The organism is Streptomyces sp. RPA4-2 (assembly GCF_012273515.2).
GTDB classification, from domain to species: Bacteria; Actinomycetota; Actinomycetes; order Streptomycetales; family Streptomycetaceae; genus Streptomyces; species Streptomyces kaempferi.
This window is the reverse complement of record NZ_CP050975.2, coordinates 7,969,177-8,026,426: the sequence shown is the minus strand read 5'-3', so window position 1 is coordinate 8,026,426 and position 57,250 is coordinate 7,969,177. Positions and strand designations below refer to the sequence as shown.

General features: G+C 71.9%; 49 protein-coding genes (2 of these 49 running past the window's edge). 17 read left to right on the top strand and 32 right to left on the bottom strand.

Annotated elements, in window-relative coordinates:
* The 7 genes from HEP85_RS35030 to HEP85_RS35000 all read right to left on the bottom strand — a co-directional run.
* Positions 1 to 694, bottom strand: partial view of a LacI family DNA-binding transcriptional regulator gene (locus tag HEP85_RS35030; protein ID WP_168531527.1) — the 5' portion only. Its footprint begins 332 nt before the window's first position; the window shows 694 of its 1,026 coding nt (coding positions 1–694); it begins with the start codon at positions 692 to 694; its stop codon lies off the left edge, out of view.
* Between the two features lie 76 nt (positions 695 to 770).
* Positions 771 to 947, bottom strand: coding sequence for a hypothetical protein (locus HEP85_RS35025; RefSeq protein WP_168531526.1), 177 nt, complete (start codon positions 945 to 947; stop codon positions 771 to 773).
* 15 nt (positions 948 to 962) lie between these two features.
* Positions 963 to 1,283 carry an L-rhamnose mutarotase gene (locus HEP85_RS35020; protein ID WP_168534351.1) on the bottom strand — a complete coding sequence of 107 codons (321 nt, stop codon included), beginning with the start codon at positions 1,281 to 1,283 and terminating at the stop codon, positions 963 to 965.
* A gap of 17 nt (positions 1,284 to 1,300) precedes the next feature.
* Positions 1,301 to 2,383 (bottom strand): rhamnose ABC transporter substrate-binding protein, encoded by a 1,083-nt coding sequence (rhaS, locus tag HEP85_RS35015; RefSeq protein WP_168531525.1) that lies wholly within the window; start codon positions 2,381 to 2,383, stop codon positions 1,301 to 1,303.
* A gap of 29 nt (positions 2,384 to 2,412) precedes the next feature.
* A complete protein-coding gene (locus tag HEP85_RS35010; RefSeq protein ID WP_168531524.1) occupies positions 2,413 to 3,405 on the bottom strand; it encodes an ABC transporter permease in 993 nt (330 codons plus the stop codon).
* Complete coding sequence (locus HEP85_RS35005) at positions 3,398 to 4,438, bottom strand: ABC transporter permease (protein WP_168531523.1); 1,041 nt, start codon at positions 4,436 to 4,438, stop codon at positions 3,398 to 3,400. Before HEP85_RS35005 ends, HEP85_RS35010 begins: the two co-directional genes overlap by 8 nt.
* A gap of 28 nt (positions 4,439 to 4,466) precedes the next feature.
* On the bottom strand, positions 4,467 to 5,984 hold the full coding sequence (locus tag HEP85_RS35000; protein ID WP_168531522.1) for a sugar ABC transporter ATP-binding protein: 1,518 nt from the start codon (positions 5,982 to 5,984) through the stop codon (positions 4,467 to 4,469).
* 308 nt (positions 5,985 to 6,292) lie between these two features.
* Between HEP85_RS35000 and rhaI the strand changes: the two genes are divergently transcribed.
* The 7 genes from rhaI (at position 6,293) to HEP85_RS34965 (ending at position 15,239) form a co-directional block, all read left to right on the top strand.
* Positions 6,293 to 7,453, top strand: a complete 1,161-nt coding sequence (rhaI, locus tag HEP85_RS34995) for an L-rhamnose isomerase (protein ID WP_168531521.1) — start codon at positions 6,293 to 6,295, stop codon at positions 7,451 to 7,453.
* Positions 7,454 to 7,598: 145 nt separating this feature from the next.
* A complete protein-coding gene (locus HEP85_RS34990; protein ID WP_168531520.1) occupies positions 7,599 to 9,638 on the top strand; it encodes a bifunctional aldolase/short-chain dehydrogenase in 2,040 nt (679 codons plus the stop codon).
* Positions 9,635 to 11,083 (top strand): rhamnulokinase family protein, encoded by a 1,449-nt coding sequence (locus tag HEP85_RS34985; RefSeq protein ID WP_168531519.1) that lies wholly within the window; start codon positions 9,635 to 9,637, stop codon positions 11,081 to 11,083. The genes HEP85_RS34990 and HEP85_RS34985 overlap by 4 nt, the downstream gene beginning before the upstream one ends.
* A gap of 95 nt (positions 11,084 to 11,178) precedes the next feature.
* Entirely contained in the window at positions 11,179 to 11,934 is a 756-nt protein-coding gene (locus tag HEP85_RS34980) for a (Fe-S)-binding protein (protein WP_168531518.1), read from the top strand.
* Entirely contained in the window at positions 11,931 to 13,418 is a 1,488-nt protein-coding gene (locus tag HEP85_RS34975; protein ID WP_168531517.1) for a LutB/LldF family L-lactate oxidation iron-sulfur protein, read from the top strand. The genes HEP85_RS34980 and HEP85_RS34975 overlap by 4 nt, the downstream gene beginning before the upstream one ends.
* Positions 13,415 to 14,062 carry a lactate utilization protein C gene (locus tag HEP85_RS34970; RefSeq protein WP_168531516.1) on the top strand — a complete coding sequence of 216 codons (648 nt, stop codon included), beginning with the start codon at positions 13,415 to 13,417 and terminating at the stop codon, positions 14,060 to 14,062. Before HEP85_RS34975 ends, HEP85_RS34970 begins: the two co-directional genes overlap by 4 nt.
* 22 nt (positions 14,063 to 14,084) lie before the next feature.
* Positions 14,085 to 15,239: an ABC transporter ATP-binding protein gene (locus tag HEP85_RS34965; protein ID WP_168531515.1), complete on the top strand. Its 1,155-nt coding sequence runs from the start codon at positions 14,085 to 14,087 to the stop codon at positions 15,237 to 15,239.
* Positions 15,240 to 15,440: 201 nt separating this feature from the next.
* Here the strand turns inward: HEP85_RS34965 and HEP85_RS34960 are convergent, their stop codons facing one another.
* The 4 genes from HEP85_RS34960 to HEP85_RS34945 form a co-directional block, all read right to left on the bottom strand.
* Entirely contained in the window at positions 15,441 to 16,376 is a 936-nt protein-coding gene (locus tag HEP85_RS34960; protein ID WP_168531514.1) for an ABC transporter substrate-binding protein, read from the bottom strand.
* On the bottom strand, positions 16,373 to 17,044 hold the full coding sequence (locus HEP85_RS34955; protein ID WP_168531513.1) for an ABC transporter permease: 672 nt from the start codon (positions 17,042 to 17,044) through the stop codon (positions 16,373 to 16,375). Before HEP85_RS34955 ends, HEP85_RS34960 begins: the two co-directional genes overlap by 4 nt.
* Positions 17,041 to 17,721, bottom strand: a complete 681-nt coding sequence (locus tag HEP85_RS34950; RefSeq protein ID WP_168531512.1) for an ABC transporter permease — start codon at positions 17,719 to 17,721, stop codon at positions 17,041 to 17,043. The genes HEP85_RS34955 and HEP85_RS34950 overlap by 4 nt, the downstream gene beginning before the upstream one ends.
* A 436-nt stretch (positions 17,722 to 18,157) precedes the next feature.
* Positions 18,158 to 18,952 carry a SigB/SigF/SigG family RNA polymerase sigma factor gene (locus HEP85_RS34945; RefSeq protein WP_168531511.1) on the bottom strand — a complete coding sequence of 265 codons (795 nt, stop codon included), beginning with the start codon at positions 18,950 to 18,952 and terminating at the stop codon, positions 18,158 to 18,160.
* A gap of 610 nt (positions 18,953 to 19,562) precedes the next feature.
* On the opposite strand from HEP85_RS34945, the gene HEP85_RS34940 reads away from it, so the two are divergent.
* On the top strand, positions 19,563 to 20,369 hold the full coding sequence (locus HEP85_RS34940) for a hypothetical protein (protein ID WP_168531510.1): 807 nt from the start codon (positions 19,563 to 19,565) through the stop codon (positions 20,367 to 20,369).
* 87 nt (positions 20,370 to 20,456) lie between these two features.
* On the opposite strand, the gene hypE is transcribed toward HEP85_RS34940, so the two are convergent.
* The 14 genes from hypE to HEP85_RS34870 form a co-directional block, all read right to left on the bottom strand.
* Complete coding sequence (gene hypE, locus HEP85_RS34935; RefSeq protein ID WP_168534349.1) at positions 20,457 to 21,512, bottom strand: hydrogenase expression/formation protein HypE; 1,056 nt, start codon at positions 21,510 to 21,512, stop codon at positions 20,457 to 20,459.
* 25 nt (positions 21,513 to 21,537) lie between these two features.
* On the bottom strand, positions 21,538 to 22,662 hold the full coding sequence (hypD, locus tag HEP85_RS34930; protein ID WP_168531509.1) for a hydrogenase formation protein HypD: 1,125 nt from the start codon (positions 22,660 to 22,662) through the stop codon (positions 21,538 to 21,540).
* Positions 22,659 to 22,967, bottom strand: a complete 309-nt coding sequence (locus HEP85_RS34925) for a HypC/HybG/HupF family hydrogenase formation chaperone (RefSeq protein ID WP_168531508.1) — start codon at positions 22,965 to 22,967, stop codon at positions 22,659 to 22,661. The genes hypD and HEP85_RS34925 overlap by 4 nt, the downstream gene beginning before the upstream one ends.
* A 107-nt stretch (positions 22,968 to 23,074) precedes the next feature.
* Positions 23,075 to 25,537 (bottom strand): carbamoyltransferase HypF, encoded by a 2,463-nt coding sequence (gene hypF, locus HEP85_RS34920; protein ID WP_369657978.1) that lies wholly within the window; start codon positions 25,535 to 25,537, stop codon positions 23,075 to 23,077.
* Positions 25,534 to 26,313, bottom strand: coding sequence for a hydrogenase nickel incorporation protein HypB (hypB, locus tag HEP85_RS34915; RefSeq protein ID WP_168531507.1), 780 nt, complete (start codon positions 26,311 to 26,313; stop codon positions 25,534 to 25,536). Before hypB ends, hypF begins: the two co-directional genes overlap by 4 nt.
* A 3-nt stretch (positions 26,314 to 26,316) precedes the next feature.
* A complete protein-coding gene (gene hypA, locus HEP85_RS34910) occupies positions 26,317 to 26,712 on the bottom strand; it encodes a hydrogenase maturation nickel metallochaperone HypA (protein WP_329292385.1) in 396 nt (131 codons plus the stop codon).
* A gap of 342 nt (positions 26,713 to 27,054) precedes the next feature.
* Positions 27,055 to 27,621, bottom strand: a complete 567-nt coding sequence (locus HEP85_RS34905; protein WP_168531506.1) for a hydrogenase maturation protease — start codon at positions 27,619 to 27,621, stop codon at positions 27,055 to 27,057.
* Positions 27,618 to 29,048 (bottom strand): hypothetical protein, encoded by a 1,431-nt coding sequence (locus HEP85_RS34900; protein WP_168531505.1) that lies wholly within the window; start codon positions 29,046 to 29,048, stop codon positions 27,618 to 27,620. The genes HEP85_RS34905 and HEP85_RS34900 overlap by 4 nt, the downstream gene beginning before the upstream one ends.
* Positions 29,045 to 29,737: a DUF6084 family protein gene (locus HEP85_RS34895; RefSeq protein WP_168531504.1), complete on the bottom strand. Its 693-nt coding sequence runs from the start codon at positions 29,735 to 29,737 to the stop codon at positions 29,045 to 29,047. The genes HEP85_RS34900 and HEP85_RS34895 overlap by 4 nt, the downstream gene beginning before the upstream one ends.
* Entirely contained in the window at positions 29,734 to 30,393 is a 660-nt protein-coding gene (locus tag HEP85_RS34890; protein WP_168534347.1) for a DUF5947 family protein, read from the bottom strand. The genes HEP85_RS34895 and HEP85_RS34890 overlap by 4 nt, the downstream gene beginning before the upstream one ends.
* On the bottom strand, positions 30,390 to 30,995 hold the full coding sequence (locus HEP85_RS34885) for a hypothetical protein (RefSeq protein WP_329292380.1): 606 nt from the start codon (positions 30,993 to 30,995) through the stop codon (positions 30,390 to 30,392). The genes HEP85_RS34890 and HEP85_RS34885 overlap by 4 nt, the downstream gene beginning before the upstream one ends.
* Positions 30,992 to 32,776, bottom strand: coding sequence for a nickel-dependent hydrogenase large subunit (locus HEP85_RS34880; protein ID WP_168531503.1), 1,785 nt, complete (start codon positions 32,774 to 32,776; stop codon positions 30,992 to 30,994). The genes HEP85_RS34885 and HEP85_RS34880 overlap by 4 nt, the downstream gene beginning before the upstream one ends.
* An 85-nt stretch (positions 32,777 to 32,861) precedes the next feature.
* Positions 32,862 to 33,950, bottom strand: coding sequence for a hydrogenase expression protein HypE (locus HEP85_RS34875; protein WP_168531502.1), 1,089 nt, complete (start codon positions 33,948 to 33,950; stop codon positions 32,862 to 32,864).
* Between the two features lie 449 nt (positions 33,951 to 34,399).
* Positions 34,400 to 34,588, bottom strand: a complete 189-nt coding sequence (locus HEP85_RS34870; protein WP_168531501.1) for a hypothetical protein — start codon at positions 34,586 to 34,588, stop codon at positions 34,400 to 34,402.
* A 56-nt stretch (positions 34,589 to 34,644) separates the two neighbouring features.
* Here HEP85_RS34870 and HEP85_RS34865 point away from each other — a divergent pair, with 56 nt between their 5' ends.
* The 3 genes from HEP85_RS34865 to HEP85_RS34855 all read left to right on the top strand — a co-directional run bounded on the left by HEP85_RS34865 (position 34,645) and on the right by HEP85_RS34855 (position 37,673).
* Positions 34,645 to 35,340: a hypothetical protein gene (locus tag HEP85_RS34865; RefSeq protein ID WP_369657977.1), complete on the top strand. Its 696-nt coding sequence runs from the start codon at positions 34,645 to 34,647 to the stop codon at positions 35,338 to 35,340.
* A gap of 179 nt (positions 35,341 to 35,519) precedes the next feature.
* Positions 35,520 to 36,920 carry a dihydrolipoyl dehydrogenase gene (lpdA, locus tag HEP85_RS34860; protein ID WP_168531498.1) on the top strand — a complete coding sequence of 467 codons (1,401 nt, stop codon included), beginning with the start codon at positions 35,520 to 35,522 and terminating at the stop codon, positions 36,918 to 36,920.
* Between the two features lie 18 nt (positions 36,921 to 36,938).
* Positions 36,939 to 37,673 (top strand): DUF1345 domain-containing protein, encoded by a 735-nt coding sequence (locus tag HEP85_RS34855; RefSeq protein ID WP_168531497.1) that lies wholly within the window; start codon positions 36,939 to 36,941, stop codon positions 37,671 to 37,673.
* 93 nt (positions 37,674 to 37,766) lie between these two features.
* Here HEP85_RS34855 and HEP85_RS34850 read toward each other — a convergent pair whose 3' ends face one another.
* On the bottom strand, positions 37,767 to 40,229 hold the full coding sequence (locus HEP85_RS34850) for a SpoIIE family protein phosphatase (RefSeq protein ID WP_369657976.1): 2,463 nt from the start codon (positions 40,227 to 40,229) through the stop codon (positions 37,767 to 37,769).
* Positions 40,230 to 40,783: 554 nt separating this feature from the next.
* Here HEP85_RS34850 and HEP85_RS34845 point away from each other — a divergent pair.
* On the top strand, positions 40,784 to 42,184 hold the full coding sequence (locus HEP85_RS34845; RefSeq protein WP_369657975.1) for a PP2C family protein-serine/threonine phosphatase: 1,401 nt from the start codon (positions 40,784 to 40,786) through the stop codon (positions 42,182 to 42,184).
* 85 nt (positions 42,185 to 42,269) lie between these two features.
* Here the strand turns inward: HEP85_RS34845 and HEP85_RS34840 are convergent, their stop codons facing one another.
* Positions 42,270 to 44,993, bottom strand: a complete 2,724-nt coding sequence (locus tag HEP85_RS34840) for a SpoIIE family protein phosphatase (protein ID WP_329292365.1) — start codon at positions 44,991 to 44,993, stop codon at positions 42,270 to 42,272.
* A gap of 258 nt (positions 44,994 to 45,251) precedes the next feature.
* Complete coding sequence (locus HEP85_RS34835; RefSeq protein ID WP_329292362.1) at positions 45,252 to 45,449, bottom strand: hypothetical protein; 198 nt, start codon at positions 45,447 to 45,449, stop codon at positions 45,252 to 45,254.
* A gap of 18 nt (positions 45,450 to 45,467) precedes the next feature.
* Here HEP85_RS34835 and HEP85_RS34830 point away from each other — a divergent pair, with 18 nt between their 5' ends.
* Both HEP85_RS34830 and HEP85_RS34825 read left to right on the top strand, forming a co-directional pair.
* Complete coding sequence (locus HEP85_RS34830; protein WP_369657974.1) at positions 45,468 to 47,204, top strand: M1 family metallopeptidase; 1,737 nt, start codon at positions 45,468 to 45,470, stop codon at positions 47,202 to 47,204.
* Positions 47,205 to 47,679: 475 nt separating this feature from the next.
* The gene (locus HEP85_RS34825; RefSeq protein ID WP_168531493.1) at positions 47,680 to 49,611 is read left to right on the top strand and encodes an N-acetylmuramoyl-L-alanine amidase; all 1,932 of its coding nucleotides are present in this window, start codon (positions 47,680 to 47,682) and stop codon (positions 49,609 to 49,611) included.
* Positions 49,612 to 49,650: 39 nt separating this feature from the next.
* Here HEP85_RS34825 and HEP85_RS34820 read toward each other — a convergent pair whose 3' ends face one another.
* Positions 49,651 to 51,744, bottom strand: coding sequence for an FUSC family protein (locus HEP85_RS34820; protein WP_369657973.1), 2,094 nt, complete (start codon positions 51,742 to 51,744; stop codon positions 49,651 to 49,653).
* A gap of 277 nt (positions 51,745 to 52,021) precedes the next feature.
* On the opposite strand from HEP85_RS34820, the gene HEP85_RS34815 reads away from it, so the two are divergent.
* Positions 52,022 to 53,236, top strand: a complete 1,215-nt coding sequence (locus HEP85_RS34815) for a S9 family peptidase (protein WP_168531492.1) — start codon at positions 52,022 to 52,024, stop codon at positions 53,234 to 53,236.
* Between the two features lie 140 nt (positions 53,237 to 53,376).
* On the opposite strand, the gene HEP85_RS34810 is transcribed toward HEP85_RS34815, so the two are convergent.
* The 3 genes from HEP85_RS34810 to HEP85_RS34800 form a co-directional block, all read right to left on the bottom strand.
* The gene (locus HEP85_RS34810; protein ID WP_211118114.1) at positions 53,377 to 54,591 is read right to left on the bottom strand and encodes a chitinase; all 1,215 of its coding nucleotides are present in this window, start codon (positions 54,589 to 54,591) and stop codon (positions 53,377 to 53,379) included.
* A gap of 189 nt (positions 54,592 to 54,780) precedes the next feature.
* Complete coding sequence (locus HEP85_RS34805) at positions 54,781 to 55,206, bottom strand: hypothetical protein (protein WP_168531491.1); 426 nt, start codon at positions 55,204 to 55,206, stop codon at positions 54,781 to 54,783.
* A 41-nt stretch (positions 55,207 to 55,247) separates the two neighbouring features.
* A complete protein-coding gene (locus HEP85_RS34800) occupies positions 55,248 to 55,592 on the bottom strand; it encodes a hypothetical protein (protein ID WP_168531490.1) in 345 nt (114 codons plus the stop codon).
* Between the two features lie 435 nt (positions 55,593 to 56,027).
* Between HEP85_RS34800 and HEP85_RS34795 the strand changes: the two genes are divergently transcribed.
* Positions 56,028 to 56,507 carry a carboxymuconolactone decarboxylase family protein gene (locus tag HEP85_RS34795; RefSeq protein ID WP_168531489.1) on the top strand — a complete coding sequence of 160 codons (480 nt, stop codon included), beginning with the start codon at positions 56,028 to 56,030 and terminating at the stop codon, positions 56,505 to 56,507.
* A gap of 323 nt (positions 56,508 to 56,830) precedes the next feature.
* Positions 56,831 to 57,250: the 5' end (the start) of an ATP-binding cassette domain-containing protein gene (locus tag HEP85_RS34790; RefSeq protein ID WP_168531488.1), read on the top strand. The gene runs 531 nt beyond the window's last position; only the first 420 of its 951 coding nucleotides appear in the window; the start codon lies at positions 56,831 to 56,833; its stop codon lies off the right edge, out of view.

The window sequence follows — 57,250 nt, the reverse complement described above, 5'->3', positions numbered from 1 at the left end:
CGGCGTCACGGCCCGCGGCGACGTCCAGACGCTGGGTCGGCAGCTCCCTGAGCGCGCTGGGCGGCAGCCCGGCCTCGGCCAGCGCGTTCAGCGCGCCGGTGCGCCGGTCGGTGACCTGGTTCAGTCCCGGTGGTCCGCTGACGTACGCGATCGAGCGGTGACCGGCGTCGACGAGGTGGCGTACGGCCAGCGCGCCGCCCTCCACGTCGTCGACCGAGACCGAGCACTCGGTGGTGCCCTCGGCGACCCGGTCGACCAGTACGAAGGGGATGCCGTTGCGGCGGAAGGTCGCGATGTTGCGCCCCGTCGCGTCGGCGGGGGTGAGCAGCACCCCGCGGACCCGCTGCTCGGCGAAGAGCGACAGGTAGTCGGCCTCCTCGCTCGCGCTCTGCGCGCTGTTGCAGACCATCACGCCGAGCCCGGCGTCGCGGGCGGCCCGCTCGGCGCCGCGGGCCACGTCCACGAAGAAGGGGTTGCCCATGTCGAGGACGAGCAGGCCCATGATCCGGCTGCGCCCGGCCCGCAGCTGGCGCGCCGACTCGCTGCGGACGTAGCCGAGCCGGTCTATGGCCGACTGGACGCGCGCCCGGGTCTCGGAGGCCACGGTGTCCGGGCGGTTGATCACGTTCGAGACCGTGCCCACGGAGACTCCGGCGGCGCGGGCGACATCCTTGATACCCACCGACTGAGCCATCAGGCAAGAACCTCCAGGTAGACGAGAAGCGGCGGGCGGGCCTTCACATTACCCGCGCGTCCCCGGGGACCGGCGCTCATGCGGGCAGCCGGAATGCGACGGCGTGGAGTGCCCGTCGGCGTGGTGGCGCCGGGCACTCCTGGTACACGGCGGCGGTGGCGGGACCCGGGTCGGCGGTCCGCGCCGTACCGCCGTGACCGGGGCCCCCGACGATGGCCGCCGGCGCCGTCCTGCGCAGGGTGCGTCGTCTCATGTGCGGGGCTCCTGGTCAGGCGAGATGGAAGACTTCGGTGAGGGGTTGCATCGCCTCGTCGGGTCTGGCGCCGTCCAGCGATTCGAAGAACGGCGCCATCTCCGCCTGCCAGCGGGCGTTGATGCCGGTGGCCTCCATGCCGGCCCGGGCGGCCGCGAAGTCCTCGGTCTCCACGTAGCCGACCAGCAGCCCGTCCTCGCGCAGGAACAGCGAGTAGTTGTGCCAGCCGGTGGCCGAGAGCGCCTGGAGCATCTCGGGCCACACGGCGGCATGCCGCTCGCGGTACTCGTCGAGGCGGTCCGCCCGGACCTTCAGCAGGAAGCACACACGCTGCATCAAGTACCGTCCAGCGCCTAGAAGTTGAACTGGTCGATGTTCTTGGCGTCGAAGACGGTCGGCTTGCCCAGGTTGATCACGCCGTCCTTGCCGATGGTGAAGGTCCCCATGTCGCCGGCCTTGAAGGTCTCGCCCTCCTTGCCGCTGATCTGTCCCGACACCAGCGCGACGGCCGTGCGGGCGGCGAGGTCGCCGAGCTTCGCCGGGTCCCACAGCTCGAAGCCGTCGACGGTGCCGTTCTTGACGTACTTGCGCATGTCGTTGGGGGTGCCGAGGCCGGTCAGCTTGACCTTGCCCTTGTACTTGGAGCCGGACAGGTACTGGGCCGCGGCCTTGATGCCGACCGTGGTCGGGGAGATGATCCCCTTGAGGTTCGGGTGCTCCTGGAGGAGGCCCTGGGTCTGCTGGAAGGACTGCTGGGCGTCGTCGTTGCCGTAGGCGACCTTGACCAGCTTGACGTCCTTGTACTTGGGGTCCTTCAGCTCGTCCTTCATGAAGTCGATCCAGGTGTTCTGGTTCGTGGCGGTCTGCGCGGCGGACAGGATCGCGATCTCGCCCTTGTAGCCGATCTGTTCGGCGAGCAGCTGCACCTCGGTGCGGCCCAGGTCCTCGGCGCTGGCCTGGGAGACGAAGGCGTTGCGGCACTCGGGCTTGGTGTCGGAGTCGTAGGTGACGACCTTGATCTTGTTGCTCATGGCCTGCTTGAGCGCGGTGCACAGCGCGCCCGGGTCCTGCGCGGACACGGCCATCGCGTCGACCTGCTGCTGGGTGAGCGTGTTGACATAGCTCACCTGGCCGGAGGTGTCGGTGGCACTGCTGGGGCCGACCTCCTTGTACTTGGAGCCCAGTTCCGTCAGCGCCTTCTCGCCGCCCTTGTCGGACGAGGTGAAGTACGGGTTGTTGACCTGCTTGGGCAGGAACCCGACCGTCAGGCCCTTCTTGGTCGCCGCGTTCGGGTCGGCCTTGCCGGCCGTGGCGTTCGAACCGCTGTCGGCCTTCACGTCCTTCTTGGTCGTGCCACCACAGGCGGTGGCCGCCAGGGCGAGCGAGGTGACGGCGGCGAGCGCCACGCAGGTGCGGCGGATCGTTGACTTGCGCATGGCGGAAGTTCCTTTACGAGGGTGGGCGGTTACGAGGTCGGAGTCGAGGCGGCTCTGCGGCCCGCCCTCGCTACGGAGATCTGCCGCGCGACCCGGGGGCCGAGCACGGAGACGACGAGCAGAACGCCGGTGACGACGATCTGCGACTGCGCGGAGACGTTGGAGAGGCTCATCACGTTCTGCAGCGCGCCGAGCAGGAAGACTCCCGCGATCGCGCCGCCGAGCGTGCCCTTGCCGCCGTCGAAGTCGATGCCGCCCAGCAGGACGGCGGCGACGACGGAGAGTTCCAGGCCGGTGGCGTTGTCGTAGCGGGCGCTGGCGTAGTGCAGCGCCCAGAAGATGCCGGTCAGCGACGCCATGAAGCCGGTGGCGACGAACAGGATCAGCTTCTGCCGCTTGACCCGGATGCCGGCGAACCGCGCGGCCTCCTCGTTGGCGCCGACCGCGAAAGCCGAGCGTCCGAACGGGGTGGCGTGCAGGACGACCACGGCGATCGCGAGGAGCACCAGGAAGGGCAGGAAGGCCTGCGGGATGAAGGTGTTCCCGATGCGGCCGGCCGCGAAGTCCTGGTACTGCGTGGGGAAATCGGTCACCGCGTCCGAGCCGAGCACGATCTGCGCGATGCCCCGGTAGGCGGCGAGCGTGCCGATGGTGACGGCGAGGGAGGGCAGGCCGAGCCGGGTCACCAGCAGGCCGTTGACCAGTCCGCACACCACGCCGAGCAGCAGGCACAGCGGGATGATCGTCTCGATCGCCATGCCCTGGTTCCACAGGGCGCCCATCACCGAGCCGGACAGACCGGCCGTGGAGGCGACCGAGAGGTCGATCTCCCCGGCCACCACGAGCAGGGTCATCGGCAGCGCGATGAGCGCGATGGGCAGCGTGTTGCCGATCAGGAACGACAGGTTCAGGGCGTTGCCGAAGCCGTCGACGAAGCCGAACGAGAACAGCAGCAGGACGATGAGGAGGGCGCCGACGACCGTGTCCCAGCGGACGGCGCGCGCGAGGGGCGAGTCAGCCATGGCGGGCGTTCCTCTTCTTGAGTGCGGAGGCCACGCGCAGCGCGACGATCCGGTCGACCGCGATGGCGAGGATGAGCAGGACGCCATTGATGGCGAGCACCCAGACGGAGCTGACGCCGAGCGCGGGCAGCACGCTGTTGATGGAGGTGAGCAGCAGGGCGCCGAGCGCGGCGCCGTAGACGCTGCCGGAACCGCCGGTGAAGACGACGCCGCCGACCACCACGGCGCTGACGACGGTGAGTTCGTAGCCGGTGCTGGTGCCGGAGTCGACGTTGCCGAACCGGGCGAGGTACAGCGCGCCGGCGAGACCGGCGAGGCCGCCGCAGACGACGTACGCGGTCAGGATGCGCTTGCGGACCGGGATGCCGGCCAGCCGCGCCGCCTCGGGGTTGGAGCCGAGCGCGTACAACTCCCGTCCGCTGCCGAAGTGCTTGAGGTAGTAGGCGGTGACCAGCAGCACGGCCAGGGCGATCAGGGCGAGGTACGGCACCGCCGAGATGCCGCCGGAGCCGAAGTCGACGAAGCTGCCCGGGAGGTCGGCCGCGGTGATCTGCCGGGAGCCGACCCAGATGGAGTCGATGCCGCGGATGATGTAGAGCGTGCCGAGGGTGACGACGAGCGCGGGTACCTGGCCGAGGCTGACCAGCAGACCGTTGACGAGTCCCCAGCCGATGCCGAGCAGCACCGCGAGGAACACCGCGACGACGGGGTTCCCGCCGCCCTGCAGATAGGTGCCGGCCGCGAAGGCGCTGATGCCGAGCGTGGAGCCGACCGACAGGTCGACGTTCCGGGTGATCACCACCAGCGACTGGCCGGTGGCGACCAGCACCAGGATGGTCGCGTTCAGCAGCAGGTCCTTGATGCCCTGTTCGGACAGGAACTGGCTGTTGCCCATCTGGGTGATGACGATCATCACCAGGAAGACGGCCAGGATGGCGAGTTCACGCATCTTGAAGACGCGGTCCACCAGCCGGGTGCCGCTCGACCGGGGAACCTCGGAGGCGGGGGCGGGGTTGGGCGCGGTCACCGTCATGCGGCGGCCCTCTCAGTGTCGGTCGTCGTCATGCGGCGGCCCTCCCGGTCGCTGCGGCCATCACGGATTCCTCGGTGGCTTCGGAGCGCGGGATCTCGGCGGTGAGCCGGCCCTCGTGCATCACGAGGACCCGGTCGGCCATGCCGAGGATCTCGGGCAGGTCGGAGGAGATCATCAGGACGGCGACGCCGTCCGCGGCCAACTCGCTGAGCAGCCGGTGCACTTCGGCCTTGGTCCCGACGTCGATGCCACGTGTCGGCTCGTCCACGATCAGTACCTTGGGGCCGGTGGCGAGCCACTTGGCCAGGACGACCTTCTGCTGGTTGCCGCCGGAGAGCGTGGCCACGGTGTCGGCGAGCCGGGCGTACTTCACCTGGAGCTTGACCGCCCAGTCGAGGGAGCGGCTGCGCTCGGCGCCCCGGTCCATCAGGCCCGCCCTGACGGTCGTACGCAGCCCGGTCAGACCGATGTTGCGCTCGATGGACATGTCCATCACCAGGCCCTGGGCGCGCCGGTCCTCGGGGACGAGGGCGAGGCCCGCGGACATGGCCGTCGACGGCGCGCCGTTGGTGAGTGCCCTGCCGTCGACCTCCACCTCCCCGGCGTCCCAGCGGTCGACGCCGAAGACGGCCCGTGCCACCTCCGTACGGCCCGCGCCGACGAGCCCGGCGAGACCGACGATCTCACCGCGCCGGACGTCGAAGGAGACATCGGTGAAGACGCCCTCGCGGGTCAGACGGCGCACGCTGAGGGCGACCTCGCCGGCCTCGACGTCCTGCTTGGGGTAGAGCTCGTCGAGGTCGCGGCCGACCATCCGGCGCACGAGGTCGTCCTCCGTCATGCCCTCCAGCGGCTCGCTGGATATCAGGGCGCCGTCGCGCAGGGTCGTGACCCGCCGGCAGATCTGGAAGATCTCCTCCAGCCGGTGTGAGATGAACAGCACCGCCGAGCCCTGCTCGCGCAGGGTGCGCACGACGCCGAAGAGACGGGCGACCTCGCTGCCGGTCAGGGCCGCGGTCGGCTCGTCCATGATCAGGACCCGGGCGTCGAAGGAGAGCGCCTTGGCGATCTCGACGATCTGCTGGTCGGCGATGGACAGTCCGCGCGCCGGGCGCTCGGGGTCGAGCTCGACGCCGAGGCGTTTCATCAGGCCGGCGGTCGCCGCGTGGGTGGCCTTGTGGTCGATGCGGCCGAGCGCGCGCCGGGGCTGGCGGCCCATGAAGATGTTCTCGGCGATCGAGAGGTCGGGGAAGAGCGTGGGCTCCTGGTAGATCACCGCGATACCCGCGTCGCGGGCGTCGGCGGGACCGTGGAAGACGGTGGGCTCGCCGTCCAGCAACACCCGGCCGGCGTCCGGTCGGTGCACGCCGGCGAGCGTCTTGATGAGGGTCGACTTGCCCGCGCCGTTCTCACCGGCGAGTGCGTGCACTTCGCCGGGGAACAGTTCCAGGGACACGTCCCGCAGGGCGCGCACCGCGCCGAAGGACTTGGAGATGTCCTCCAGCGCCAGTACGGGGGCCGGACCCGCGTCGGACCGGTGGGTCATGGGAGCTCCTCAACGACGCGGGCGGAGAGGCCTCACGACGTCGTGAAAGGTTTCAACTAGGTTGCCGGGACGTTAGACATGTCGCCCAGGTCACGTCAATGGGTTCGGGTCGAAATTCTCGATAGACAGAGGTCACAACCGGGTCACGAAGAGCCGTCTTCGTCGAGGGGGTTGACAGCCTTTCGGGGTGCTCATAGCTTCAGCTTTCTGAATCGTTTCAGACCACACCTGTTCAGATCGAAGCAGTCCGCACCGAAGTCGCCGTCGCTCAGACCCGACGTCACACCCGAAGTCACAGGAGCCCCGAAGTGACCGAGCTCGCCGCGGTGAAGGCCGCACTCAAGACCCAGGCAGTAGAGACGCCGTCGTGGGCGTACGGGAACTCGGGAACCCGCTTCAAGGTGTTCGCCCAGCCCGGCGTGCCGCGCAGTCCGCGGGAGAAACTGGACGACGCCGCCCAGGTGCACGCCCACACCGGTGCCGCGCCGTCCGTCGCGCTGCACATTCCCTGGGACAAGGTCGAGGACTACAAGGCCCTGGCCGAGTACGCCGGGGAGCGCGGCCTGCGGCTGGGCACGATCAACTCCAACACCTTCCAGGACGACGACTACAAGCTGGGCAGTGTCTGCCACCCGGACGCCACGGTGCGCCGCAAGGCTCTCGACCACCTGCTCGAATGCGTCGACATCATGGACGCGACGGGCTCGAAGGACCTGAAGCTCTGGTTCGCCGACGGCACGAACTATCCCGGCCAGGACGACATCCGCGAGCGCCAGGACCGGCTGGCCGAGAGCCTCTCCCAGGTCTACGAACGGCTCGGGGACGACCAGCGGATGCTCCTGGAGTACAAGTTCTTCGAGCCCGCCTTCTACGCGACGGACGTGCCGGACTGGGGCACCGCGTACGCGCACTGCCTCAAGCTCGGCCCCAAGGCACAGGTCGTCGTCGACACCGGACACCACGCGCCCGGCACCAACATCGAGTTCATCGTCGCCACGCTGCTGCGTGAGCGGAAGCTCGGCGGCTTCGACTTCAACTCGCGCTTCTACGCCGACGACGACCTGATGGTGGGCGCCGCCGACCCCTTCCAGCTCTTCCGGATCATGTACGAGGTGATCCGCGGCGGCGGCTTCACCCCCGACGTCGCGTTCATGCTGGACCAGTGCCACAACATCGAGGCGAAGATCCCCGCGATCATCCGTTCGGTGATGAACGTGCAGGAGGCCACCGCGAAGGCGCTGCTCGTGGACCGGGACGCGCTGTCCGTGGCCCAGCGCGAGGGTGACGTGCTCGCCGCGAACGCCGTGATCATGGACGCCTACAACACCGACGTACGGCCGCTGCTGCACGAGGTCCGCGAGGAGCTCGGCCTGGACGGTGACCCGGTGGCCGCGTACCACCGTTCCGGATGGGCGGAGAAGATCGCCGCGGACCGGGTGGGCGGACAGCAGGCCGGATGGGGGGCGTAGCCCTCGCGCCGCGTCCGCCGGGTGACCCCGGCGGACGGCCGCGGGCCGTGCGCCGCGGACCGCACGGCCGCCCGGTCCCCGCCGGGTGCGCCGCGGCACTCGTACGTCCTCTCTCTTCACTCCTCATTCTCTAAGGACCAGGAACATGGCACCCCATCCCGAAGCCGCCGCTCTGCTGGCCCGGTCGCACCGGCTCGGCGCCGACCCCCGCAACACCAACTACGCGGGCGGCAACACGTCCGCGAAGGGCACCGACACCGACCCCGTGACCGGCGGCGACGTCGAGCTGATGTGGGTGAAGGGGTCGGGCGGCGACCTCGGCACGCTGACGGAGTCCGGGCTCGCGGTCCTGCGGCTGGACCGCCTGCGGGCCATGACGGAGGTCTACCCCGGCGTGGAGCGCGAGGACGAGATGGTCGCCGCGTTCGACTACTGCCTGCACGGCAAGGGCGGCGCGGCCCCGTCCATCGACACCGCGATGCACGGTCTGGTGGACGCCGCCCACGTCGACCACCTGCACCCGGACTCCGGCATCGCGCTGGCCTGCGCGGCCGACGGCGAGAAGCTGACCGCCGAGTGCTTCGGCGACACCGTGGTCTGGGTGCCCTGGCGCCGGCCCGGCTTCCAGCTCGGCCTGGACATCGCGGCCGTCAAGAAGGCCAACCCCCGCGCGATCGGCTGTGTTCTGGGCGGCCACGGCATCACCGCCTGGGGCGACACGGCCGAGGAGTGCGAGCACAACTCGCTGCACATCATCAGGACCGCCGAGGCGTTCCTCGCCGAGCGTGGCAGGCCCGAGCCCTTCGGGCCGGCCGTCGAGGGCTACGCGGCCCTCCCCGCGACCGAGCGCCGCGAGCGCGCGGCGGCCCTCGCGCCGTACGTCCGGGCGCTGGCCTCCCAGGACCGTGCGCAGGTCGGCCACTTCACCGACTCCGACGTCGTCCTCGACTTCCTCGCGCGCGCCGAGCACCCCCGTCTCGCCGCGCTCGGCACCTCCTGCCCCGACCACTTCCTCCGGACCAAGGTCAGGCCGCTCGTCCTCGACCTGCCGCCGGCCGCCGAGCCGGCCGAGGCGATCGCCCGCCTCAAGGAGCTGCACGCCGCCTACCGCGAGGAGTACGCGGCCTACTACCGGCGGCACGCAGACGCCGACTCGCCCGCGATGCGCGGCGCGGACCCGGCGATCGTGCTGATCCCCGGCGTCGGCATGTTCTCCTTCGGCAAGGACAAGCAGACCGCCCGCGTCGCTGGCGAGTTCTACGTCAACGCGATCAACGTGATGCGGGGCGCCGAGTCCGTCTCCACGTACGCGCCGATCGAGGAGTCGGAGAAGTTCCGCATCGAGTACTGGTCACTGGAGGAGGCCAAGCTCCAGCGGCTGCCCCGGCCCAAGCCGCTCGCCACCCGGGTGGCGCTGGTGACGGGCGCGGGCAGCGGCATCGGCAAGGCGATCGCCGAGCGGCTGGTGGCCGAGGGTGCCTGCGTGGTGGTCGCCGACCTGAACGCGGAGAACGCCGCCCGGGTCGCGACGGCGCTGGGCGGTCCCGACAGGGCCGTCGCCGTGACCGTCGACGTGACCTCCGAGGAGCAGATCGCCGAGGCCTTCCGGGCGGCGGCGCTCGCCTTCGGCGGCGTCGACCTGGTGGTCAACAACGCGGGCATCTCCATCTCCAAGCCGCTCCTGGAGACCACCGCGAAGGACTGGGACCTCCAGCACGACATCATGGCCCGCGGTTCCTTCCTGGTCTCCCGCGAGGCCGCCCGGGTGATGATCCAGCAGGAGCTGGGCGGCGACATCGTCTACATCGCGTCCAAGAACTCGGTCTTCGCCGGCCCGAACAACATCGCCTACTCCGCGACCAAGGCCGACCAGGCCCACCAGGTCCGGCTGCTGGCGGCCGAGCTGGGCGAGCACGGCATCCGTGTCAACGGCGTCAACCCGGACGGGGTGGTGCGCGGCTCGGGCATCTTCGCGGGCGGCTGGGGCGCCCAGCGCGCGGCCACCTACGGGATCGAGGAGGAGAAGCTCGGCGAGTTCTACGCCCAGCGGACCATCCTCAAGCGGGAGGTACTGCCCGAGCACGTCGCGAACGCGGTGTTCGCGCTGACCGGCGGGGACCTCACCCACACCACCGGTCTGCACGTCCCGGTCGACGCCGGTGTCGCGGCGGCATTCCTGCGATGAGCGAGCGGCACAAGACCTTCGCCGCGGTCGACCTCGGCGCGTCCAGCGGACGCGTCATGGTCGGCCGCGTCGGACCCGGAGCCCTGGACCTCACCGAGGCCCACCGCTTCCCGAACCGGCCGGTACGGGTCCCCGACGGCCTGCGCTGGGACATCCTCTCGCTGTACGCGGGAGTGCTCGACGGACTGCGCGCCGCCGGGCAGGTCGACTCCGTCGGCATCGACAGCTGGGCCGTGGACTACGGACTGCTGGACGCCGACGGGGCGCTGCTCGGCAACCCGGTGCATTACCGCGACACCCGCACGGAGGGCGTCGCCGAGCAGGTGTGGGCCACGGTGCCCGCCGCCGAGCTGTACGCGGCGACCGGGCTCCAGTACGCCCCCTTCAACACCCTCTACCAGCTCACCGCGGCCCGCTCGACGGCCCAACTCGCCCACGCCGAGCGGCTGCTGCTCATCCCCGACCTGCTGGCCTACTGGCTGACGGGCGAGGCGGGCACGGAGCTGACCAACGCCTCCACCACCCAGCTGATCGACCCGAGGACGCGCGAGTGGGCGCACGACCTCGCGGGGCGGCTCGGCATCCACCTGAAGCTGTTCGCGCCGCTGCGCCGGCCGGGCGACCCGGCCGGCCACCTGACGCCCCGGGTGCTGGAGGAGACCGGACTGGCCGGCCCGGTCCCGGTGACGACCGTCGGCTCGCACGACACCGCCTCCGCGGTGGCCGCCGTCCCCGCCGTCGGGGAACGCTTCGCCTACATCTGCACCGGCACCTGGTCCCTGGCGGGCCTGGAGCTGGCCGCGCCGGTCCTCACCGAGGCGAGCCGGGCGGCCAACTTCACCAACGAGCTGGGCCTGGACGGCACGGTCCGCTACCTGCGCAACATCATGGGGCTGTGGCTGCTCCAGGAGTGCCTGCGCGAGTGGGACCACCCCGACCTGGGCGAACTGCTGCGGGCGGCCGCGGAGATCCCGTCACTGCGGTCGGTCGTGGACGCGGGCGACGCCGCCTTCCTCGCCCCCGGCCGGATGCCGGCCCGGATCGCCGACGCCTGCCGGGCGTCGGGGCAGCCCGTGCCCGGGTCCCGCGCCGAGATCACCCGCTGCATCCTCGACTCCCTCGCGCTCGCCCACCGCCGGGCGGTCGCCGAGGCACAGGAACTCGCCGACCACCCTGTCGACGTCGTACACATCGTCGGCGGCGGCACCCGTAACGAACTGCTCTGCCAACTGACCGCCGACGCCTGCGGGCTGCCGGTGGTGGCGGGCCCGGCGGAGGCGGCCGCGCTCGGCAACGTCCTGGTCCAGGCGCGGGCCCAGGGCCTGGTCGGCGATCGTGCGTCGATGCGGCGACTCCTCGCCCGTACACAGCCGTTGCGGCGGTACGAGCCCCGGGGCGACGCGGCCGTCTGGCGCGCCGCGCAGGACCGGCTCATCCGTCCGTGAGCGGGGACCCGCCCGACTCCCTGAGCGAGGACTCCCCTGGCGCCCGGCCGCCGCGTACTCTGCACTCATCCGATGACCGATCCCTAGGAGCCGCGATGCGTGTCGCCCTGTTCCTGACCTGTGTCAACGACACGCTCTATCCGGACACCGGCCGCGCTGTGGTGAAACTGCTGACCAGGCTGGGCGTGGAGGTCGACTTCCCGATGGCCCAGACGTGTTGCGGGCAGGCGCACTACAACACCGGGTACCGGCATCAGGCCGAACCGCTGGCCCGGCATTTCTCCGATGTCTTCGCCGAGTACGAGGCGATCGTGACGCCTTCCGGTTCGTGCGGCGCGATGGTGCGGGAGCTCTATCCGCGGATGGGCGAGCGGGCACGGGCCGAGGGCCGCGGCGACACGCTCGCGACCACGCTCGCCCCGGTCGTCCCCAAGACCTATGAGCTCACCGAGTTCCTGGTGGACGTGCTGGGAGTGACGGACGTGGGCGCGTACTACCCGCACACCGTCACCTACCACCCCACCTGTCACGGGCTGCGCGGTCTGGGGCTCGGCGACCGGCCGCGCAGGCTGCTCCAGGCCGTCAGGGGACTGGAACTGCGCGAGCTGCCCGGCGCCGACGAGTGCTGCGGCTTCGGCGGCACCTTCGCCGTCAAGAACCCCGACGTCTCGGCGGCGATGGGCCTCGACAAGGTGCGCAACGCCGAGTCGACCGGCGCGGACGTCCTGTGCGCCGCCGACAACTCCTGTCTGATGCACATCGGCGGCACGATGACCCGGCTGAGCACGGACATGCGGCCGGTCCACATCGCGGAGATCCTGGCGAACACGGAAGGGGAGCCGAACGCGTGAGTGGCACCTTCGTCGGCATGCCGGCCTTTCCCGAAGCCGCCCACGAGGCGGTCAACAACCCCACCCTGCGCGCGAATCTGCGCCACGCCACCCACACGATCCGCGCCAAGCGCGCCGTCGCCGTGTCCGAACTCGACGACTGGGCGGCCCTGCGCGAGGCCGGCAAGCAGATCAAGGACCACACACTCCGTCATCTCGACCGTTATCTCGTCCAGTTGGAGGAGTCCGTCACCGCGGCCGGCGGCGTCGTGCACTGGGCCGCCGACGCCGACGAGGCCAACCGGATCGTCGTCGAGCTGGTCAGGGCGACCGGTGAGAGCGAGGTCGTCAAGGTCAAGTCGATGGCCACGCAGGAGATCGGTCTCAACGAAGCCCTGGAAGCGGCCGGCATCCACGCCTACGAGACCGATCTCGCCGAACTCATCGTGCAGTTGGGCAAGGACCGGCCCTCGCACATCCTGGTCCCCGCCATCCACCGCAACCGGGGCGAGATCCGCGACATCTTCACCCGCGAGATGAGCGAGTGGGGACGCCCGGCACCCGAGGGCCTCACCGACACGCCCGCGGAACTGGCCGAGGCCGCCCGGCTCCATCTGCGCGAGAAGTTCCTGCGCGCCAAGGTCGGCGTCTCCGGCGCCAACTTCATGGTCGCCGAGACCGGCACGATGATGGTGGTGGAGTCCGAGGGCAACGGCCGGATGTGCCTGACCCTGCCCGAGACGCTGATCTCGGTCGTCGGCATCGAGAAGACCGTGCCGACGTGGCGGGACCTGGAGGTCTTCCTGCAGACCCTCCCCCGCTCCTCGACCGCCGAGCGCATGAACCCGTACACCTCGATGTGGACGGGCACCACGGACTCCGACACGGCGGACGGCCCCCGGACCTTCCACCTGGTCCTGATCGACAACGGCCGCACCGACACGCTCGCCGACGAGGTCGGCCGCCAGGCGCTGCGTTGCATCCGCTGCTCGGCGTGCCTCAACGTCTGCCCGGTGTACGAGCGGGCCGGAGGGCACGCCTACGGCTCGGTCTACCCCGGCCCGATCGGCGCCATCCTCAGCCCCCAGCTCCGGGGTACCCAGAGCGAGATCGACGCCTCCCTGCCGTACGCCTCCTCGCTGTGCGGCGCCTGCTACGAGGTCTGCCCGGTCGCCATCGACATCCCGGAGGTCCTCGTCCATCTGCGCGAACGGATCGCCGAGGGTGGCCCGGTGACGCGGGAGGGCAACAAGGCCGTCCTCAAACCCGCCAAGGGGCACGCCGCCGAGCGGGCCGCCATGCGGGCGGCGCGCTGGGCGTTCGGCCATCCCGGCGCGCTGCGCACCGGTCAGCGGCTGGCGTCCCGGACGCGCCGCTTCCATCCACGGACGCTGCCCGGACCCGGCCGGGCGTGGAGCGACACCCGGGATCTGCCGGCGGTCCCCGCGGAGCCGTTCCGCGACTGGTGGCAGCGGACCCAGGGCGGAAAGGACGTACCGAAGTGAGCAGCAGGGAACTGATCCTGGGGCGGGTGCGGCGCGCGCTCGCCGACGTCCCTCGGGACGACACGCCGTACGAGCAGGCCGTACCGCGCGGGTATCTGCGCGAGCACGGCGCCCGGAGTGTCGCGGAGACGGTGGACCTGCTGGCGGAGAACCTGGCGGACTACCGGGCGCTCGTGCACCGCTGCGCGGCCGGCGAACTGGCGGCGACGATCGCCGGGCTGCTCGCCGCGCACGGCTCGGCCTCGGTGGTCGTACCGGCGGGTCTGGACGAGACATGGCTGGCCGCGACGGGGGTGACGCGGGTACCGGACCGGGCCGAGGACACCTCGGCCGAGTTGGACCGGGTGGACAGCGTGGTCACCGGGTGCGCGCTGGCGATCGCCGAGACGGGCACCCTCGTGCTGGACGGCGGCCCCGATCAGGGCCGTCGTCGCATCACGCTGGTCCCTGACCACCACATCTGTGTCGTCCGTGTCCCCGGGCAGGTCGTCTCCTCCGTGCCCCAGGCCCTGGAGCGCCTCGACCCGGGCCGCCCGCTGACCTGGATCTCCGGCCCGTCGGCGACCAGCGACATCGAACTCGACCGGGTCGAGGGGGTGCACGGTCCGCGCACCCTGGAGGTGGTGCTGGTGAGCGGCGGGTGACGTGCGCGGTTAGCGTGAGGGGATGATCCGGTTCGAACAGGTCACCAAGCGCTATCCGGACGGCACGACGGCCGTGGACGGCCTCTCGTTCGAGGTCGCGGAGGGCGAACTCGTCACGCTCGTCGGCCCGTCGGGCTGCGGCAAGACGACCACCATGATGATGGTGAACCGGCTGATCGAACCGACCTCGGGCCGGATCCTCGTGAACGGCGAGGACGTCGCCACCGTCGACCCGGTCCGGCTGCGGCGGCGGATCGGCTACGTCATCCAGCAGGTCGGCCTGTTCCCGCACCGGACCGTCCTCGACAACACGGCGACGGTCCCGACGCTGGTCGGCTGGAAGAGGACGAAGGCCCGTGCCCGCGCCGCCGAGTTGCTCGACCTGGTGGGCCTGGACCCGAAGACGTACGGATCCCGCTATCCGGACCAGTTGTCGGGCGGTCAGCGCCAGCGGGTCGGAGTGGCGCGGGCGCTCGCGGCGGACCCGCCCGTACTGCTGATGGACGAGCCCTTCGGCGCCGTCGACCCGGTGGTCCGCGAGCAGTTGCAGGACGAGTTCCTGCGGATGCAGGAGTCGGTGCGCAAGACGGTGCTGTTCGTCACGCACGACATCGAGGAGGCGGTCCGGCTCGGCGACCGCATCGCGGTGTACGGGCAGGGGCGCATCGAGCAGTTCGACACGCCGGGGGCCGTACTGGGTGGCCCGGCCACGGAGTACGTCGCCGGGTTCGTCGGGGCCGACCGGGGGCTGAAGCGGCTGTCGGTCACCGAGATCCAGCGCGACGACCTGGAACAGCCACCCGTCGCCCGCATGGACGAGTCCGCCGGGCGGGCCGCCGAGCGGTTGCGTTCCGGGAGCGCCCGGTGGGCGGTGGTGCTGGACGCCGAGGGTGATCTGCACGGCTGGGTGGGTGCCGACGAGCTGAGCGGAGGCGGCTCCGTGGGGGACCACGTCCACCGGATGAACTCCTGGGTCCCGGTGGGTGCCCCGCTGAAACAGGCCTTCGGTGTCCTGCTCCAGCACGACGCGGGGTGGGTCGCGGTACTGGAGGGCGCGCGGTTCCTCGGCGTCCTGACCCCGGCGAGGCTGCACGAGGCGCTGCGGCGCTCGGTGGACGCGGACGCGCGGGGGGTCGCGCGGGGGCAGGTGGCATTCGACTCGGTGCCCAAGGGGTAGCGCTCCGCCGGGTTTCGGGGGTGTGCGTGCGGGTGGGGACTGGCGGGAGGCGGATTCGGCTGCGGCTGAGGTGCGACTGCGGCTGCGGCGGGTGGGGGCTGAGCGCGCCGCTCCCCGCGCCCCTGGCGGGGCGCTCCGTGAACCGGCGTGCGCCGGGTCCAGCAGCCTCGTACCGTCGCTCGAGACGGCATGCCCTGCCGGTCACTTCAGCAGGCCCTTCTCCTTCAGATAGGCGCGTGCCACGTCCTCCGGGAGCCGTCGCCAGCTGTCCACCTGCTGGTTCATGGACGCCAGGTCCGCGGTGGTGAGCACGGCGTTGAGCGCTCCCAGCGCCTTGGTGACGCCCTCGCCGCCCGCGCGCGAGCGGTTGACGACGGGCACGATGTAGTCGGCGTTCTGCAGGTGCTTGTCGTCGGCGAGCAGGACGAGCCCGAACTCGCCGAGGGTCGCGTCCGTCGTCGTGGTCAGCACCATCTGGTCCCGGCCGCTCTGCACGGCCTGCTTCGCCTGGGTGGTGCCGACGCCCTTCGGATCGACCGCGGTGATGTCGATGCCGTACGTCTTCTTCAGGCCCGGTTCGCAGTAGGGCCGCTTGACGCACTCGTCGCCCGCCGCGAGCCGCACCTTGAGACCGGACGCCCCGAGGTCGCTGAGGTTCTTCAGCCGGTGCTGCCGGGCGTACCGGCCGGTCACGGCGAAGGCGTTCTGGTCGACGGCCCTGCCGGGGGCGAGGACGGTGAGCCCACGGGGTGTGGCGAGCGACCGCAGCGCCTTCATGGTGGTGGTGAGGTCGGGCGAGCCGACCGGTGGTGCGTCGGCCCCGTGGGTCTTGGCGTTCAGCCAGTCCGCGAAGGTGGCCGCGTACTCCGGGACGACGTCGATCTGACCGGACTCCAGGGCGGGTTCGTAGAGCTCGCGGTTGGCGACCGTGAGCATGGAGGTCCTGTATCCGGCCTGCCTCAGCAGCAGGGCGTACATCTGGGCCAGCAGATCGCTCTCGGTGAATCCGGCCGAGCCCACGGTCAGGTGCTTGCTGTCGCCGGGCGGCGCGGTGACGGCGCCACGGTTCTCCAGTGACGGGCCGGTGGCACAGCCGGCCAGCAGGAGCACCCCCGCGAGAACGGCGTACCGCTTCATCGCCGGCCTCTCGCCAGGCGCGGCGCGAGCCGTTCGGCGGTCTCGAAGAGCCCCTCGACGATCAGCGCGAACACGGCGACCAGGACGGCACCGGCGACGACCTGCGGGGTGCTCGCCAGGTTGAATCCCGCGGTGATGATCCTGCCGAGGCCGCCGCCGCCCGCGAGCGCGGCGATGGTGGCCGTCGCGACCAGTTGGACGGCGGCGATCCGTACGCCGTTCATCACCAACGGGAGCGCGAGGGGCAGTTCGACCTGGAACAGCATCTGCCGCCCGGTCATCCCCATGCCGCGTGCCGCCCGCACCACACTGCGGTCGACCTCGCGCATACCGACGTACGCGTTGGTGAGCAGCGGCGGGACGGCGAACAGCACGAGCGCGACGACCGTGGGCCCCTCGCCGTATCCGCCGAGCGGGGTGAGCAGCAGGAGGACGAGGACGGCGAAGGTGGGGACGGCCCGGCCGATGTTGGAGAGGTTGACCGCGAGCGCGCCGCCCTTGCCGAGGTGGCCGAGGACGAGGGCGACGGGCAGCGCGATCAGACAGCTGATGACCAGACAGACGGCGGTGAGGACGAGGTGCTGGGCGAGGCGGTGCCGGACGCCGTCGTCGCCGCTCCAGTGCGCGGGGTCGGTGAGCCAGTGCCAGGCCTCGGCCAGGGTGTTCACCCGCGGGCTCCGCGGGTCCAGGGGGTGATGAGCCACTGCGCCCCGAGCAGCAGGAGGTCGGCCGCGACGGCGATGACGACGCACAGCACGGACGCGGTGAGGACCTGCGCCTTGAAGTAGGTGTTCATGCCCGCGTAGATGAGGTTGCCGAGACCTCCGAAGCCGACGATCGCGCCGACCGTGACCAGCGAGACGGCCGACACGGTGGCGATCCGCAGCCCGGCCATCGCGGCGGGCACCGCGAGCGGCAGTTCCACGGTGAGCAGCAGCCGGACGGGCCCGTAGCCCAGGCCGCGCGCGGCCTGCCGGGTCTCCTCGGGGACGGCGCGCAGGCCCGCGAGGATGTTCCGTACGAGAAGGGTCAGGGAGTAGAGCACGAGACCGGCGACGACGAGCGCGGCCGACAGTCCGTACACGGGCAGGAGCAGCGAGAACATCGCCAGTGACGGGACGGTGTAGAGGACGGTGGTCGCCGCCAGCACCGGGCCGGCGGCCCAGCCCCAGCGGCGGGCGAGGACGGCCAGCGGCACCGCGATGACGAGTCCCACGAGGACGGCGATCACGGTGAGCTGCAGGTGCTGGGCGACGGCGTCGAGGAGGATCTGGCGGCGGGTGCTCAGGTACGCGCCGCAGATCCACTCGTTGCGGGCGAGGCAGTCGTCCGGGGGCGCCGTCATCTGTCCATTGCAGCGGGCCCACAGGGGGGCGGCGCGTTCTGGTGACCCGTACGAGGTGTTACCGGGTGCGGGCGCGGACGCGGGTTTCCGTGCCCACCGTCGCTCGGGGTGGGCCGGGCGGAATCAGACGGTGCCGGAGCATGGGGAGAATTCTTCCCCCCGCGTGACAGATCTTCCGGTCGATATTCGCGTGCCACGGGAATGGGTCCTCGGAAATGCCGCGGCCCACGAGAAATCCGGGTGGCGGCGCATCCAACCCGTCGCCCGGAATTTGTTTGGATCGAGTCCACCCAGGTAGTTCGAAGAGAGGCGGTCCGCTGGCCAACCATTCCCGGGAGGGTTCGGCAGTGAGCCCGCCCCCCGGCCGCCCGGATGGGGCGACCCACCGGACGGCCGGGCAGAACACCGGACCACCTGGGTCCGCACCGCCCGTGCCCTACGCCGCCTCGGTGAGAAGTTGCTCGCGCAGGGTGCTGCAGCACGTGCTGAGCAGCCGTGAGACGTGCATCTGCGAGATCCCGAGCTGCTCGGCGATGCCGAGCTGCGTCATTCCGCGGAAGTAGCGCAGGTAGAGGATGGTGCGCTCGCGCTCCGGGAGGCAGCGCAGCGCGGGCTTGACGGCCTCACGGTCGATGACGAGGTCGAATCCGGCGTCGGGCCCGCCCAGCGTGTCGGCCAGCGCGCATCCGTCGTCCTCGCCGGGCAGCTCGGCGTCGAGGGAGAGAGTGGCGAAGCAGTCCAGGGCCTCGAGCCCGAGACGTACGTCGTCCTCGCCGAGGTGCGCGCACGCGGCGATCTCGGCGACGGTGGGCTGTCGGCCCGGTGTGCTCTGCGAGAGCTCTTTGAGCGCCGTACGCACCCTGGCCCGCACTTCCTGCACGCGGCGCGGCACGTGCAGCATCCACATGTGGTCGCGGAAGTGACGCTTGATCTCGCCGGTGACGGTCGGGACGGCGTAGCTCTCGAACGCGTTGCCCCGGTCCGGGTCGTAGCGGTCGACGGCCTTGAGCAGGCCCAGCGCCGCGACCTGCATGAGGTCCTCGGCCGCCTCACCCCTGCCGCGGTACCGGCCGGCGACGCGCTGCGCCATGGGCAGCCAGGCCCGGACGATCTCGTCCCGCAGCGCCTCCCGCTCGGGCCCGTCCGGAAGCCCGGCCAACCGCACGAAGGCCTCACCGGTGTCCGGGGCGTCGTCGTGCGGGTGATGCCTCGTACTGACCGTGGTGTGCATGGCGCTCACAGTCCCCTCAGAGCTACTGACCGGCAGTCCATGGGGAGGGCGCACACGAGCCAACGGGGCACACCCGCGATCTGGTGGACCAGCTCCCACGGACGTGCCTCCTGTCCGAAGCACTGTGACTCAAATTACCCCATATCGGTCATCCGGAACCCCTCGATTCATTAAAGTGACACCGGGCAGCCGACCGACGCTGGAGCGTAGGGAAACGTCCGTCCCATTCCCGTATTCACGGACGGTCCGTTCGCGCGGCCCCATTCAGCGCCGCCCCTCCGCCCGCCGCGCTTTCACGTGTCCCGGGTTCACCCCTCACCCTCTTCACACGTCCCGCATTTCCGCGGGGAATGAGCGGGGTTCCCGAGTGCGGGATTCACCGGACGCGACCCCACGGCCGCCGGTACGGCCTTCGACCAAGCGCGACCGGGCCGACCGATCTTCGTATCACCGAGTCCGCGTCGCCGACCAGCGGATCGAGGGGTTTCCGCGGACACGTTCAGGTTGTGTTCAGGCTCGTCACGGCGCCTGGCAACACCTGCACCAGAAGCCCCAAAGCCCTGGCAAAGACCCCTGTGGCCAGGTCACTTCGCCATGTCATCGTGCGAGCATGAGCACAGAGCACCTCGCCCGCCGTCGTCGCGCCACCCTCGCCACCCACGTGGCGAGCAAGGTTCCGGAAGTCACCGTCTACTTCTGGGTGATCAAGGTGTTGACCACCGGTATGGGTGAGACCGCCTCGGACTTCCTCGCGCAGAAGCTCGGCCCCGTCCCCGCGGTCGGCCTCGGCGGCGTGGCCCTGGCGGCCTCGCTGGCCCTCCAGCTCACCGCCCGCCGCTACGTCGCCTGGATCTACTGGACGGCGATCGTCATGGTCAGCGTGTTCGGCACGATGGCCGCGGACGTCCTGCACGTCGGCCTCGGCGTGCCCTACACGGTCTCGACCCCGTTCTTCATGCTCGCGCTGGCGGTGGTCTTCGGCCTCTGGTACGCGAGCGAACGCACGCTCTCCATCCACAGCATCCACACCCGCCGGCGCGAACTCTTCTACTGGGCCACCGTGCTGGCCACCTTCGCGCTCGGCACGGCCGCCGGGGACCTCTCCGCCACGGTCGGCCTCGGCTATCTGGGCTCGGCCGTGCTGTACGCCGTCGCCATCGCCGTCCCGGCCGTCCTGTACCGCCGGAACGCCCTCAACGCGGTGGCCGCCTTCTGGTCGGCCTACGTCATCACCCGCCCGCTCGGTGCCTCGGTCGCCGACTGGATGGCCCTCGGTCACGCGCGCGGCGGCCTCGGACTCGGGCTGGCTCCCGTCACCTTGTCGTGGACCGTCGTCATCGTCGGGTTCGTCGCCTACCTCGCCGTCTCCCGCGACGACGTCCGGGACACTCCGCGCCCGACGTCCGGCGCCGTGTGAGGAGACGCGCGGAACGCGGTGGGAGGGGGCGAGACCAGCTCGCCCCCTCCCACCGTCCGTGCGGCCCTCCGTACGACCCTCGGTGCGTCAGCAGATCCTCGGGAGCTGCTCCCCGATCGGCATGTCGACCACCCGGGTGCCGCCCAGCCCGGTACGGGCCACGACCATGCCCGGATGGTCGGCCACCACCTCACCGATGACCGTCGATCCGGCGCCCAGCGGGTGCGCCCGCATCGCGTCGAGCACGGCGTCGGCGTGCCCGCGGGGAACGAAGGCCACCAGCTTGCCCTCGTTGGCGACATACAGGGGGTCGAGCCCCAGCACGGCGCAGGCGTTGGCGACCGCGGGCGGGACCGGGACCTCCCGCTCCCGGATGACGACCCCGGTGCCCGAGGCCGCGGCGATCTCGTTCAGGGAGGCCGCGAGGCCGCCCCTGGTGGGGTCGCGCAGCACGTGCAGGTCGGGGGTGACGGCGAGCATGGCGTCGACCAGGCCGCCGAGCGCCGCGCAGTCGCTCTCGATCTCCACCCCGAACTCCAGGCCCTCTCGGACGCTCATGACGGCCACGCCGTGCACCCCGATCGCGCCGCTGACCATCACGACATCGCCGGGCACGACCCGCTGCGGCCGCAGGTCGACACCCGCCGGGATGAGCCCGATCCCGGCCGTGTTGATGTAGATCCCGTCGCCGTGGCCGGACTCCACCACCTTGGTGTCACCGGTCGCGATCTCCACACCTGCGGTGCGCGCTGCGGCACCGAGCGCCTCGGCCACGCGGGCGACGGTCTCCATCTCGACGCCCTCCTCCAGGATGAAGCCGCAGGAGAGGTAAGCGGCTCGGGCACCGCTCATGGCGAGGTCGTTGACGGTGCCGTTGACGGCGAGGTCACCGATGCTGCCGCCGGGGAAGAACAGCGGCCGCACCACGAACGAGTCGGTGGAGAAGGCCATCCGGACGCCGCCCAGGGACAGGGCCGCGGCATCGCCCATCTGGGCGAGCACGCTGCCGCCGAAGGCGGGTGCGAAGACGTGCTGGACGAGTTCGGCGGAGAGTGCCCCGCCCCCGCCGTGCCCCATGACGACACGGGGCTGGTCGCGCAGCGGGGCCGGGCAGGTCCAGGCGGCGGGGTCGAGGACGGGCATCCGTACGTCGGTGGTCCGAGTGGTGTCAGACAACGGGGCTCGCCTCCCGGGGAGCGGGGGTGAGCTCCAGCCGCCGGTAGAGGTAGTACGCGGCGCAGGCGCCCTCACTGGAGACCATGGTGGCGCCGAGCGGGGTGCGGGGGGTGCAGAGGGTTCCGAACGCCTCGCACTCGTGCGGCTTGAGCAGGCCCTGAAGGACCTCACCGCTGCGGCATTCGGCCGGTTCCCGGGTCTGGATGCCCTCGACCGAGAAGCGGTGCTCGGCGTCGTGGTCACGGTACTTGGCGGACAGCCGCCAGCCGCTGTCGGGGATCACGCCGATACCGCGCCACGCCCGGTCGGTGACCTCGAAGACGTCCTCCAGCATGGCCCGCGCCGCCGCATTCCCCTCCGGGCGGACGGCACGGGGGTAGGCGTTGTCGACGGTGTGCTCGCCGCGCTCCAGCTGCGCCACGGTCCGGCGGACGCCTTCGAGGATGTCCAGCGGCTCGAATCCGGTCACGACGATCGGCACCCGGAAGCGCTCCGCGAGTTCCGGGTACTCCTCCACGCCCATCACACTGCACACGTGCCCCGCCGCCAGGAAGCCCTGGACGCGGCAGTTCGGAGACTGCATGATCGCCTCGATGGCCGGCGGTACGCGCACGTGGGACACCAGCAGACTGAAGTTCCTGATGCCGAGCCTGCGGGCCTGGTACACCGTCATGGCGTTGGGCGGCGCGGTCGTCTCGAAGCCGATGCCGAAGAAGACCACCTCCCGGTCCGGGTTCTGCTGGGCGATCCGCAGGGCGTCGAGCGGCGAGTAGACGACCCGCACGTCCCCGCCGGCTCCCCGCACCTGGAACAGGTCCCGCCCGGTGCCGGGCACCCGGAGCATGTCGCCGAAGGAACAGAAGATCACGCCGGGGCGGGAGGCGATCTCCAGCGCCTTGTCGATGACCTCCAGCGGTGTGACGCACACCGGACAGCCGGGGCCGTGGATCAACTCGACCTGTTCCGGGAGGAGTTGATCGATGCCATGTCGGATGATGGTGTGCGTCTGTCCGCCGCAGACCTCCATCAGCGCCCACGGCCTGGTCACCGTGGAGTGGATGTCGTCGAGCAGCCTGCGCGCCAGGTCCGGGTCCTGGAACTCGTCGATGTACTTCACCGCCGCGCCCCCTCTTCCTCGGGCGGCAGGGTTCCGCCCGCCTCCGCGGCCATTTCCCATGGGTCGCCGAACTCCTCCTGCAGCATGCCGAGGGTGGCGAACAGTTCCAGCGTCTGCTTCGCCGACTCCTCGTCCAGCCGCTGGAGGGCGAATCCGACGTGGACGATGGCGTACTCGCCGACCTGGAGGTCGGGCAGGTACTCCAGGCACACCTCCTTGACCACACCGCCGAAGTCGACGTTGGCCATCCGGGTACCGTCCCGTTCCTCGATGTCCAGCACTCTGCCGGGTACCGCCAGGCACATGGGCCTCTCCTTGCTGTGGGGCGTGCGGGGCGTGCGGGTCGTACGTCGCTGCCGGGCCGGACCGGGCCGGTGCGGTGCGGTGCGGTGCGGTGCGGTTCGGTCGGTCGTCAGTCGGTGGCCCGGGTCCGTTCCTCGGTACGGGCGGCCACCACGAGCTGGCCCAGGGCCAGACCGCCGTCCCCCGGCGGTACCAGGTGGTGGCGCAGGACCGTGAAGCCGTCCGCGCGCAGGGCCGCGGCGCAGGCCGAGGAGAGCAGGGAGTTGGCGAAGACACCGCCGGTCAGGGCGACCGTGTCCACTCCGTGCCGCTCCCGTGCCAGCGAGCAGAGCCGGTGGACGAGCGCGGCGACGGCCCGGTGGAAGCGGGCGGCGACCAGGCCTGGCGCCACGCCCGCGCGCAGATCGCCGACGATCGCCGCGAACATCGGTGCCGGGTCCGCCAGGACGGGTGCCGGACCGGCCGGGACGGACGCGGTGGCCGTCCGCGGGCCGCCGGTGCCCGGCACGACGGGCCGGTCCGGGTCCGCACACCGCACGGCGAACCCGTACGCCCCGGTGTCCCCGGCGGGCGCCGTCAGCGCGGCGGCCTCCAGCTCGACCGCCGCCTGGGCCTCGTATCCGGACCGGTGGCAGACGCCGGCCAGGGAGGACACGGCGTCGAAGAGGCGGCCCATGCTGGAGGTGGGGACGCAGTTCAGGTCGCGCTCCAACTGCCGTGCCAGTACGAGGCGTTCGTCGGCCGGGCAGGCGGAGGTGCAGGCCAGGTCGTCGGACCAGTCGATCCCGGCCGCCCGCAGATGCGCGAGCGCCATCCGGTACGGCCGGTGCACGGCGGCGTCACCACCGGGCAGCGGCACGTACGCGAGGTGCCCGAACCGGACGAAGCCGTCGTAGTCCGCCAGCAGGAACTCGCCGCCCCACACCGCTCCGTCGTCGCCGTACCCCGTGCCGTCGAAGGCGACGCCGAGCACCGGCCGGCTGCCGTCGAGGCCCGCCTCGGCCATCGCGGCGGCGACATGGGCGTGATGGTGCTGGACGCGCACGACGGGCCGTCCCGCCGCGTTCCGGCCGGCCCAGCGGGCGGAGCGGTAACCGGGATGCCGGTCGGCCGCCAGCAGCTCCGGCCGCACCGGGGTGATCGACTCCAGTTGCGCGACGGCCCGCTCGAAGGCCCGTTGGGTGGCCAGGTCGTCCATGTCACCAATGTGGGCGGACAGCCAGGCGCGGCGGTCTTCGCCGAGGCAGAGCACGTTCTTGAGGTCGCCGCCGACGGCGAGAGCCGGCCGCACGGGCACCGGGAGGTTCAGCGGCAGCGGTGCGTAGCCGCGGGCGCGGCGCACCATGAGCGGCTCGCCGTCGCACACCCGCAGCACCGAGTCGTCGCAGGGCACATGGATCGGCCGGTCGTGGGTGAGCCAGGCGTCGGCGAGGTGAGCCAGCCGCCGCAGCGCCTCCCCGTCGTCGGTGACGATCGGCTCACCCGAGACGTTGCCGCTGGTCATGACGAGCAGGCGGGGGCCGTCGGCGTCGCCGGGCAGGCCGAACAGCAGGTGGTGCAGGGGGGTGTACGGCAGCATCACACCGAGGTCGGGACTGCCGGGCGCGACGGACTCGGCCGGCCACGGAGCGTGCGGAGCGCGCGGGCCGCCGGTCTCTCGTCGCAGCAGCACGATGGGGCGGGCGGCGCCGGTGAGCAGACCGCGTTCCTCGGCGCCGAGACGCACGAGGTGCCCGATGTCGTCGAGGCTCCGGGCCATGACCGCGAACGGCTTGTCCCCCCGGGCCTTTCGGCGGCGCAGCAGAGCGACGGCGTCGGGGTTCGTGGCGTCGCAGGCCAGGTGGTATCCGCCGAGTCCCTTGACCGCGAGGACCGCGCCGTCCGCCAGGAGCCGGCGTGCCTCGGTCACCGGGTCGTCGGGCGTGACCGGCCGCGGCTCCCCGGAGTCTGCGGGCCGGGGGACGAGCAGTCGCAGCCGCGGACCGCAGGCGGGGCAGGCGACGGGCTGCGCGTGGAAGCGCCGGTCGGCGGGGTCGGCGTACTCGCGCGCGCAGTCGGGGCACATCGGGAAGCCGGCCATGGTGGTGTGGGCGCGGTCGTAGGGCAGACCGGTGACGATGGTGAACCGGGGGCCGCAGTGGGTGCAGTTGACGAAGGGGTGGCGGTGGCGCCGGTCCGCGGGGTCGGCGAGTTCCCGCAGGCACGCCGCGCAGGTGGCGGTGTCCGGGGGGATCAGCGTGCGGGCCGGTCCGGCGGTGCGGGAGGCGAGGATGCTGAACGCGGTGTCGCCGGTGGCGGGCACCTCTTGGTGGTCGACGGACTCCACGCGGGCCAGCGGCGGCGCCTGCACGGCGATCCCGTCGCAGAACCGGGCGACGGCCTCGGGCGCCCCCTCGACCTCGGCGACGACGCCTTCCGGAGTGTTGGTCACATGTCCGCGCAGGCCCAGGCCGGTGGCGAGGGTGTAGACGTACGGGCGGAAGCCGACGCCCTGCACCACACCCCGCACGAGGACCCGACGGCGCAGCGGTGTCTCGCCGAGGACGCCGGCGGGGGACCGTGGTCGGCTCACGAGTGGGAGTGCGCCATGGCGCCGGTGCCGTCGGGGTGCTCGTGGACGTGGTGATGGGGGGCGGCTCCGGCGTGCGGGGAGGTGTCCGGGCGGTGGGCCATGACGGGGTCGTGCAGGGGGGCGCCGTCCGCTGCCGCGAGCGCTCGGTCGAGCAGGGTCCCGATCCCGAGGTCGCGGCGGACCGAGGTCAGCAGCACCTCGACGCCGGGATTGACTCGTTCGACGTTCGCGCGGAACGCCGCCTCGTCGAACTCGACGGCTTCGGCGATGTCGGTCTTGGTGACGACGACCAGGTGGGCGAGACCGAAGGCGGTGGGGTACTTGAGGGGTTTGTCCTCGCCCTCCGTGACGGAGGCGAGCACGACGCGCAGGGTCTCCCCCAGGTCGTAGGAGGCCGGACAGACGAGGTTGCCGACGTTCTCCACGAACAGCAGCCGCGTGCGGTCGGGCAGCCAGTCCTCCACGTGGCGGCGGAGCATCTCGGCCTCCAGGTGGCACAGGCCGTCGGTGAGGACCTGTTTGACCGGGACGCCCGAGCGTGCGAGCCGCACCGCGTCGTTCTCGGTGGCGAGGTCGGCGGTGAGCGCCGCGACCGGCACCGACCGCCGCCGGGCCAGCTCCAGTTCGCGCTCCAGCAGGGCCGTCTTCCCACTGCCGGGGCTGGACAGGAGGTTGACGACGGTGGTGCCGCGGGCGGCCAGTTCGGCGCGCAGGGTCTGCGCGCTCTGGTCGTTCTTGGCGAGTACGGCCTGCTGCAGGTCGACCACACGGCACATGGTTCAGCGCTCCTCGGGGATCGGTTCGCGGCGGTGCGCGTGCGTGGGGCCGTCCTCCCACTGCACGCTGAGGATCTGCAGTTCACGGCCCGCCGACAGGTCGGTGCCGGCCGCGCCGCAGCGCGGGCAGGTCAGCACGGGCGGCATGCCGACGGCCCATTCGTGGGCGCAGGGCGCGCAGCGGGCCCGTCCGGGCACCGACTCGGTGACGAGTTCGGCGCCTTCGAGGAGGGTCCCGGCGCAGGCCAGTTCGAAGCAGAAGGACAGGGAGTCGGGTACGACGCCGGCGAGTTCGCCCACCTGGAGTCGTACCGAGCGCACGGCCGTGACGTCGCCGGCCCGTTCCGCCGCCTCTTCCACCTGGCCGATCACGGCCAGCGCGATGGACATCTCGTGCATCGGTCTCCGTCCTGGCACGGGCCGGTCCGGGCCGGCCGCCACCCGGTCGGCCGCCCCGTGCGGCGACCCGTGGGGCGGGGCGTCCGCCGCCCTCATTAGAGGGGAGGCGTCCGAGGGCGTCGGCCCGGCGCGCCGTCGCCGCCCGGCCGGGTACGCCGTTCGCCGCAACGGCGTGGTACGCGTCCGCGCGCCCCTCGGCCACCCGGCCGGGCGCGCGCCGGCTCACATGCTGCGCATCCGCAGGTAGCGCCTGATGTCGGGCAGGGACTGCACGAGGACGGCGGCGACAACGGCGGCGACGACGCCGCCGACGAGGGTCTTGATCATTGCTCTCTCCTCACTTCACTTCGCGGCTTCGCCGACCGTGGCCCGCGGCGCGGACTCTCCCGGGTCGTCGGCCCGCAGCAACTCTTCGATCATCCGGACGGCCTCCGGTACGGCGGCGGCGACCGGTGGGCTGAGGCCGATGCCCTCCTCCACCGAGGCCGGTTCGCAGCCGAGCACCAGCGTGCGCCGGGGCGGCTGTCCGCCGGTCCCGGCACAGAGGGTGCCGAGCAGCGCGAGCACGGTGTCGGGGGTCATCCGGTGCCCGTCGAGGACCGCGCCGGGCGGTGCCTCCCCTTCCGCTTCCGCGCCGTCGTGCTCGATGACGTAGAGGGTGCCGGGTGCCTCGCCGCGCGCGGTGGCGTCGACCAGGATCAGGGTGTCGTAGCCCTCCAGGACCTGGTAGGCGAGATGGACTCCCCGTACGCCGATGTCCACGGCCTCGACGTGGGCGGGCAGCCGCCTGCCGGTCAGGGCGCGCACGGTCTCGACGCCGAAGGCGTCGTCGCCGAGGAAGATGTTCCCGATGCCGGCGACGAGGACCTTGCCGCCCGGCGGACGGGACCGGTCCTTGGCGGCGCTCACGCGTCGCCTTCCAGCGGGGTGACCTCGTCCGGCTGGAAGTACAGGAAGCGGCCCTGTTCGCGGCGGATGTCGGCGCCGGGGTCGTCCTCGACCGTCACCGCGAGATGCACTCCGCCGTCCACGTCGTGCAGGACGGCCTCGACCCTGGCGGTGCGGCCGGCCAGGAACAGGTCCTGGGCGTCGGTGCGCCGCAGGCCCGGCCGCAGCAGCACCCGGCTGCCCGCGCCCAGTGAGTGCCCGTCGACGAGGACCCGGTCGTGCCCGGGGTCGAATCCGGCGTCGCTCGCCGGGTCCCACCAGGGGGTGTCCGGTCGCGGTACCCCGAACTCGTCGGGGAATCCGTCCGCGGCGGGGGCGGGGGCCGATCCGGTCACCTCGCGCAGACTGCGCACGGCCCCGTGCAGGCGCTCCAGGACCTCGGGCGGCATCGAGTCCGCGAGGTCGATCACGGCGGCGGCCCGCTCGTCGGTCCCCCGCGCCTCGCGCTTCTCCTCGTCGGTGAGGGCGGCGGTGCGCAGCGCGAGGATCTCGTCGATCTCGGTGGCGTCGTACAGGGCTCCGGGGCTCTCCGGGGCGATGGCCGGGTGGTCCTCCAGGATGATCGGTGAGGAGAGCACCACGTCGGCGCGGCCGGGTTCACCCGCGAGTACGGGCCAGGTGTGCAGGTTGCGGCAGGCCGCGACCGCGCCCTTCGCCCACTCGGGGGGATCCGTCATCGAGAGGAACGAGCCGGCGCTCAGTCCCATGAGCAGGTGGGCGGCGACCAGGGAGCGCGGCAGCGCCGCGTCCCGGTCGGCGGCCGCGCCGTCCGCGGGTGTCCAGGCGCTGGTGTTCTCGACCACGGCGGTCAGCCGCATCACCCGGTAGGGGCCGTCGAGTTCACGGGCCGACAGTCTCAGGGCGCCCGTGGTCTCCTCGTAGCGGCGGACCATACGTCCCACCGGCCGGCCGTTCTCGTCGAGGACGGGTTCGGTGTCCTCCGCGGCGGGGAGGCCGAAGGGGATCGTGACGCCGTCGCCGAGGAGTTCGTCGACCCGTACGACCGCCTCGACGTGTTCCTCGGTCCCCTCGTCCCAGGGGACCAGGATCCGGTCCGCCAGCCGGAGTTCGGGGACCGTGTCGAAGCCGCCGTCGGGGCGCGCCCGCTGGACGGTCCGGCGCCGGGCGCGCAGGAAGCGCAGCTCGACCGCGAGGGTGGCGTCCGCCCTGGGTTCCATCAGGCATTCGGTGTGCTGGAAGTCGTGCTCCTCGGTCGCGGCGCCCCAGCCGGGCGGTACGAGGACGCCGAACTGCCAGCGCAGCCGGTTCTTGGCGGCGGAGGCCCGGTACGGGTAGAGCACATAGCCCTCGAAGAGGACGGCGTCGGCGACCTGCCGGGCGAGGGCGAGACGTGCCTCGGTCTCCGGGGCGAACGCGGTCACGCTCACGGAGCGGTCCTTCCGGTGATGCGGGTGAGAGTGGACGCCGGCCGGGGTGTGCCGGAAGCCGCGCCGGCGCCTTCGTCGAGCAGGGCCCGTACGGTCGCGTCCCAGGACGGCAGCGCCCTGCGGGAGCGGAAGGCGAGCAGGGCGTCCATGGTGTCGTGCGGCAGCCGGATCCAGCCGCAGCCGGGGAAGTGCTGTTCGACCATCTCCCGCCAGGTGGCGACGGGCATCCGGAAGACGGCCTCGCGGTCCCACGGGACGGGCTCGACGCGGAAGCCGCCCGCTCCGGTGAACGCGGTGCCGGAGAAGAGCATCAGGAGCGGCACCTCGCCGTCGGTGAGGGCGTCGAAGTAGCGGGTCGCGGCGATGTCCATGTCGTAGGTGCAGGGCACGACGAGGTCCGTCTCGGTCTCGCCGGTGAAGGCGGGGACCATGACGGACACCTGTGCGAACTGCACCGGCTGGAGGGTGCTGCCCCAGCGGGAACGCTCGCCGAAGAGGTCGGCGAGCGCGGCCGCCTCGGCGGGCTCGTAGCCGCGCCGGGCGGGTTCGATGCGGATCTGGCAGCGCAGCGCGACGGCGTGCACCGGCTCGTCGCCGGAGGCGGTGACGCGGAGGCGGAAGACGAGGGTCGGTCCGGCGGCGAACCGGTCGGCGCGCACGCCGGTGCAGGTGAAGGAGAACTCCGTCACGGCCGGCTCTCCTCCCCGACGTTCCGGGTGCGTTCCCCGACCCGCTCGAAGAACGCGTCCAGGGCGGCGCGGGCCTCCGCGCCACCGTCGAAGCCCTGCCACAACAGGCGCATCCGGCCGACCAGTTCGTAGCAGATGTCGATGGGTACGAGGGCGCACTCGACGCGGCCGTCGACGCGGCGCAGCAGGAGTGCCTCCACGTCGGGTTCGAGCAGTTCGGCGAGGCGGCTGCCGCCCAGGACCGTCTTCCAGACGGCGGGGTCGAGTTCGCTCTCGGTGGCCCCGGCCGGGCTCGGGTAGAGGGCCACCAGCCGGTCGAGCGCCGCGTTGCGGAAGAAGAAGGCGACGCCGACCGGGATCTGGAGCGCTTCCCAGGCGCCGTCGTCGAGACGGTGGTCCGGGTCGGTGAGGTAGCGGTCCGGTACCGCGCGGAAGCGGCCCGCGGCGGCGGCGCCCGGCTGCTGCATGAGCAGGGCGCAGGGGATGCAGGCACAGACGAGGGCCCGCTTCTCCGTGTCGACCAGGTGGCGGTGGTGTGCCTCGTCCACTGCCACCGCGCACAGTCCGCACCGCTCCGGGCGCGGCTCACGCCCGGTCAGGAACCTGCGCAGGCCCGGTCCAGGGGTGACCGGGCGGGCGCCGGTGGGCGTGCTCACGCGGTCTTCGCCGGAGCCGGACGGCCGGCGGTGGCCCGGCTGTCCGGGCCGAGGCCGATCTGCAGCAGCGGGGGCTCCCCCGGTGTGCCGGCGGACTGTACCTCTACGGCCGTGACCTCGGGGGCGAAGCAGGCGAGCGCGTCCTCGGCGGCCTGGCGCGCCGTCGTTCCGTTCGCGGCGCACCCGCAGCCCGTGCCCGCCGCCTCGGCGGACCGGAGCCTGAGGGTTCCGGTCGTCTCGTCGAAGTCCACGACGTCCAGCTCGTGTTCCCGCACGCTGTCGAGGGCGCGGGCGATGCGGGTCGTCCGGTCCTCGGGGTGCAGGTCGTGCAGGACGAGGAGGCTCGCGACCAGTTCGTCGCCGAGCAGCGGCGCCACCGGGTCGCCGGCGGCGTGCCGGTTCCCGGGCGCGGAGAGCAGTTGGAGCGCCCGCTCCAGTCCGGCGCCGTAGAAGTCCATCAGGGCCTGCACCAGTTCCTCGGCCGCCGCGCGGACGGCCGGGTCACCGGTGGCGGCGAGCCGGTCGAGCACGTCCTCGATCCGCAGTCCGGTCTGCGTGGCGTTCACCGGGTGCGGCGCCTCGGCCGCCCGCGCCGCGCTCATCCGCCCAGTCCGCTCAGGCCGGTGGGCATGTGCATCTTCTGTACGGTCTTGCCGCCGCCCACGTACATGTGGACACCGCAGGGCAGACAGGGGTCGAAGCTGCGGACGGCGCGCATGATGTCGATGCCCTTGAAGTTCTCCGGGGAGTTCTCCTCGAAGATCGGGGTGTTCTGCACGGCGTCCTCGTACGGGCCGGGGGTTCCGAAGGTGTCCCGGGTGCTGGCGTTCCACGGGGTGGGCGGGTACGGGTGGTAGTTGGCGATCTTGCCGTCCCGGATCACCATGTGGTGGGAGAGGACGCCGCGGACCGCCTCGGTGAAACCGACCCCGATGCTCTCGTCCGGTACCTCGAACTTCTCCCAGGTCTGGGTGCGTCCGGCGCGGACCTCCTCCAGGGCCTTCTCCGCGAAGTGCAGCGCCACGGCGGCGGTGTAGGCCTGGAAGTAGGTGCGGGCGCGGTTGCGCTCCAGCGCGTTGCTCCAGCGCGGGATCTTCCACTCGAAGGTGGTCTCGGGCTTCGTCATCGTGCGGGGCAGGTTGATGACGACGCTGTGCCCGGTGGCCTTGACGTAGCCGGTGTCGACGAGGCCGGACAGGGCGGTGGACCACAGTCGGGCGATGGGGCCGCCGCCGGTGTCCAGGGCGAGGTGGTCCTTGCCGTCGAACCAGCGGGGCGACATGACCCAGCTGTACTTGTCGTCGAAGTTGCGCTTCTGCGGGGCCGGGATGGTGTGCTGGTTCCACGGGTGGCGCGGGTCGACCGGGTTGCCGAGCGGGTCGTGGGTGACGAACTGCTCCTGGCCCTGCCAGTCCTCGTAGTAGGAACTGCCCAGCAGGATGCGGATGCCGAGGTTGATCTCGGTGAGGTCGTTGGTGACGAGTTTGCCGTCGACGACGATGCCGGGCGTGACGAACATCCGCCGGCCCCAGTCCGTCATGTTGGCGTAGGTGAAGTCGCAGTACTCGGGGTCGTTGAGCGCGCCCCAGCAGCCGAGCAGCACCCGCCGGCGTCCCACTTCCTCGTACCCGGGCAGGGCCTCGTAGAAGAAGTCGAAGAGGTCGTCGTGCAGGGGGACGACGCGCTTCATGAACTCCACGTAGCGCATCAGCCGGCTGAGGTAGTCCGTGAACAGCTGCACGGAGGCGATGGTGCCGACGCCGCCCGGGTAGAGCGTGGAGGGGTGCACATGGCGCCCCTCCATGAGGCAGAACATCTCGCGGGTGTACCGGCTCACCTGGAGGGCCTCGCGGTAGAACTCGCCCTCGAGGGGGTTCAGGGAACGCATGATGTCGGCGATGGTGCGGTAGCCGTGCTCCCCGGCGTGCGGTGCCTCGGTGCGCTCGGCGAGTTCGAGGACACCGGGGTTGGTCTCCTTGACCATCTTCTCGCAGTAGTCGACCCCGACCAGGTTCTCCTGGAAGATGTTGTGGTCGAACATGTACTCGGCGGACTCGCCGAGGTTGATGATCCACTCACCGAGGTGCGGCGGCTTCACGCCGTACGCCATGTTCTGCGCGTACACCGAACAGGTGGCGTGGTTGTCGCCGCAGATCCCACAGATGCGGCTGGTGATGAAGTGGGCGTCGCGGGGGTCCTTGCCCCGCATGAAGACGCTGTACCCGCGGAAGACGGACGAGGTGCTGTAGCACTCCGCGACCCGCTTCTGCTTGAAGTCGATCTTCGTGTGGATGCCCAGGCTGCCCACGATCCGAGTGATCGGGTCCCAGGCCATCTCCATCAGGCCGCTACCGTCGCCGGCCGGTTTCGTCTTCGGTGCCATCGTCTGTGTCGTGCCCTTCTTCGCGCGGGTGGTCCGGGAGGGGGTGGCCGGGGTGGTGGGGCTGCGCCTCAGCTGGGGCGGGGGATCACCACGGCGGCCGGTATCCGGTGGTGATCTTGTCCCCGGTGTGGCGCCACTTCGGCTCCTTGTCGACGGTCTGGGTCGTGAGGGTCCGCAGTCTGCGGACCACCGCGCCGTAGGCGCCGCTGGCCTTGGTGGACAACTTCGCGCCGGGGGGTTCGTCCATGAAGGGCATGAACTTGTCCGGGAACCCGGGCATGGTGCAGGCGATACAGATGCCGCCGACGTTCGGGCAGCCGCCGATGCCGTTCATCCAGCCGCGCTTGGGCACGTTGCACTTGACGACCGGGCCCCAGCAACCCAGCTTCACCAGGCACTTGGGCGAGTCGTAGGTGGTCGCGAACTCGCCCTGCTCGTAGTAGCCCGCCCGGTCGCAGCCCTCGTGCACGGTGGCACCGAACAGCCACGCGGGGCGCAGCTTGTCGTCGAGGGGGATCATCGGGGCTGAGCCGGCCGCCTGGTACAGCAGGTAGGTGAGCGTCTCGGCGAAGTTGTCCGGCTGGATCGGGCAGCCGGGGACGCAGACGATGGGGATGCCGGCGTGCGACGTCCAGTCCCAGCCGAGGTAGTCGGGCAGGCCCATCGCGCCGGTCGGGTTGCCCGCCATGGCGTGGATGCCGCCGTAGGTGGCGCAGGTGCCGATGGCGACGACGGCCAGCGCCTTGGGCGCGAGCCGGTCGATCCACTCGCTGGTCGTGATCGGCTGGCCGGTCGCCGGGTCGTCCCCGAAACCGGACCAGTAGCCCTCGGGCTTGATCGACTCGTTGGGGATGGATCCCTCGACGACCAGTACGAACGGGTCGATCTCACCCCGCTCCCCCTTGAAGAACCACTCGATGAACGTGTCAGCGCCACCGACCGGACCGCATTCGAAGTCGATGAGGGGCCAGTGGACGGCGACCTTCGGCAGGCCGGGCAGGCCGCCGAGGGCGATCTGCTCGATGCTCGGCTGCATCGCGGCCGTCAGCGCGACCGAGTCTCCGTCGCAGCTCAGCCCCGCGTTGATCCAGAGGATGTGGATCGTGGGGGTCTCGTCGGCAGGCGCACCACCGGCGTCCGTGGCGCCGGCCGTGCTCGGCGTCGTCGCTGTCATGGGACCGCCTCCTCGGGGAGGTGAGGGATGAGATCCCCTGGGGGAACGAAAGCCCTTCAGGGGATGAAAGCCTTCAATTCGACCATCAGCTCTCTTCGTACCATCCCTTCGGCCGCGATGGGATGCGATGGCCGTCCGTTCCAGTGACGGGCGCCTGTCCGGACGGGTCCGGACGCGGCGCGCGGCAGAGGACATCCGGAGCGTTCCGGGGTGTCCGGGGTGTCCGAGGTGTTCGAGGTGTCCGGGGCACGGTCGTCAGGTCCGTCCCGGTGCCCGGACCTGTCCGGTGTCCCTGCCCCGGTCGACTGCGATGGTCGGACACGCCGCGCGGCGCGACGGCGACGACAGGCTGTGGGGTCACCCGAAAGCGGGGGCCGAGCCGCCACCCGGCGGCGGGCCGGGGCGGCCCCCGCGGCGGGGTCGATCCAGATCGCGGGCCAGGGGCGCGTTCAGAAGCTGGGTACGTGGGACAGCAGGGTCACCAGTCGTTCGGCGGGGGCGAACAGGGGTTCCAGGCGTTCGTACTCGGCGGCCTTGTCCGCCGGCGCGCGGACACGTCCGGGGGTCAGAGCGGCATGCAGGGAGAGGCCGCGCCCGACGATCGCGTGGTGCAGGGTCCACAGGACCGGGACGGTCACACCCGCGGGCTCGCGGCCGCAGGCGACCAGGGCGACCGCTGCGGTTCGTCGAGGAGATGCGGACGCCGACGCTGCTCAGCACGGTGGCGGCGGGGGTGCCGCACGGGCGCTGGTCGCAGTCCGCGACCGGCCGCGCCTGCCGCAACCTCGCCGCACAGGTGGCCCGTTACGGGGACACTCTCGGTCATCAGCTCTACCGGCCGGCCGGCTCGGACGACGACCTGACCGGGCTGCTGCGGACGGCGCTCCAGGGGGTGGCGCACTCCATGAGGCTGGTGACGCGCGGGGAGGGGCCGGGCGGCGAGCCGGACGACGCCGCGATCGGGGTGGCGCTGACCGGGTTGCTTTCGCGTCTGGGCGACAGCCTGCAGCGGGAGCACGTGGCTTTCGGGATCGGTGACGGCGCGCTGATGGTGTTGCGCGACGGAGTCTGGACCGGTGTGTTCACACCCGGCGAGACGGCCGCCGAGCGTGGGCTGCGGCTGCCCGCCGCCGCCCAGCAGGTGCGCTGTGCCCGTCTGACCACCCGTCCGGGTGACCTGCCGGCGCTGTGCAGTTCGTCCCTGGCGGACCTGCTCGTGCGCCCCGAGGTGGGGGACTGGTTCGCCGGCCGCTGGGCGGGGCGCCAGCCTCATCTCACCTCGTTCCTCTCCGAGGTGAACGTGCCGGTGCGGTCTCCCGGGGGTGACCGCACCGTCGTCTGCCTCTGGGACTTCGGTGACGCCCGGGAGACCCCGCCGGCGGAATCCTGACCCGCCCGGTCCCGCCCGGTCCCGCCCGGCCCGCCGGGTCCGCCGGGTCCGCCCGGTGCCGGAGCGGTGCGCCGACACCCACACCCGTACCGGGCGGGAGTCCCCGGACCCGGCACGCTTTCCGACGCCACCCGACCGACAAGATCGCCGTTCGGGACCGGAGTACTAGGCTGACCGCCATGAGCGCACACTTTGACGTAGTGGTCCTGGGCGCCGGCCCGGGTGGATATGTCGCGGCGATCAGGGCCGCCCAGCTCGGGCTCAGCACGGCGATCGTCGAGGAGAAGTACTGGGGCGGAGTGTGCCTCAACGTGGGGTGCATCCCGTCGAAGGCGCTGTTGCGCAACGCGGAGCTGGCCCACATCTTCACCCAGGAGGCCAAGACCTTCGGCATCCAGGTGAACGGGGAGGTGACCTTCGACTACGGCGAGGCCTTCACCCGCAGCCGCAAGGTCGCGGACGGGCGCGTCAAGGGCGTCCACTACCTGATGAAGAAGAACAAGATCACCCAGTACACCGGTCGCGGCACCTTCAGCGACGACCACACCCTGCGGGTCGCCCTCACCGACGGCGGCACGGAAACCCTCACCTTCGACCACTGCATCGTCGCCGCCGGCGCCACCACGAAGCTGCTGCCGAACACCTCGCTCAGCGAGCGCGTGGTGACGTACGAGGAGCAGATCCTCTCCGACACGCTCCCTCGGAGCATCATCATCGCGGGCGCGGGCGCCATCGGCGTCGAGTTCGCCTATGTCCTGCACAACTACGGCGTCGAGGTCACCCTCGTCGAGTTCCTGGACCGTATCGTCCCGCTGGAGGACGAGGAGGTCTCCGCGGAGCTGACCCGCCGTTACAAGCGGCTCGGCATCAACGTGCTGACCTCCACCCGTGTCGAGGCGATCAACGACTCGGGCGACTCGGTCAAGGTGATGGTGACCACGGGCGGCCAGCGGCAGACGCTCCATGCCGACAAGGTGCTGCAGGCGATCGGCTTCCAGCCGCGCGTACAGGGCTACGGCCTGGAGAACACCGGTGTCCGGCTCACCGACCGCGGGGCGATCGACATCGACGGGCGGTGCCGCACGAGCGTCCCGCACATCTACGCGATCGGTGACGTGACGTCGAAGCTGATGCTCGCTCACGCGGCGGAGGCGATGGGCATCGTGGCGGCCGAGACCATCGCCGACGCGGAGACCATGGAACTCGACTACGTCATGATCCCGCGGGCGACCTACTGTCAGCCGCAGATCGCCAGCTTCGGCTGGACCGAGGCGCAGGCCCGTGAGAGGGGCTTCGACGTGCGGGTGGCGAAGTTCCCGTTCACCGCCAACGGCAAGTCGCACGGCCTGGGCGACACCGCGGGCTTCGTGAAGATCCTCAGCGACGCCCGGCACGGTGAACTCCTCGGTGCCCATCTGATCGGGCCCGAGGTCACCGAGCTGCTGCCGGAGTTGACGCTCGCCCAGCAGTGGGACCTGACCGTCCATGAGGTCGCCCGCAACGTGCACGGCCATCCGACGCTCGGCGAGGCGGTCAAGGAGGCGATCCACGGACTGGCGGGTCACATGATCAACATGTGACCCGGGACAATGCTCGCCATGACCGACGGGACGAACGACGCCGAGAGCCGCCTGGCCAGGATCGAGCGGCTCCTGGAGAGCCGGGAGCGCGAGGTGGCGCCGGCCTGGCGCCGCGTGACGCGTGGTGAGCCCCGCTGGGCGGTGACCGCCGTGATCCTGGTGGCGGTCACCCTCCAGCTGACGGTGCCGCACGATCTCACCCTCCAGCCCTACTGGGTGCTGCCCGCCCTGGAGTTGGTGCTACTGGCCGGTCTGATCGTGGCGAACCCCCGGCGGGTGGAGCCCCGGAGCCGGTGGCTGCGCTGGCTGGGCCTGGCTCTGATCTCCGTGATCAGTCTGGCCAACGGCTGGGCGGCGGTCAGGCTGGTGGCGGGCCTGGTGACCGGCACCGAGGGCGAGGACGCCGGGCCGCTGCTGCTGACCGGCGGTGGGATCTGGCTGACGAACGTCATCGTGTTCGCCCTGTGGTACTGGGAGTGGGACCGCGGCGGACCGATGGCGCGGGCTCGGGGCCATCACCAGTTCGCCGACTTCCTCTTCGTGCAGATGCAGAACCCGGAGACCGCGCCGCCCGACTGGGAACCGGCGTTCCTGGACTACCTGTACCTGTCGTTCACCAACTCCACGGCCTTCAGCCCGACCGACGTGATGCCGCTCTCGCGCTGGGCCAAGATGCTGATGATGCTGCAGTCCTCCATCTCGTTGGTGACCGTGGTCCTGGTGGTCGCGCGGGCGGTCAACATCCTTCGCTGACGCAGGTGTTGGGCACCCGCACCCGCACCGGCACCGGCACCGGCACCGGCACCGGCTCTCCCCCTCCCTCCCCCTCCCCCCTCACCGTCACCGTCACCGGATCTCCTGTTCGGCCCAGATGATTTTTCCCTCGGATGTGTACCGGGCGCCCCAACGGTGGGCGAGTCGGGCCACGAGGAAGAGCCCGCGACCGCCTTCGTCGGTACTGCGGGCGTGCCGCAGCCGCGGCGCGGTGCTGCTGGCGTCGGCGACCTCACAGGTCAGGCGTGCGTCGCGGAGCAGCCGCAGCCGGATGGGCGGTGCGGCGTAGCGGATCGCGTTGGTGACCAGCTCGCTGACGATGAGTTCGGTCGTCATGGCCAGGTCGGTGAGGCCCCAGGCTGTCACCTGGCGGGTCGCCAGATCGCGGAGTTCACCGACGGCGGCCGGGTCCAGGGGCACCTCCCACGAGACGACGTGGCCGGGGTCGAGGGTGTGGGTGCGCGCGAGGAGCAGGGCGATGTCGTCGGGCTGGGGCACCGGCACCAGCTGTCGCACCGCGGTCTCGCAGAGGGTGCCGAGGTCGGTGCCGGGCCGGGACAGCACCTGTCCGAGACGGGCCATGCCCCGGTCGATGTCCTGGTCGGCTCCCTCGATGAGGCCGTCCGTGAAGAGACCCAGCAGGCTGTTCTCGGCGATCTCGATCTCCATGGCCTCGAACGCCATCCCGCCGAGCCCCAGCGGAGGCCCGGCGGGAAGTTCCGGGTAGCGGACGTGACCGTCGGGGGAGACGACGACCGGGGGCGGGTGGCCGGCCCGCGCCATGGCGCAGCGCCTCGTCACCGGATCGTAGACGGCGTACAGGCAGGTGGCTCCGAGAAAGGTCGTGACGGTCCGGTCCTCCGTCTCCTCGCCCGTCTCCTCCTCGCTCAACCGGAGCACGAGGTCGTCGAGGTGGGCCAGCAGTTCGTCGGGCGGCAGATCCATGTCGGCGAGCGTCTGGACCGCGGTGCGCAGGCGCCCCATGGACGCGGCCGCGGAGATGCCGTGACCGACCACGTCGCCGACGACCAGGCCCACCCGCGCGCCGGACAGCGGGATCACGTCGAACCAGTCGCCGCCGACCCCGTCGGTGGCGTCGGCCGGCAGATAGTACGAGGCCACCTCCAGCGCCGTGCCGCCCGTCAGGGCGTGGGGCAGCAGACTGCGCTGCAGGGTGACCGCCGCCGTGTGTTCGCGGGTGTAGCGGCGGGCGTTGTCCACGCACAGCGCCGCCCGCGCCACCAGCTCCCGGGCGAGCAGCACGTCGTCCTGGTGGAACGGGACGGGGTTCAGCGACCGTACGAACGTGGTGAGGCCCAGGGTGGTGTTCCGCGCCCGCATCGGCACGGAGATGAGGGAGTGCATGCCGAACTCGCGGAGGCGTGCGGCCCTGGCGGGCTCTTCGCCGCCCCACTGGTGGCCGTTCGGGTCGAGGACCGGGACGAAGACCGGTTCGCCGCTGACGAGCAGGCTCAGGCTGTGCGGCGGGGGGACGAACTCCACCTTGTCCCCGATCCGGGCTACGGCCTCCGGGCAGCCCTCACGCACCGAACTCATGCCGGCCCGGCGCATCACCGGCTTGGCGCGGGCGGGTCCGGCGTCGCACAGCCATGTCCCCTGTCCCTCGGCGCTGAGGACGGGCTCCAGGAGATCGACGACGACGAAGTCCGCGAAGCGGGGAACGGCGAAGTCGGCGAGCTCCTGGGCCGTCGCCATCACGTCCAGGGTCCTGCCGATGCCGGTACCGGCCTCGTTGATCAGCGAGAGGAGCCGGCGGGCGTTCCAGCGCTCGGTGACGTCCAGGACCATGTAGCAGACGCCGGTGACGGAGTTGCCGGCGTCCACCAGGGGGAAGAAGGAAGCGGAGTAGGCGTGTTGGCGATGGGGGTCGGACCAACTCCATCCCGCGTACTCGTGGTCGGTGATCGGGGCCCCGGTCGTCAGCACCCTGCGCATCAGGGCCTCGATGGTGTCCGCCTGTATCCCCGGCAGCACCTCGCTCAGACGACGGCCCAGCCGCTGGTCACGGGGGACGCCGCCGAGGCTTTCCAGGGTGTCGTTCAGCCAGAGGTAGCGCAGTTCCGGATCCATCACGGCCATGCCGACCGGCGAGCGGGTCAGCAGGCCGTCGAGAACGGACTGGCCCACCGTCCACCGCGGCCGCTGTTCCCGTGCCGAGATCAGGAAGCACTCGTCCGCGCCGACCGGAAAGGACGCGGACACCCGCAGGTCGACCTCGACGCGGGAGCCGTCGCGGTGCCGCAGAGGGATCAGTCCGTTCCAGCCCACGCCCGCACGGCACCGTTCCGCGACGCCGGCCACGCGGGCCGGGTCCCCGGGCATCGCCAGCAGCGGGGCGGCGGAGCGGCCGACGACCTCCGGGCCGCAGTAGCCGAGAAGCGCCTCCGCGCCCCGGGTCCAGCCGACCACGACGCCGGCGCCGGAGACCAGCGCCACCGCGTCGTTGGACGCGTCGAGGACCTCGCGCGCTCCCGCGGACACCGGCGCGTCCGCGTCGTCTCGACCAGAAGCCATGGCTCCCATCCTCGCCACCTCCGCGTGTTCCCGCCTGGCCGCCCGCTGCGTACGGTCCCGACGGAGCGACGCGGGTTCCGGGGGGAGCGGCCCGGAACTCGAGGCGGCGGCCCGGATCCCCGGAGAGGGGCACGGGCCCCGGGCAGCGGTCCGGATCCCCGAGGGCTGTCCGGATTGGGCGCCCTGCCAGGGCCCGGGAGGGAGGGAGGGACAGGGCCCGGGAGGGGAGGAAGAGCCCGCTTCCCGTGGGCCGGTGGGCCCGCGGCCCGGCGGCGATTCCTCCCGTCTGATGCGGTTCAGCCCCCTCCCGAGGATCTCCACGTCGTAGGATTGCCCCAAAGATCCTGACATGCCCGTGCCGGAGCCATGATCGGGTCGAGCTGTCGAGCCGCATCAGGGCGGTTGTCTTGACCAAGCCCGCCGGGAGTTCTCGTGCACAGGCCGCTTGAGTGGATCCGCCAGGACCTCCGTCCGGGCCCCGACTCCGCCTCCGTGCGCCCGGCCGGTTCTCCCCGGCCGCTCCCGCCGACGGCCGGCCCCCGCCGGAGCGGGCAGTGAGGTGGCCCGGGAGCCGCGGCTCCGAACGACGCCGTACGGAGCGGTCGAGTGCCACAGGTCTGCAGGGACCGGCGACGCCCCTGTGGCTGCGCTGGCTGCCGGTCCTCTACGTCGCCTTCCTCCTGCTGCTCGAACCCGTCACCCCGGTGCAGTGGCCGGTCAGCTTCCTGCTCATCGCGCTCCCCCTCGTCGCCGCCTACGCCCACGGCCCCGCCGTCGTCGCCGCCGTCACCGTGTTCGCCGTGGTGTTCGAAGGCGTCCTGGCCGGAACCCCGTGCTGCGCGGGCCGCTCGGTGGGCTATCTGTGGGAGCGCCACTACGTGGCCTCGTACATCTCCACCGCCCTCGTCGGTGTCCTCGGCACGATTCTGGCCGCCCACCGCATCCACCGGGAACGGACCCTGGCCACCGTGCGCTCCGTGGCCGAGACCGCGCAGCGCGTGCTGCTGCGCCCGGTGCCCCGCCGCCTCGGCCAGATCTGCGTGGAGACCCTGTATCTGTCCGCCGCCGCGGAGGCACGCATCGGGGGCGATCTGTACGAGGCGGTGCCCACCACGTACGGGGTGCGCCTGCTCATCGGCGACGTCCGCGGCAAGGGCCTGGTCGCGGTGGAGACGGCGGCGGCGATGCTCGGCGCCTTCCGCGAGGCCGCCCACGACGAGCCCGATCTGGCCGGGGTGGCGCGCCGGGTCGAGAAGAGCATGAACCGCAGAGCCGCGCTGCTGCCGGGCAGTGAAGGCGCGGAACGCTTCGTCACCGCGGTGTTCGCCGAGATTCCCGACGACGAACCCGTCGTCCGCATCGTGAACTGCGGCCACCCGCCGCCGCTGCTCATCGCCCGGGACAGCGTCACCGAGCTGGACTCGGACGACCCCTCCCTCCCTCTCAACCTCGGTGTTCTCGTCGGGGACGAGTACCACGTGGACGTGGTGCCCTTCCACCCCGGCAACCAGCTGCTGCTCTACACCGACGGAGTCACCGAGGCACGGAACCGCGCCGGCGACTTCTACCCGCTCGCCGAACGTGTCCGGTCCTGGTGCCGCTTCCCGCCCCGCGAACTCCTCGACAGCCTCCACCAGGACCTGCTGGCGCACAGCGGCGGGAACCTCGACGACGACACCGCCGCCCTGGCCGCGTACCGCATCCCGGAGGCAGCCCCGGGCCAGGACGGCGGGAGCCGCGACCGGGCCGAGGCGTGTCGGAGCGGGGGGCTCGGAGACGGTCCGGCCCGGACGGAGCCGCACCCGGCCGGTCCGCCCCGGACCAGTACAGGCCGCGCCGAGTCGCCCCACACCCGTCCGCCCCGGAGCGATCCGTCCGCGAGCGATCCACCCCTGAGAGGTCCAGCCGGGAGCGGTCCGACCGGGAACGGTCCGGCGGAGCCCTCCGGGCAGTAGCCCCAGGGCGTGTTGCGAAAGTCCCGCCTGCCTCGCGACACCTCGCACGCCCTCCGGGCGGACGACGGGACTTTCGCAACACGCCCTAGATCGGGTCTTCCTGCTCCGCGGGCTCCTGGACGGGCTCCGCGACGCTCGCCGGCAGCGCCTGTTCGGCCCAGATCACCTTCCCCTGCGGGGTGTACCGGGTGCCCCAGCGTTCGGTCACCTGGGACACCAGGAACAGACCGCGGCCGCCCTCGTCCATCGTGGCCGCGTACCGCAGATGCGGCGAGGTGCTGCTCCCGTCGGCCACCTCGCAGATCAGCGTGCGGTCGCGGATCAGCCGTACGTGGATCGGCTCGGAGCCGTAGCGGATGGCGTTGGTGATGAGCTCGCTCAGGACCAGCTCCATGCCGAAGCCGAGCTCGGACAGGTCCCACTCGGCGAGCTTCTGGGACAGGGCGTCGCGCATTCCCGCGACGGCGGCCGGGTCGAGCGGTACGTCCCAGTCGGCGATCCGGTCGCGCGGCAGGCCCCGGGTGCGGGCGATGAGCAGGGCAACGTCGTCCTTGGGGCGTCCGGGCAGCAGCTCCTCCAGCACGGCCCCGCAGCTCTCCTCGGGTGTCCGGTCGGGATGACCCGCGAGGGCGGCGCCGAGCAGGTCCATCCCCACGTCCAGGTCGCGTCTGCGGTCCTCGATGAGACCGTCGGTGTACAGGACGAGCTGGGTTCCCTCCGCGAGCTCGAGCTCGGTGGTCAGGAACGGCATGCCGCCGAGGCCGAGAGGGGGGCCGGCCGGCAGGTCCGGGAAGGTGACGGTCCCGTCGGGGTGGACGAGCGCGGGTGCCAGGTGCCCCGCGCTCGCCATGACGCAGCGACGTGTCACGGGGTCGTAGATCGCGTAGAGGCAGGTGGCGCCCACGACCCCCACGGCGCTCTCCGTACCCGCCTCGTCCTGGTCGATGAGGCCGACCAGGTCGTCCACGTGGCTCAGCAGTTCGTCGGGCGGCAGATCTAGGGTGGAGAAGTTGTGCACCGCGGTCCGCAGCCGGCCCATCGTGGCGGCCGCGTGCAGGCCGTGGCCGACGACGTCGCCGACGGCCAGCGCCACTCGGCTCCCCGGCAGCGGAATCACGTCGAACCAGTCCCCACTGACGCCCGACTGGGCGGGGAGATAGCGGTAGCCGACCTCCAGCGCGCTCAGCTCGGGCAGGGCCCGCGGCAGCAGGCTGCGCTGGAGGGTGACCGCCAGCGCGTGTTCGCGGGTGTAGCGGCGGGCGTTGTCGATGCTGACCGCGGCCCTGGCCACCAGCTCCTCCGCGAGCGACAGTTCCTCCTCGTCGAAGGGCTCGTGCTGCTCGCAACGCCAGAAGTTGGCCATGCCCAGCACCACGCCGCGGGCCTGGATCGGGGCGGCGATGAGGGAGTGGATGCCGTAGTCCATGATCCGCCTGGTGCGCGGCGGGTCCTGCGCGTGCCAGCCCGTGGCGGTGGACAGATCGGTCACCAGCTCGGAGTGGCCGGTTCCGTAGCCGCGCGCCTGGGGCGTGGAGGGCACGAAGTCGATCAGCCGGCCCTTCTCGTAGAGCGGGTGGTCCTTCCGGATCCCGCACACGGCCGTGCGCCGCATGCCGGTGGCCGTGAGGGCGGGCTCCTCGCCGCGCAGCACCGCGTCGGCCAGGTCCACGGTGACGAAATCGGCGAAGCGGGGCACCGCGACCCTCGCCAGCTCGTCGGCCGTGCGCAGCACGTCCAGGGTGGTGCCGATGCGGACTCCCGCGTCGTACAGCAGCTTCAGCCGCTCGCGCGCGGTCTCCGCCCTGCCGGTCACCGCCTGAAGTTCGGTGGAGTCGCGCAGTGTCACCACCGTGCCCTTCGGACCTCCGCCTCGATCCGTGGGACGCTGGTTGACCGCGAGCAGCCGCTCCCCGGCGAAGTGCACCTCGTCGGTGGCCTCGCGTCCGGAGACGAGCAGCGCCACCGTCTCCTCGTCGAGGCTCGACAGCTCCGACACGAACTGTCCCTCGGCGTCCGACGGCAGCGCGAGCAGCCGTTTGGCCTCGTCGTTCGCCAGCAGCAGCCGGCCGTCGCCGCCGATGATGAGCACCCCTTCACGCACGGAGTGCAGCACCGTGTCGTGGTGGTCGTACATACGGGTCATCTCTGCCGGGGCCAGGCTGTGGGTCTGCCGCCGCAGCCGCCGGGCCACCAGTGCCGTGCCGCCGGTGGCCACCACCAGCGCGCCCGCCCCGGCGCCCAGGATGATCGGCAGTTGCCGGGCCACCTGGTTGCTCACGTTCTTGACCTTCATCCCGGCGGAGACGAGGCCCACCACCTTGTTCGCGTCGTTCTTGACCGGAACGGTGGCCTGCACCTCTCGGCCGAGCGGGCCGTTGACGCTCTCCGTGTAGATCTTCCCCGCCAGGGAGGGCGCGATGTTGCCCACGAACCGCTTCCCGATCAGGCGCGGCAGGGGGTGGGTGTAGCGGATCCCCTTGGTGTTCAGGACCACGATGAAGTCGACACCGGCCGCCTTCCGCCCGGCTTCGGTGAGCGGCTGGAGGATCTTGCTCGGCTGGGGGCTCTCCAGCGCGGCCACGACACCGGGAGAGTGCGCGAAGGTCTCCGCGACCGCGAGGGAACGGCGCTTGGCCTCGGCGTCGGTGTCGCGCTTCGACTGCAGGGCGAGCCCGAGCACGCCGAAGGCGACGAGCAGCACGACCAGTGCCACCTGGAGAACCAGCACCTGCCCGGCTACGCTCCGCGGGCTCTTGCTGACCAGTGGCCTGAGTGAAAACCGTCCAAATCCGGCGAAACGATTCGCCATGTGACCTTTCTAGCACTGGTGATCCCGGGCGGCCATGGGCCACCCGGGGGCGGCTCCGCCCCACGCGACACTTCACTCCTCCGGTCCACCTCCCGGCCGGCCCGGTCGTCGCCGGGCCCGGTGGCCATGGGGCGCCACTCGCTCCGCGGCCGGCCCCCGGGGCGGGTGGTCGCGGCGTACGGCACCGTCCCTCACGCCCGGATAGTCCATGCGGGCGGATGATATGAGGAGGTATGCCCCTCTTGCCACCTCTTGGTGTCATAGTGCGGCCATGAAGATCGCGACCGCCGCCGGCCGAGTCCCTAGCCGCCTGCGTCCGCGGACCGGCGGCGGCGTCCACCGGCCGACGACCACTCCGGTCCGCCACCCGTCGAGCACGACCGCCTGCCAGGGGACGACCACGCCCGCTTGCCCGCGGACCGCCGCGTGCTCGTACAAGGGCTCATGTCCGTACATGGGCTCACGCTCGTGTCCATGCTCGTACACGGCCGCGTGCCCGCGTACGACCGCGTGCTCGTACACCGCCGCGTGCCCGCGTACGACCGCCTGCACGTACGCCGCCGGGTGCGCGCCGGACCGTGCGGGGCGCGACGCCTGCCGGTTCCTCCGGTGAACGCGCCGCTCACGCCGCCCTCGCCGGAAGCGGACCTGCCGGGACGCCCCCGCAGGGATCTCCGCTCGCGCCGTACGGTCGTCGCTCTCACCCTCACCGGTGCCGTCGGCATCACCGGCGCGGTCGCCCTCGCCGGCGCTCTCCCCTCCGGGGACCACCGCGGCTCCGCACGCCTCGGCATCCATGCCCCCGGCCCCTCCCCCGCGCCCCCCGCCTCGCCCGCGACCTCCCCCTCTCCCGGCGCTCCGGGCATCGGCGACCCGCTCATGCCGCTCGACGGCAACGGCGGCTACACGGTCCGGCGCTACACCCTCGACTTCGACTGGGCGGCACCGAGAACACCGTTCGGCGCGAGCACCACCATCGACGCCACCGCCACGCAGGCGCTCTCCCGCTTCGACCTCGATTTCGCGGGCAACACACTGCGCCGGGTCACCGTCGACGGGACGCCGGCGCGCACCGTGCGCGACGGCGACGAACTCGTCGTCACACCCTCGCGACCCATCCCTCACGGCGGCACCTTCACCGTGCGGGTCGACTACACCGCCGACCCGGCACGGCAACGTCACCGGGGCGACGCCATCGCGGACTACGGCTGGGTGCCCACGCCCGACGGCACCGTGCTCTACCCGCAGCCCGACGGCGCCAAGATGATCTTCCCGGTGGACGACCACCCGAGCCTGCGGGCGCCGGTCACCTTCCACATCACCACCCCACCGGACGTCGGCGCGGTGGCCAACGGCAGGCTCGTCGAGCGCGTCCGGCGGCCCGACGGACGGATCCGCTGGACGTACGACTCCGAGCACCCGGTCGCGGCCCAGCTCGTGCAGATGGCGATCGGGAGGTTCGCGTTCGTCGAGAGCGCCGGTCCGCGCGGCCTGCCCGTTCGGGACGTGGTCCCGGACGGCCTGGTCACCGGCACCAAGGCGTACCGCGCACTCACCTCCGAGCACCTGGCCTGGCTGGAACGGCGCCTCGGCCCGTACCCCTTCCGCCGCTACGGCGTCCTGGTCGCGGACACCGACCTGCCGGTGGCGCTGGAGACGCAGTCCCTGTCCGTGGTGCCGAGGGCCGACCTGCTGGGCGACCGGGTCGACGCCGAGCGCAACCTCGTCCACGAGCTGGCCCATCAGTGGACCGGCGACAGCGTCGCCATCCGGCGGTGGTCCGATCTGTGGCTGAGCGAGGGTCACGCCCGCTTCTACGAGCGTCTGTACTCCGGCGCACACGGCGGCGACAGCTTCGAGAGCGCGATGCGGACGGCGTACGAACGGCACGACCAGTGGCGTCATGACGACGGGGCCCCCGCCGAACCCGACGGTGACACGCATCTGTTCAAGCAGATGCGGTACGACGGTTCGGCGCTGGTGCTCTACGCCCTGCGGGAGAAGGTGGGCGAGGAGACCTTCGGCAGGATCGAGCGGACCTGGGTGACGACGTATCAGGGCCGGGCCGCGGGCACCCACGATTTCGTCGCGCTCGCGTCAGGCGTCGCCGGCCAGGATCTGAGCACCTTCCTGACCCCGTGGCTTTACGGGGCGCACACCCCGCCCATGCCGGGGCATCCCGACTGGCACCCGGACCCGGTCCGGGGCTGAGCCGCCGCGCCGTCCGCCGGTCCGTCGGTTCGCCACCCCGTCGGTCCGTCAGTTCGTCACCCCGCCGGTCCACCGGCTCGTATCGCCGTCGGTCCGTCAGCTCGTCACGCGGCCGGTCCGTCAGCCGTCCGGCCCACCGGTGCGGTCCGCCATGACACTCCGTCACCCGCCTCGTCGTACAGCACCGTCACACCCCCGTTCCGCTCACCCTCGCGCGGAACTGGCGTCTTTTGCTGACTATCCATCAGATATGAAGATCCTGCCGCCGACCGGGTGGCCTCTGCCGGGCCGCTGGTCCACACCGGTGACGCTCGGCGCGCCGTCGCGTGTCGGGCACGGAAACGTACAGGGGGTGGTGCAAGGGGCAACTCCTTGTCCTGGCCGCGACGAGCATGGTTGGAGATCCCCCGCGATGAAGAGACGTGCCGCCCGCCGAATCCCCAGCGCTGGACGAGGGCGCCGCCGGACCGTCCGCATGACCGCGTCCGCCGCTCTCCTGGTGCCGCTGCTGGCCGGTTCTCCGGCGTGCGGCGGCCCGGCGGCCGAGCCGAAGCTGCAGAACGTCTTCACGGATGCCGCGGACGAGTACCACGTGCCGCGGAGTGTGCTCATGGGCGTCTCGTACCTGCAGTCGCGGTGGGACTCCCGGCCGGGCGCCCCGAGTGTCGCGGGCGGCTACGGTCCGATGCACCTGGTGGACACCCGTCGGGCGAAGGCCCCGGCGACCTCGCCGAGCGGAAGGGCCGAGGGGCCCGCGATCGCGGCGGGGCCGTCGGCCGCTCCCCTCGAGAACGCGTCGGGCAACCGCTCCGAGCAGCCGGCGGACCTGCGCCGTGCCGCCCTCCTGATCGGGGCCCCGGCGGGACGGCTCCGGACGGACGCCGTCGCCAACGTACGGGGCGGCGCGGCGCTCCTGGCCGCGGTGCAGCGACAGCTCGGCAAGCCGCTCAGCACCGACCCGGAGGACTGGTGGGACGCGGTGGCGCGCTTCTCGGGCACGGACGACGCCGCATCGGCCGCGAGGTACGCGGACGATGTCTTCTCGCTGATCCGGCAGGGCGCGCACCGCACCACCGACGCGGGAGAGCGCGTCACCCTTCCGGCCAGCCCGCGCGTGCGCCCTCGCGCCGCCGACGCGGCGAAGGCGCGGCGGGCGAAGGAGGTCGAGTGCCCGCCGGAGCTGGACTGCGACTGGCTCGGCGCGCCGTACGTGCGGACGGACGACGGTAGTTACGGCAACCACGACCTGGCCGACCGGCCCCGGGACCAGAAGATCGACTACATCGTCATCCACGACACCGAGGCGGGCCTGCGGTCGATGCTGCAGACCGTGCAGAATCCGAAGGAGCCGTCGTGGCACTACTCGATCAGTTCCCGCGACGGCCATGTGACCCAGCACGTCAGGACCAAGGACATGGCCTGGCACGCGGGCAACCAGATGCTGAACGCCCGTTCGATCGGTATCGAGCACGAGGGATTCCTGAAACAGCCCGACACCTGGTACACGGAACAGATGTACCGGGCCTCGGCCCGTCTGGTGCGCTACCTGGCGAAGAAGTACGACATCCCGCTCGACCGGCAGCACATCCTCGGCCATGACAACGTGCCGGGTCCGACCGCCTCGTCCATTCCCGCGATGCACGACGACCCGGGACCCTTCTGGGACTGGCGGCACTATTTCGACCTCCTCGGCGCGCCCCTGCGTGCCACCGCCGAGGCCGACAGCGACATGGTGACCGTGCTGCCGGACTACGCCGCCCACATGCCGGCGTTCACGGGCTGCGCCCAGGCCGGCACGCCCTGCGCGCCGCACGGCTCCAGCGCGGTCCGCCTCCGCACCGAGCCCGACGCGAGCGCACCGCTGGTCCAGGACCCTGGCCGGCACCCGGGGGGCGAGGCCTCCACGGTGGACGTCGACGATCTGGGGTCGCGGGTCTCCGCGGGCCAGACCTTCGCGGTCGCCGGGTACGAGGGCGACTGGACGGCGATCTGGTACCAGGGTCAGCGGGCGTGGTTCAAGAACGCGAAGGACCACCCGACCGCCGTCGGCGCGAGCGGCCGGATGGTGACTCCGAAGGCGGGCCTGAGCGAGGTCCCGGTCTACGGACGCGCCCTCCCGGAGAAGGACGCCTATCCGGAGGGCGTGCCGGAGCAGCCCGAGTCGCCGCTGCCGTACCACTTCCTCGCGGGGCAGCGGTACGCGACCCAGTCCCGCCTCATCGGGTCCCACATCGACAGGTCGGAGTTCCGCGACACGCCGAGCCCGGTCGTGGCGGGCCATGAGGAGTGGTACGAGATCCAGCTCGGGCACCGGATCGCCTTCGTCCGGGCGAGCGACGTGGACGTGGTCGAGTCGCGGGGGTCCGGGACCACGGCGGGGAATGCGGCGCCCCCACGCGAGCGGTGACCGCACCGGCCGGGCGGGGGTCCGGCTCCCCGGTGGGCATCACGGCCGCACGGCGAGGGAGGCCTCGATGCGGCGGAGCTGATGGTCCATGGCCGTCAGCCACACTTCGAGATCGACGAGGGTGGGCAGCCCCGGATGGTGCCACGGCAGCGGCGGAGCGCAGGGGCGCCGACCGGGCCCGTGGCACTTCTCCGTCCTGAGGTGCAGGGCGATGCGGTCCACGTCCGTCGTCAGTTCGGCCGCCGTCCTGCGCGCCCACGCGCACGCCTCCGGCGGCACATCGGCCAGCGGCACCTCGAAGCAGGGAAGCCGCTGGGCGCCCAGCACGGTGTGGTACGCCACCACGAGTACCCCGTGCCAGTCGGCCTGGGCCCCCTCCCAGGCAGCGGGCGGCTCACTGCGGAACTGCGCGTAGGCGGCCTCCGCGAGCCGCAGATGATGCAGGGTGGCCCGGGTCGGGGGCGCGCAGGGGTCGGCCGCCGGTGCCTCGAGCAGCGCCTCGACCGTGGCGGGTACCAGCTCCCCGCAGGAGCGCAGCAGGCTCGCCATGGTCCGGCGGACCTCCCTGCGTGCCCCCGCCGGCCAGGCCAGCAGCCCGCACAGCAGGCCGATGACGCTGCCGGTGACGACATCGACGAGGCGTGCCTCCGACAGCCGCCAGGTGGTCGGGGCGATCTGGGCGAAGGCCAGGGCGACCACCAGGGTGAACAGCCCCTGTGCCCAGGCGACTCCGAGCCGCGGGCCCAGGGCGAAGGCGATGAGCATGCCCGGTACGAGGAGGACGGCGTAGGCGTCCAGGTGCCGTCCGACGGCGATGAGCAGGACACCGGCGGCGACCGCTCCCACCAGATTGCCGGCCACCGCCTCGCGCACCGCGCGCCAGGTGGCGCCGACCGTGGTGCGGGCGAGGGTGAGGACCGTCAGCAGGACCCAGAATCCGTGTGCGAGGTCGAGGGTGCCCGCGACGAGCCGGGCGAAGGCGAGCCCGCACGCGACCCGTACCGCGTTCTGGAACCACACCGAGCGATGCGTCGCGTTGCCCGCGATCCGGCGCCCCCACAACGACGCCGTGGACAGGTCCACGTACCAGAAGAGGTCACGGGGCGAGAGCGGTGAGCCGCGGCGTCCGGCGGCGGCGACACCCACGGCGGTGACCGCGATCCACGCCGACTCCGCCAGTGTCAGGACCGCGGCCTGCCGTCGCAGTACGCGGCTGTCCACGCCCTGTTCCCCGGGATCGGCGGCGCGACGGATCCGGTCGGCCTGGAAGCGCTGGATCTCCTTCCGCAGCAGATCGGCCGGCGGCGGTGGCCGACCGGTGCGCAGGGCCGAGGCCATGTCGGCGCACGTGCCCGCGACACGGGCCCGGAGCACCGCGGACGCCGGGTCCGTGCCCAGCGGTACGCCCTCGGACGCGGACAGCTCGGACTGCGAGGCCAGTTGGTCCAGGATCCTGCGGGCCGCGGCGCCCGCCTGTCCCAGCGCGCGGTCCCCGCGGCCCGGTCCGGTGGGGCGCTCACCGGGCGCGACCCGCGACAGCCGCATCCCCTCACTGAGTTCCCGCAGCGTCGCGACGGGGACGCGGTCCGGCTCGGCCGTCGCGACCGCGCCCGACTCCAGCGCGTCGGCGAGCAGGTCGCGAAAGCTGATGGCGGGCGGGCCGCGCAGAAGGTACGCGTGACACAGCGCGAGGAGGACGACGCCCACGGCCACGCCCGTCAGCCTCCCGCCCAGCGTCTCGGGGGCGTAGGGCGGGAAACAGGCCAGGATGTAGAGGAGTTGCAGACCGGGCGCGGGTCCGGCCGCGCGAGGTCCGGCCACCACGCTGAAGCTCAACAGGAATCCGACGACCAGCATGCCCGCCACCGCGGCCGCCGTGGACTGCGCCAGTGCCGTGCCCAGAGCGACGAGAGCCAGCCCGAACGGCAGGGTCCGCAGTGTGATGCGCGCCTGCCGCGGGCCGCTCCCGGGAATGGTGGACAGCAGGCCGAGCGCGATGGGGGTGAACAGCGCGTACAGCGCCGCCACGGGTTGGTGGAGACCATAGAGGAACACGTAGAAGCCGACGCTCGCCGAGAGGGTGACCCGCACGGACCGGTGTACGACCGCGGAACCGACGGGTCCGGGCCTCATACCCGCTCGCCGCCCACACCGGCACGCCCGCCGCGGTCGGGCCGTGACGGGGGTGGCTGCGGTGCGCTCGTGCGGCTCATGGGGCACATGCGGGCGTTCCTCTCGGCAGGCGCCGTGGGTGCTCGGCGACCGGGCCTCTGCCCATTTTCGACCCGGCGGAGGACGCGCGCACGTGGTGGCGGTCACCGCCGGGTGCAGGGGGACGGGGGGACTCGTAGCCTGAAACGGTGCGGTCGCGGGCTCGGGGCGTCCGACGGCGCGGGGAACGGGAGTCGCCATGGCGTACCGGTTCAACGAGAACGACCAGTTCGACCACGAGGTCCGCATCGCTCTGGGCTCCGTCTGGCGGCACGGCGCGGACGTCGGCGAGGTACTGGCGACTTCGGCCGCCCTGTCGGACGCCGGCGGGGAGACCTGGTTCTGGACCTGGGCCGCGCTCGGCCGCCGGGTCCGGGAGCAGGGCGAGAAGAGCGCGGCCCGCGGCCGGTCGGTCAGTGCCCGGGACGCCTTCCTGCGGGCCGCCGGATACTTCGGCCTGGCCCTCGTGGGCGTCGAGTCGTGCGAGGACCCGCAGACACGGCTGCGCGAGGTGTTCGGCGAGCACCGCGACTGCTTCGACCGGTTCGCGCAGGCATGGGACCCGCCCGCCGAGCGGGTCGCGATCCCGTACGAGGGAAGGACGCTGCCGGGCTACCTGGTGAGCCCGCCCGACCGTCCCGGGCCGCTGTCGACCGTGATCGTCAACAACGGCGGCGACGGCCCGGTCAGCTCGGCCTGGACGCTTCTCGGCGCGCCCGCCGTGGCCCGGGGCCACCGCGCGCTGTTGTTCGATGGGCCGGGTCAGCAGTCCATGCTGTTCGACCACGGAGTGACGTTCCGTCCGGACTGGGAGAAAGTCGTCACGCCGGTCGTGGACTTCCTGTCCGCGCGGTCCGATGTCGACGCCGGGCGCATCGCGCTCGCCGGAATCAGCCAGGCGGGTTACTGGGTTCCGCGCGCGCTCGCGTTCGAGCACCGGATCGCCGCGGCGGTCGCCGATCCGGGTGTCGTCGCCGTCGCGGAGAGCTGGTGGCGCCCTCTCGGCCCGGAGTTGCGCGGCCTGTGGGACTCCGGTGACCGCGACACGTTCGACCGCGTGGTCCGTGACGCTCTGGACGCGGACCCGGCGCTCGCCGCGATGTGGCGCCGGCGGGCCCGGCCGTACGGGGTCGACTCGCCGTACGACCTGCTGGCCGAGGTCTCCCGGTACGACGTGACCCCGGTGGCCGGGCGGATCACCACTCCGCTGCTGATCACCGACCCGGAGGGGGAGCACTTCTGGCCCGGAGCCGCGCGGCGGCTCTACGACGCGCTGCCCGGTCGGAAGGCGCTGGTCTGCTTCACCGAGGCCGAGGGTGCCCATCTGCACTGCGAGCCGACGGGCCGCGCGTTGTTCGAACAACGTGTCTTCGACTGGCTGGACGACCGCCTGGCGGCCGGACCACCGGAGTGATCCGTCCCGACGGCCGCGGACACCCGCCGTGAACTCGTGTCCCGACAGCCGCGGACACCGAGCGTGGGACCGGCACACGGTGGGGCGGGGTTCCCGAGGCCTGAGCCCGGGAACCCCGCCCCACCGTTTCCGTCAGGACCTCAGCAGGCGCCCTCGTCCTGCCAGACGCCCCAGTCGGAGGCGACCGGAGTCTCGTTCTGGGTCCACCACTTGGCCTTCCAGTTGTGATTGCCGTACGACACCTCGTTGCCGGCGGTGTAGACGGCGGTCGAGCTCCAGGCCGGCTTGCACCCGGTGCCCGGCGGCGTGGGAGTCGGGGTCGGGGTGGGAGTCGAGGTGGGCGGCGTCACTCCGGCGAACTTCACCGAATACTTCGCGAAGTCCCAGGAGTTCTGCGCGACGCTGGAGCAAGTGCCCGATGTGCGGCCGCCGTTGTCGGCCGGGGTGCACTGGCGGTCGCGGTTGAGGGACCAGAACGTGAAGCGGTCCATATGGTGACCGGTGGCGTAGTCCAGCACGGTCTGGAAGTCGGCCTGCGTGAAGTACTCGCCGGTGTCGCTGCGTCCGTTCATGCCGGAGAAGCCCTCGTGGGCGTAGGCGGTCGCCTGGTCCCAGCCGAAGGTGGACTGCAGGATCTGGTTGAAGTTGGTGAGCGCGCCGGTCTGCGAGGCCGCGCCGTTGAAGCCGCCGTCGAACGGCATGATGGAGAAGTTGTTCGGGGTGAACCCCTGCGACTTGGCCTCCAGCAGCATCTGCTTGCCGAACCAGCCGGTACCGTCCGCCGTGCCCGCGGTGGTCACGGAGACGTACAGGCCGGGGTTGTTCTGCTGGAGGATCTTCGCGGCGCCGATCTCGTTCTTGATGGCCGCGGTGTTCTCGTACTCCGGCTCCTCCAGGTCGAAGTCGATGGCGTGCAGACCGTACTTGGTGATGACCTGCTGGTACGCCGCCGCCGTGGCGGCCGGGTCCGAGCATGCCTGGCCGAGCTTCGTACCGCCGTACCCGCCGATGGAGACGGAGACGTCGCCGCCCTTGGCGCGGATGGTGTTGACGACCGACTGGACGGCGGTGTCCGAGGAGACCGCGGCCGTGCCACCCCATGTGGGGCTGCAGCCACCGCCGTTGGGGGCGAGGACGAAGGCGAGCTGGAACGCCTTCAGGCCGGTGGCGTCCATGATGGCGGCCGCGTCCGGCGGGTCGTTGTCGAGCGGCATCAGATAGGGAGCCGCGGCGTACCAGCGGTTGGCGAGTGCGGAGGTCGCGCCGGAAGCGCTGCCCGCGATCAGTGCGGTCGTGCCCGCCGCGGCGAGTCCGACGGCGGCGACTGCGCCCAGACATGCGCGAAGACGTCTCACTGCGTGCCTCCAGGGGAGAGGGGGTTCGCCCCCAGCTTCGTGATGCTGTTGCGGCCATGTCAATGGATTGGCCTAGACCAGATTCCCCTTTGGACTAGACCAGGCGAAATTTTTACCTCTCCCCCGCCGCTCGCCGGAGCGGGCGACGGCACTCGCACGGGCACGCGCGCCCGGCGGGGCCGGCCGGGGTCACCCCCGTCGGCCCTCCAGCGCCGACGCCACACGCTGCGCGGTCTTCTCACCCGCGTGCTGCTTGATCAGGCCTTCCTTGGCCACCGCCCGCACCTGTATCGCCGTGGTGTCCTCCTCGACACGAGTCACGGTGACCGTGACCACGACCGGGTTCATCGCCGCGAAGCCCGCCCCCGACAACACGCGCAGCGCCGCCCCGTCCGCCCCCGAGCGCAGCAGCGCCGGATCCGTACCGCCCGTCGACTCGAGCAGGCTCCCGCGGACGCGTTCGAGGGCGAGATCGAAGCTCAGCGGCAGCCGCAGCTCTATCTCGTGGACGTCGTGTTTGAGGAACCTGGCCGCGAACTTCGCACCGAGGCGCCCCTGTCCGGCGATCGCGCCGAGGGCCTCCTCCAGAAGCCTGTCCTCCGAGTGATCCAGCATCCGACTCCCCTGCCCCTCACCTGCACGAATGGCCGCTCACCCTAGCGTGCGAGGCCCCTTCCCCGGAATGCCGGCGTCCCCTCGGCCCAGCGGACGCCCCCGAGCCTGGGCCCGCGCCTGCGCCCGGACGGGGCGGAGTGGTTCAACTGGGTCATTCTGAGGGCGATGCCGGTCGGGGCGGTCCGCTTCGCGAAGTGGTACCCGGCACCCAGCAGAGCCGTGACCGGCAACACCCCGCCCCGGATCGCCGTCAGGACACGGTTGGTCCGCCGGAACACCGGCGAGTCCCCGTACCCGGGGGGCACCGACTCGCGTGCGTACTGCTCGGTGAACGGCGTGAAGGCGAGGGACCCGAGCGCCACGGCGGCGATCACCCCGTTGGACACGCGTCGGGTGCGCGGCCGGACGCATCGGCCCGCGCGGGCCCGGGTTCGGGTCCGGACCCGGCCTGCGCCCGGTCCCCGTCCGTCACGAGCGGCACGCGCGGCACGGGGCTCGGCCGCGGACCGGCCCCCGCGCCGCCGGGCGGCGCGGTCCTGCCGGGCCCCGGCCCTCCGGGGCCGGGCGTCGCATCGGATGGAGCCATCGGCACCTCCGCGGCCTGAGCCGCCGTATCGGGCCGAGGGCACGAGGTGTCCCCCGGCTCGGCGCTGAGGCGAGACCTCTGCCTCTCATGCTGCGACCGCCCCGTCCCCGCCGCATCCGCTGCGCCCGTCCGACAGGGAGACGCAGGTCACATCCGGCCGCACCGCCCTGATGTCACATCCCGCCGATCCGGTCCGTCAAGGGTGTGAATCCACCGACGCGACGAGGAGACCACCATGAACGCCGACGCCCGTCTCAACTTCTACACCAGCCCCCTCACGGCCCAGTTCGCGCGGCACATCAACTCGGCGGGCAAGGTCGTCTCGGACTCGGCACTGCCCCACACGACGCAGGAACTGGTCAAGCTCCGGGCCAGCCAGATCAACGGCTGCGGCTTCTGCACGGACATGCACACCAAGGACGCCGCGCACGCCGGTGAATCCCCCCTCCGTCTCCACCTGGTCGCGGTCTGGCGGGAGGCCACGGTCTTCACCGACGCCGAGCGCGCCGCCCTGGAGCTGACCGAGGAGGGCACCCGGATCGCCGACGCCGCCGGGGGCGTGTCCGACGAGGTCTGGGCGAACGCCGCCAAGCACTTCGACGAGGAACAGCTCGCCGCGCTGGTGTCCCTCATCGCCCTGATCAACGCCTACAACCGTCTGAACGTCATCGTGCGCCAGCCCGCCGGCGACTACCAGCCCGGCCAGTTCGGATGACCGCGAGCAACTGACCCCGGGTCACGGCCGGTGGCGCCGACGCCGGCGCCACCGGCCGCATGCACCACCCGGATCCACCGTCCGGATCCATCGCTCGAATCCACCGCCCGACTGCACCTGCCGAAGCCGCCGGCACCGGCGGACCACGGCCGGCGCCGGCACACCGCCCTCGCTCACGGTCGGACCGTGCCGGGTAGTACCGCGGTACCACCCGATGGCCGTAGTTCACCCCCCGGTACCACGGCTCGCGGGGTCCCTGGCGTCTAACGTCGCAGGTGAGGCGCTCCAGAACCGGTGTGGCGCCCGGACGCGAGGGATGAGCGATGATCGAGGCACAGCAGCTGACCAAGCGGTACGGGGAGAAGACGGCGGTCGACCATCTCGACTTCGTCGTCCGGCCCGGCACCGTCACCGGCTTCCTGGGACCCAACGGCGCGGGGAAGTCGACGACCATGCGCCTGATCGTCGGGCTGGACGCCCCGAGCAGTGGCTCGGTACGCGTCGGTGGCCGCCGCTACGCCCAGCACGCCGCCCCCCTGCAGGAGGTCGGCGCGCTGCTGGAGGCCAAGTCGATCCACCCCGGCCGTTCGGCGTACAACCACCTCCTCGCGCTCGCGCTCACGCACGGCATCCCGCGCCGCCGGGTCGACGAGGTCATCGAACTGGCCGGGCTCGGCAGCGTGGCCAAGAAGCGGGCGGGCGCGTTCTCGCTCGGCATGGGCCAGCGCCTCGGCATCGCGGCG

What these genes read in the sequence shown, in the direction of transcription:
- HEP85_RS35025 (WP_168531526.1), bottom strand. Translation starts at nt 947, where the DNA reads ATGAGACGACGCACCCTGCGCAGGACGGCGCCGGCGGCCATCGTCGGG.
- HEP85_RS35020 (WP_168534351.1), bottom strand. Translation starts at nt 1,283, where the DNA reads ATGCAGCGTGTGTGCTTCCTGCTGAAGGTCCGGGCGGACCGCCTCGAC.
- rhaS (WP_168531525.1), bottom strand. Translation starts at nt 2,383, where the DNA reads ATGCGCAAGTCAACGATCCGCCGCACCTGCGTGGCGCTCGCCGCCGTC.
- HEP85_RS35010 (WP_168531524.1), bottom strand. Translation starts at nt 3,405, where the DNA reads ATGGCTGACTCGCCCCTCGCGCGCGCCGTCCGCTGGGACACGGTCGTC.
- HEP85_RS35005 (WP_168531523.1), bottom strand. Translation starts at nt 4,438, where the DNA reads ATGACGGTGACCGCGCCCAACCCCGCCCCCGCCTCCGAGGTTCCCCGG.
- HEP85_RS35000 (WP_168531522.1), bottom strand. Translation starts at nt 5,984, where the DNA reads ATGACCCACCGGTCCGACGCGGGTCCGGCCCCCGTACTGGCGCTGGAG.
- HEP85_RS34990 (WP_168531520.1), top strand. Translation starts at nt 7,599, where the DNA reads ATGGCACCCCATCCCGAAGCCGCCGCTCTGCTGGCCCGGTCGCACCGG.
- HEP85_RS34985 (WP_168531519.1), top strand. Translation starts at nt 9,635, where the DNA reads ATGAGCGAGCGGCACAAGACCTTCGCCGCGGTCGACCTCGGCGCGTCC.
- HEP85_RS34980 (WP_168531518.1), top strand. Translation starts at nt 11,179, where the DNA reads ATGCGTGTCGCCCTGTTCCTGACCTGTGTCAACGACACGCTCTATCCG.
- HEP85_RS34965 (WP_168531515.1), top strand. Translation starts at nt 14,085, where the DNA reads ATGATCCGGTTCGAACAGGTCACCAAGCGCTATCCGGACGGCACGACG.
- HEP85_RS34960 (WP_168531514.1), bottom strand. Translation starts at nt 16,376, where the DNA reads ATGAAGCGGTACGCCGTTCTCGCGGGGGTGCTCCTGCTGGCCGGCTGT.
- HEP85_RS34950 (WP_168531512.1), bottom strand. Translation starts at nt 17,721, where the DNA reads ATGACGGCGCCCCCGGACGACTGCCTCGCCCGCAACGAGTGGATCTGC.
- HEP85_RS34945 (WP_168531511.1), bottom strand. Translation starts at nt 18,952, where the DNA reads ATGCACACCACGGTCAGTACGAGGCATCACCCGCACGACGACGCCCCG.
- HEP85_RS34940 (WP_168531510.1), top strand. Translation starts at nt 19,563, where the DNA reads ATGAGCACAGAGCACCTCGCCCGCCGTCGTCGCGCCACCCTCGCCACC.
- hypE (WP_168534349.1), bottom strand. Translation starts at nt 21,512, where the DNA reads ATGCCCGTCCTCGACCCCGCCGCCTGGACCTGCCCGGCCCCGCTGCGC.
- HEP85_RS34925 (WP_168531508.1), bottom strand. Translation starts at nt 22,967, where the DNA reads ATGTGCCTGGCGGTACCCGGCAGAGTGCTGGACATCGAGGAACGGGAC.
- hypB (WP_168531507.1), bottom strand. Translation starts at nt 26,313, where the DNA reads ATGTGCCGTGTGGTCGACCTGCAGCAGGCCGTACTCGCCAAGAACGAC.
- hypA (WP_329292385.1), bottom strand. Translation starts at nt 26,712, where the DNA reads ATGCACGAGATGTCCATCGCGCTGGCCGTGATCGGCCAGGTGGAAGAG.
- HEP85_RS34885 (WP_329292380.1), bottom strand. Translation starts at nt 30,995, where the DNA reads ATGAGCGCGGCGCGGGCGGCCGAGGCGCCGCACCCGGTGAACGCCACG.
- HEP85_RS34880 (WP_168531503.1), bottom strand. Translation starts at nt 32,776, where the DNA reads ATGGCACCGAAGACGAAACCGGCCGGCGACGGTAGCGGCCTGATGGAG.
- HEP85_RS34875 (WP_168531502.1), bottom strand. Translation starts at nt 33,950, where the DNA reads ATGACAGCGACGACGCCGAGCACGGCCGGCGCCACGGACGCCGGTGGT.
- HEP85_RS34865 (WP_369657977.1), top strand. Translation starts at nt 34,645, where the DNA reads ATGCGGACGCCGACGCTGCTCAGCACGGTGGCGGCGGGGGTGCCGCAC.
- lpdA (WP_168531498.1), top strand. Translation starts at nt 35,520, where the DNA reads ATGAGCGCACACTTTGACGTAGTGGTCCTGGGCGCCGGCCCGGGTGGA.
- HEP85_RS34855 (WP_168531497.1), top strand. Translation starts at nt 36,939, where the DNA reads ATGACCGACGGGACGAACGACGCCGAGAGCCGCCTGGCCAGGATCGAG.
- HEP85_RS34850 (WP_369657976.1), bottom strand. Translation starts at nt 40,229, where the DNA reads ATGGCTTCTGGTCGAGACGACGCGGACGCGCCGGTGTCCGCGGGAGCG.
- HEP85_RS34840 (WP_329292365.1), bottom strand. Translation starts at nt 44,993, where the DNA reads ATGGCGAATCGTTTCGCCGGATTTGGACGGTTTTCACTCAGGCCACTG.
- HEP85_RS34835 (WP_329292362.1), bottom strand. Translation starts at nt 45,449, where the DNA reads ATGTACGGACATGAGCCCTTGTACGAGCACGCGGCGGTCCGCGGGCAA.
- HEP85_RS34830 (WP_369657974.1), top strand. Translation starts at nt 45,468, where the DNA reads ATGCTCGTACACGGCCGCGTGCCCGCGTACGACCGCGTGCTCGTACAC.
- HEP85_RS34825 (WP_168531493.1), top strand. Translation starts at nt 47,680, where the DNA reads ATGACCGCGTCCGCCGCTCTCCTGGTGCCGCTGCTGGCCGGTTCTCCG.
- HEP85_RS34820 (WP_369657973.1), bottom strand. Translation starts at nt 51,744, where the DNA reads ATGAGGCCCGGACCCGTCGGTTCCGCGGTCGTACACCGGTCCGTGCGG.
- HEP85_RS34815 (WP_168531492.1), top strand. Translation starts at nt 52,022, where the DNA reads ATGGCGTACCGGTTCAACGAGAACGACCAGTTCGACCACGAGGTCCGC.
- HEP85_RS34805 (WP_168531491.1), bottom strand. Translation starts at nt 55,206, where the DNA reads ATGCTGGATCACTCGGAGGACAGGCTTCTGGAGGAGGCCCTCGGCGCG.
- HEP85_RS34795 (WP_168531489.1), top strand. Translation starts at nt 56,028, where the DNA reads ATGAACGCCGACGCCCGTCTCAACTTCTACACCAGCCCCCTCACGGCC.